Origin of the sequence: Enterococcus sp. E4-150, assembly GCF_035726465.1 — a bacterium.
GTDB lineage: Bacteria > Bacillota > Bacilli > Lactobacillales > Enterococcaceae > Enterococcus_B > Enterococcus_B faecium.
Genome location: NZ_JAPRGK010000014.1, coordinates 1 through 46811, shown reverse-complemented (window position 1 = coordinate 46811; position 46811 = coordinate 1). Strand labels below are relative to the sequence as shown.

General features: G+C 35.5%; 46 protein-coding genes and 4 pseudogenes. 43 read left to right on the top strand and 7 right to left on the bottom strand.

The features are described 5' to 3' along the window. The 5 genes and pseudogenes from OZ002_RS11105 to OZ002_RS11085 all read right to left on the bottom strand — a co-directional run. Nucleotides 1–266 (bottom strand): annotated as a pseudogene (locus tag OZ002_RS11105) (IS982 family transposase); the annotation flags it as partial. A gap of 93 nt (nt 267–359) precedes the next feature. Continuing rightward, entirely contained in the window at nt 360–1295 is a 936-nt protein-coding gene (locus OZ002_RS11100; RefSeq protein ID WP_272016960.1) for a hypothetical protein, read from the bottom strand. Nucleotides 1296–1853: 558 nt separating this feature from the next. Beyond that, nucleotides 1854–2171: a type II toxin-antitoxin system RelE/ParE family toxin gene (locus OZ002_RS11095; RefSeq protein WP_002341346.1), complete on the bottom strand. Its 318-nt coding sequence runs from the start codon at nt 2169–2171 to the stop codon at nt 1854–1856. Beyond that, on the bottom strand, nt 2172–2426 hold the full coding sequence (locus OZ002_RS11090) for an AbrB/MazE/SpoVT family DNA-binding domain-containing protein (protein WP_002290397.1): 255 nt from the start codon (nt 2424–2426) through the stop codon (nt 2172–2174). Nucleotides 2427–2685: 259 nt separating this feature from the next. Then, nucleotides 2686–2910 (bottom strand): annotated as a pseudogene (locus OZ002_RS11085) (type II toxin-antitoxin system RelE/ParE family toxin). A gap of 1805 nt (nt 2911–4715) precedes the next feature. Here OZ002_RS11085 and OZ002_RS11075 point away from each other — a divergent pair. From OZ002_RS11075 to OZ002_RS11020, 12 genes and pseudogenes are all read left to right on the top strand, one after another. Further along, nucleotides 4716–5756: a replication initiator protein A gene (locus tag OZ002_RS11075; RefSeq protein WP_086272997.1), complete on the top strand. Its 1041-nt coding sequence runs from the start codon at nt 4716–4718 to the stop codon at nt 5754–5756. A gap of 839 nt (nt 5757–6595) precedes the next feature. Beyond that, nucleotides 6596–6928: a type IV conjugative transfer system protein TraE gene (gene traE, locus OZ002_RS11070; protein WP_002314397.1), complete on the top strand. Its 333-nt coding sequence runs from the start codon at nt 6596–6598 to the stop codon at nt 6926–6928. 618 nt (nt 6929–7546) lie between these two features. Then, a complete protein-coding gene (locus tag OZ002_RS11065; RefSeq protein WP_002314399.1) occupies nt 7547–7888 on the top strand; it encodes a DUF5406 family protein in 342 nt (113 codons plus the stop codon). Nucleotides 7889–7906: 18 nt separating this feature from the next. Then, the gene (locus tag OZ002_RS11060; protein ID WP_002311523.1) at nt 7907–8197 is read left to right on the top strand and encodes a hypothetical protein; all 291 of its coding nucleotides are present in this window, start codon (nt 7907–7909) and stop codon (nt 8195–8197) included. Nucleotides 8198–8388: 191 nt separating this feature from the next. Next, nucleotides 8389–8622 carry a hypothetical protein gene (locus OZ002_RS11055; RefSeq protein ID WP_002311524.1) on the top strand — a complete coding sequence of 78 codons (234 nt, stop codon included), beginning with the start codon at nt 8389–8391 and terminating at the stop codon, nt 8620–8622. A 66-nt stretch (nt 8623–8688) separates the two neighbouring features. Continuing rightward, a complete protein-coding gene (locus OZ002_RS11050) occupies nt 8689–8928 on the top strand; it encodes a hypothetical protein (protein WP_272016966.1) in 240 nt (79 codons plus the stop codon). 85 nt (nt 8929–9013) lie between these two features. Further along, a complete protein-coding gene (locus tag OZ002_RS11045) occupies nt 9014–9685 on the top strand; it encodes a class A sortase (RefSeq protein WP_002311526.1) in 672 nt (223 codons plus the stop codon). A gap of 52 nt (nt 9686–9737) precedes the next feature. After that, nucleotides 9738–11714 carry a pilin N-terminal domain-containing protein gene (locus tag OZ002_RS11040; RefSeq protein ID WP_002325561.1) on the top strand — a complete coding sequence of 659 codons (1977 nt, stop codon included), beginning with the start codon at nt 9738–9740 and terminating at the stop codon, nt 11712–11714. Nucleotides 11715–11726: 12 nt separating this feature from the next. Next, a pseudogene (locus tag OZ002_RS11035) lies at nt 11727–12470 on the top strand (class C sortase); the annotation flags it as partial. A 9-nt stretch (nt 12471–12479) separates the two neighbouring features. Beyond that, the gene (locus OZ002_RS11030; RefSeq protein ID WP_002332272.1) at nt 12480–13307 is read left to right on the top strand and encodes a pilin N-terminal domain-containing protein; all 828 of its coding nucleotides are present in this window, start codon (nt 12480–12482) and stop codon (nt 13305–13307) included. 9 nt (nt 13308–13316) lie between these two features. Then, entirely contained in the window at nt 13317–13565 is a 249-nt protein-coding gene (locus OZ002_RS11025; RefSeq protein WP_002325559.1) for a hypothetical protein, read from the top strand. A gap of 42 nt (nt 13566–13607) precedes the next feature. Next, nucleotides 13608–15707: an isopeptide-forming domain-containing fimbrial protein gene (locus tag OZ002_RS11020; protein WP_325067256.1), complete on the top strand. Its 2100-nt coding sequence runs from the start codon at nt 13608–13610 to the stop codon at nt 15705–15707. Between the two features lie 37 nt (nt 15708–15744). Here the strand turns inward: OZ002_RS11020 and OZ002_RS11015 are convergent, their stop codons facing one another. Then, complete coding sequence (locus OZ002_RS11015) at nt 15745–17796, bottom strand: CAP domain-containing protein (protein ID WP_002325557.1); 2052 nt, start codon at nt 17794–17796, stop codon at nt 15745–15747. Between the two features lie 357 nt (nt 17797–18153). On the opposite strand from OZ002_RS11015, the gene OZ002_RS11010 reads away from it, so the two are divergent. The 31 genes from OZ002_RS11010 (at nt 18154) to OZ002_RS10860 (ending at nt 46566) form a co-directional block, all read left to right on the top strand. Next, entirely contained in the window at nt 18154–18354 is a 201-nt protein-coding gene (locus OZ002_RS11010; RefSeq protein ID WP_002325556.1) for a DUF5415 family protein, read from the top strand. Between the two features lie 17 nt (nt 18355–18371). Continuing rightward, nucleotides 18372–18674, top strand: coding sequence for a hypothetical protein (locus tag OZ002_RS11005; RefSeq protein ID WP_325083313.1), 303 nt, complete (start codon nt 18372–18374; stop codon nt 18672–18674). 69 nt (nt 18675–18743) lie between these two features. Further along, the gene (locus OZ002_RS11000) at nt 18744–20807 is read left to right on the top strand and encodes a hypothetical protein (protein WP_325083312.1); all 2064 of its coding nucleotides are present in this window, start codon (nt 18744–18746) and stop codon (nt 20805–20807) included. Continuing rightward, nucleotides 20807–23419, top strand: coding sequence for a VirD4-like conjugal transfer protein, CD1115 family (locus OZ002_RS10995; protein WP_325083311.1), 2613 nt, complete (start codon nt 20807–20809; stop codon nt 23417–23419). The genes OZ002_RS11000 and OZ002_RS10995 overlap by 1 nt, the downstream gene beginning before the upstream one ends. After that, nucleotides 23416–25836 carry a pLS20_p028 family conjugation system transmembrane protein gene (locus tag OZ002_RS10990; protein WP_325083310.1) on the top strand — a complete coding sequence of 807 codons (2421 nt, stop codon included), beginning with the start codon at nt 23416–23418 and terminating at the stop codon, nt 25834–25836. The genes OZ002_RS10995 and OZ002_RS10990 overlap by 4 nt, the downstream gene beginning before the upstream one ends. Before the next feature lie 51 nt (nt 25837–25887). Then, complete coding sequence (locus OZ002_RS10985) at nt 25888–26220, top strand: hypothetical protein (RefSeq protein WP_002295656.1); 333 nt, start codon at nt 25888–25890, stop codon at nt 26218–26220. Continuing rightward, nucleotides 26221–26814 carry a hypothetical protein gene (locus OZ002_RS10980; RefSeq protein WP_325083308.1) on the top strand — a complete coding sequence of 198 codons (594 nt, stop codon included), beginning with the start codon at nt 26221–26223 and terminating at the stop codon, nt 26812–26814. Between the two features lie 162 nt (nt 26815–26976). Then, nucleotides 26977–29001, top strand: a complete 2025-nt coding sequence (locus OZ002_RS10975) for a VirB4 family type IV secretion system protein (protein ID WP_002307536.1) — start codon at nt 26977–26979, stop codon at nt 28999–29001. Beyond that, nucleotides 29001–30206, top strand: a complete 1206-nt coding sequence (locus tag OZ002_RS10970; RefSeq protein ID WP_010728565.1) for a glucosaminidase domain-containing protein — start codon at nt 29001–29003, stop codon at nt 30204–30206. The genes OZ002_RS10975 and OZ002_RS10970 overlap by 1 nt, the downstream gene beginning before the upstream one ends. Nucleotides 30207–30221: 15 nt before the next feature. Further along, nucleotides 30222–30866, top strand: coding sequence for a hypothetical protein (locus tag OZ002_RS10965; RefSeq protein ID WP_325083306.1), 645 nt, complete (start codon nt 30222–30224; stop codon nt 30864–30866). 10 nt (nt 30867–30876) lie between these two features. Continuing rightward, entirely contained in the window at nt 30877–31683 is an 807-nt protein-coding gene (locus OZ002_RS10960) for a hypothetical protein (protein ID WP_002295645.1), read from the top strand. 22 nt (nt 31684–31705) lie between these two features. After that, complete coding sequence (locus OZ002_RS10955) at nt 31706–31936, top strand: hypothetical protein (protein ID WP_002295643.1); 231 nt, start codon at nt 31706–31708, stop codon at nt 31934–31936. A gap of 17 nt (nt 31937–31953) precedes the next feature. Beyond that, nucleotides 31954–32097 carry a hypothetical protein gene (locus OZ002_RS10950; protein ID WP_002293512.1) on the top strand — a complete coding sequence of 48 codons (144 nt, stop codon included), beginning with the start codon at nt 31954–31956 and terminating at the stop codon, nt 32095–32097. A gap of 353 nt (nt 32098–32450) precedes the next feature. Further along, a complete protein-coding gene (locus tag OZ002_RS10945; RefSeq protein WP_002293513.1) occupies nt 32451–32747 on the top strand; it encodes a hypothetical protein in 297 nt (98 codons plus the stop codon). A gap of 1 nt (nt 32748) precedes the next feature. Further along, nucleotides 32749–33171: a hypothetical protein gene (locus OZ002_RS10940; protein ID WP_002295642.1), complete on the top strand. Its 423-nt coding sequence runs from the start codon at nt 32749–32751 to the stop codon at nt 33169–33171. A gap of 18 nt (nt 33172–33189) precedes the next feature. Next, nucleotides 33190–34782 carry a MobP2 family relaxase gene (gene mobP2 / locus OZ002_RS10935; RefSeq protein ID WP_033586138.1) on the top strand — a complete coding sequence of 531 codons (1593 nt, stop codon included), beginning with the start codon at nt 33190–33192 and terminating at the stop codon, nt 34780–34782. Nucleotides 34783–34793: 11 nt separating this feature from the next. Beyond that, a complete protein-coding gene (locus OZ002_RS10930) occupies nt 34794–35129 on the top strand; it encodes a hypothetical protein (protein ID WP_002295640.1) in 336 nt (111 codons plus the stop codon). A gap of 139 nt (nt 35130–35268) precedes the next feature. Next, nucleotides 35269–35463 carry a hypothetical protein gene (locus OZ002_RS10925; protein WP_002295639.1) on the top strand — a complete coding sequence of 65 codons (195 nt, stop codon included), beginning with the start codon at nt 35269–35271 and terminating at the stop codon, nt 35461–35463. A 12-nt stretch (nt 35464–35475) separates the two neighbouring features. Continuing rightward, on the top strand, nt 35476–37848 hold the full coding sequence (locus OZ002_RS10920) for an ArdC-like ssDNA-binding domain-containing protein (protein WP_010728569.1): 2373 nt from the start codon (nt 35476–35478) through the stop codon (nt 37846–37848). Nucleotides 37849–37908: 60 nt separating this feature from the next. Next, nucleotides 37909–39369, top strand: a complete 1461-nt coding sequence (locus tag OZ002_RS10915; RefSeq protein ID WP_002341359.1) for a toprim domain-containing protein — start codon at nt 37909–37911, stop codon at nt 39367–39369. Nucleotides 39370–39379: 10 nt separating this feature from the next. Then, nucleotides 39380–41278 carry a type IA DNA topoisomerase gene (locus OZ002_RS10910; protein WP_325083323.1) on the top strand — a complete coding sequence of 633 codons (1899 nt, stop codon included), beginning with the start codon at nt 39380–39382 and terminating at the stop codon, nt 41276–41278. Between the two features lie 15 nt (nt 41279–41293). Further along, nucleotides 41294–41443: a hypothetical protein gene (locus OZ002_RS10905; RefSeq protein ID WP_002295632.1), complete on the top strand. Its 150-nt coding sequence runs from the start codon at nt 41294–41296 to the stop codon at nt 41441–41443. Nucleotides 41444–41523: 80 nt separating this feature from the next. Continuing rightward, nucleotides 41524–42120 (top strand): type IV toxin-antitoxin system AbiEi family antitoxin domain-containing protein, encoded by a 597-nt coding sequence (locus OZ002_RS10900; protein WP_002293530.1) that lies wholly within the window; start codon nt 41524–41526, stop codon nt 42118–42120. 12 nt (nt 42121–42132) lie between these two features. Further along, nucleotides 42133–43032: a nucleotidyl transferase AbiEii/AbiGii toxin family protein gene (locus OZ002_RS10895; protein WP_002325540.1), complete on the top strand. Its 900-nt coding sequence runs from the start codon at nt 42133–42135 to the stop codon at nt 43030–43032. A 2-nt stretch (nt 43033–43034) separates the two neighbouring features. Beyond that, nucleotides 43035–43520 carry a single-stranded DNA-binding protein gene (gene ssb, locus OZ002_RS10890; protein ID WP_002325539.1) on the top strand — a complete coding sequence of 162 codons (486 nt, stop codon included), beginning with the start codon at nt 43035–43037 and terminating at the stop codon, nt 43518–43520. Nucleotides 43521–43885: 365 nt separating this feature from the next. Beyond that, nucleotides 43886–44146 carry a hypothetical protein gene (locus OZ002_RS10885; RefSeq protein ID WP_002325538.1) on the top strand — a complete coding sequence of 87 codons (261 nt, stop codon included), beginning with the start codon at nt 43886–43888 and terminating at the stop codon, nt 44144–44146. A 444-nt stretch (nt 44147–44590) separates the two neighbouring features. Then, a complete protein-coding gene (locus OZ002_RS10880; protein ID WP_002325537.1) occupies nt 44591–44797 on the top strand; it encodes a hypothetical protein in 207 nt (68 codons plus the stop codon). Further along, the gene (locus tag OZ002_RS10875) at nt 44797–45048 is read left to right on the top strand and encodes a hypothetical protein (RefSeq protein WP_002320549.1); all 252 of its coding nucleotides are present in this window, start codon (nt 44797–44799) and stop codon (nt 45046–45048) included. The genes OZ002_RS10880 and OZ002_RS10875 overlap by 1 nt, the downstream gene beginning before the upstream one ends. Nucleotides 45049–45063: 15 nt before the next feature. Next, on the top strand, nt 45064–45501 hold the full coding sequence (locus OZ002_RS10870; RefSeq protein WP_002332295.1) for a hypothetical protein: 438 nt from the start codon (nt 45064–45066) through the stop codon (nt 45499–45501). After that, nucleotides 45494–46201 carry a hypothetical protein gene (locus OZ002_RS10865; RefSeq protein WP_002325535.1) on the top strand — a complete coding sequence of 236 codons (708 nt, stop codon included), beginning with the start codon at nt 45494–45496 and terminating at the stop codon, nt 46199–46201. Before OZ002_RS10870 ends, OZ002_RS10865 begins: the two co-directional genes overlap by 8 nt. A 164-nt stretch (nt 46202–46365) precedes the next feature. Continuing rightward, complete coding sequence (locus OZ002_RS10860) at nt 46366–46566, top strand: hypothetical protein (RefSeq protein WP_002325534.1); 201 nt, start codon at nt 46366–46368, stop codon at nt 46564–46566. Between the two features lie 94 nt (nt 46567–46660). Here the strand turns inward: OZ002_RS10860 and OZ002_RS10855 are convergent. Further along, a pseudogene (locus OZ002_RS10855) lies at nt 46661–46811 on the bottom strand (IS6 family transposase); the annotation flags it as partial.

The following is a 46811-nucleotide window of genomic DNA, read 5'->3' as shown; positions in this document are numbered from 1 at the left end:
CGACTCCTACTAGGAAAGTCACCATTAGGAAATAAGACGGAACAAACCGCTCTATACGTGGCTCTTTGGCTAGTATAGCCATTAATTATGCCCCATATAACACAAGCAATAATCACTGTATCGCGTTGCTTCAGTTGATCAGTATTTCTTCGGTTTTTAATCTTATCTGGTACACAATTGTGGTATATGTTAGAAACAGTTCTCATAATTTCCTTGAATGTTATAAAAGTATCTGTATAATGTTCAGTATATTTTGATGAACGCATATGTAGTCCTCATTTCTTGGGAGTTTTGAGACTACTATATGCGTTTTTTTGTTGATTTACCAACATGTTTAGACATTTTCCTCTAGGAAAAAATTAACTAGCACCACGGGTTCCTTTATTTTTATTAACAAGTTTTATCACAGGCTTCATATATTTGATTATATCTTCATCTTCTACATAGATATCTGTTATCATTACGACATCTGTACTATTTCGATTGAGTACTTTCACTTGATCTCCAGCATTGATTTTCCCTCTAAATCTTTTAGGAATGAACCAACTATACATATGATTAGCATCACCAAAATGTGCTTTTATCGCATTCTCAGGATGTAACTTATTCAATAGTTCATTCTTTTGAATTTTCAAAACTTCAAATCTATACTTATCATTTTCTGCTAATCTAAATAAATCTTCTAAACGCATGTTTTCTAACTGTAAGTTTTGAAAATCTTCCGGTATAAATTTTCTATATTTCATTAATAATGAACGCCCAGCCCGAGTTATTAGAATCTGGCCATTTTGGTCATCTCTATAAAGAATTCCGTAACCCATCAACGCCAATAGCACACGTGACGTTTTGTTACTTGTAATATTCATATTTCCTTGATTACCTGAGGCAATGAAAGACTTATCTACTTGAATTAGGGTGAAATTCTCATTCAAATATGGTAGTAAAATTAATATATGTGAAAATCGAATCTTGAGATAGCTATTCCCCTTGAGATATTCACTGATACTTCTACTCAAATCATTTAAATTTTTATAATTATTTGTACGGAACGTATATATATCAACATCAGTTTTCTTTACATGAGAACTTATTCTAAAATGAAAAAGCCTATTCTCAGAAAGAATTGAAAAATAGATACTTTCAGTAGATACTGAAGATTGAACAAAATTAAACTTGTATCCTTCAGGCATAGCACTTTTAACAGTCTGCTGCATTAACTCGGATAATCTTTTGAAAGTAGTAATATATTTTTTACCAGCAAACCATACATATCTTTTTTCATTAAGTATGTTCACTATCTCTCCTCCATTAATTATATTTAGCATCAAATAGTTATTGTACCTATATTTTATCCCATTCCTTTTAAAACAAGAATACGTACAAAGTAAAATGTTGTAAATAGTCTAGCAGGGATGTATATTTTCATGTACCAACATAATATTTAAGAAGTTTCCCATAGATATATTGGACTTCCTCTTTTAAAACACAAAAATAAATACTACCTTATTTAGGTAGTATTTATTAAAAGTTACGTCAATTTTGATTAAAAATATACTACTTGAACCTCTCATGAGTAAAGTCACGAAATTTTTGGGAATAGAGCGTACTTGATATCTTATTTTTTCACTAATAGCAGTGTCTCTTATTCACCAAGCGATCCCCGTAGTTCCTACGTTTCTTAATTTTTCTCTAGACTAATGATTGTATCTTTAGACCTTCGGCCATAACATGGAGCAAAATAAAAAGGTACTAAGTCTTATATATCAATCTTCGAGTAACCGACGGTTAACAACCATATCGAGCGGCATTAATCACCCACCTGTAGAGGATGAGCGACTTTTGCCTAATTATTGTTACAAGCCTAGTTTCATTTGTTTAGATTGGAAAATACGTCCTACAAGTATCTCTTTTTTTTCATGGTCGATCCGATAAAATAAGGCATAGCTTTTGCCGATCACGATCCGATATGTTGGGATATCCATTCCATAGATTTCGGAAACTTCCTCATGCATAGTTGGAAAATTTTTGGTTAGTTCTAAAGCCTTCTGGATCGCACCTACAAATCTTTTTATGCTGGCTGGAGAAAGAGCAAGCTCATTTTCCCATTCTTCTATTATCGTTTCAAGGCTGGTCTGGAAACTTTTAGAATAAACTAGCGTGTACTCTTTCATCTATTCACTCCAGCCGTATTTTCCGAAAGCTTTTACCATTTCAATTTCTGAAACTGTTAAACCTTTCTCAAAGTCTTGGAAACTTTCTTCAATCAATTTGCGATCGTGTTCTTTTGCTATTTGAGTAGTATCTAATATGAATAAGTTGCCTTCTTGTTTGGCTTGGATAGTGTCTCCGCTTTTTAATCCAAGAGAGCTTGGAAGGATCACTCCCACGCTATTGCCGATCTTTCTAACCTTTAGTTCTTTTCCCATGTTATCACACTCCTTTTAGTTTTTGATGAATAAATTATAACATGTTATAACAACAATTGCCAACGGTGTTTCTTAAGGGATTCCACTCCATGTTATTATTGGACAAAATAAGCCACTTAGAACGCTGAAAACATATACAAACGATATCAAAATACGAGTGAACTACTCACCATACACTTCCGTTAACATCCATTTAAGTAGGTATTTTTATTATATATAGATTTAACATATGTCGGTCGGTTGATTGATATAGCTAAAGTTATAACTCAACCGAAGCCGATTCATCTACACGAATAAAGTTGCGAGTGTTCTCGGCTAATTCATAAAAATTGTTATGTGTTCCATATAGCAATACTGGAATAACTTTATTTTCTTGAATCTCATAAGCAACTCTATACACGGTGACCGCATACTTAAATCCATTAGACCAATTACCTGATAAACCTCCAGTTTTTTGCTCTTACTTAAATGGATCAATAGCAATTTCATCACAAACCTATAGAGGATGAGTGACTTCTGCCTAATTACGTTAAAAAATATTGAAAGTAACTCTATGTAGCAAAAAATATCTAGAATTTCATTTCCTCAAAACTGATCGATATTGTATCTAAAAATATATACTACCTAAAATAGGTAGTATATATTAAAATATGTGCTTTTGTTAGAAAAATCAATACATCAATTATCATATCTGTATATGTCATTTAGGTATTTCAGTTATGTTATAATAGTTTTGCTGTCTGCTACCCCGGCCTAATCTGGCAAGGGGAGGAGGAGATATAATGAAATACCTTTTTGATTTTGTTTTTGCAATCAAGCCATTTGCAGAGGTAACTGCACACTACATCTGCAAGTGGCTTGATTGCAAAATTGCCAAAAAAGACAGTAAGCCTACCCGTTAATTCTATAATATAGAAACGTAAAAAAAACCCCATCAGCCTGCACGCTGATGGGGTTTGGTGATATAATGAAATACCTCTTTGTTACTCATAATTATACCATAATTAGTCACGAATGCAACCAATAGAAAAAACTACTTAGAACGGTAGATCATCGCTAATAACAATGCATTGTCCACCAAATGGATTTTGTAAAGCATTAAATACATTGTTATTAATTGTCGCTGCTTTTAACTAGGCCTCTCCCCTTCTATTATAAAAGAAGGTATATATCATTTCTTAATTACCTACTACCTTAAACCAAAATTTAAATACTACCTAATTTAAGTAGTACTTAAATAATCTAAAAAATAGTTATCCCAATTGTTATGCTTTTATAATACGATTATTTGTAACAAAATGAATATTATATAATTAAACACTACCATATTTAGGTAGTGTTTAATTATTAGCAAAACAAAAAATATTTATTCTATTCTCTTAACTTCAACTAAGTTATGCTGCACACCTTTATATAAATCATATGCAACTCATTAGCTAGACAAACTACAAGCATGTAGTTTTATCTATTAAATATGTACTACCTAAATAAAGTAGTTTATAATTAACAAGTATATATATTTAAAAATTTAAGATTAATTTTTTATGACTTGTACAAATTTATCTGATATTTCTCTTATTAAGAACTACCTAATTTGGGTAGTTCTTATTTTTTACATTTTAAGTAGTATTTAATTGCAATTTGGTAGTATTTTTTTATTATCTTATTCCTAGAACAGTAGTACTTAATATAAATATAGGTAGTATATAATTTAAGTATTAATGGTAGTATATAATTTAACAGGTAGTATATAACTACTTTAAAGTAATTTTTTTCAGATTAACACGGTAGTATCTTATTAAATAATTTAATTTTAATGGTAGTACATAATTATTATATATATCTGACATTGGTAGTACTTATTGTATTTTTTAGTAGTATATAATCTATTGTTTTCTAGCCTAAAGCCTTGTCTTATAATAATAATATAATATATACTACTGAAATAAGGTAGTATATATCACTAGTAATGGTAGTATGTTTTATATGCATAAGGTAGTTCTTAATTTATTTTTTGTTTTGACACTGGTAGTACTTAATTATCTTTAATTTTAAAACTAAATTTTATTCATACGTTCTTCTGGTAGTATTTAATTATAAATAATATTTATTTAAAGTAGTTCTTAATGACTTTAAAGGTAGTACATAATTCGTTTTATTTCTGATTTTAGGTAGTATTTAATTAAAAAACAGTTTTAATGCGTTTGCATTTTTTATTTATCTTTGCTATTTTCGAAAAGAGTAGGTAATTTTACATAAATAAAACAACGTGAAAGTAGAGGATCTACAATGACTGATTTTAATTTTTTTAAGGCGGATAGAGTTTACAACGAATTATTTTATCAATTTCCAAAAGTCTTTATTGTTTCTGACGAATACAAAAAAATGAAAGATTCAACTAAGATTGCCTATATGCTTTTAAAAGCAAGATTAGAGATCGCAATCAGTAAACGGCAAATCGATGAAGAAGGTAATGTTTATTTTACTTATACGACAAATGAACTATGTAGCGTATTAAACTGCCAAAAACAAAAAGCGATAGCAATCAAAAAAGAGTTGGAATCCTTTGGTTTATTATTACAAAAGCAGATGGGATTTAACAAACAGTTAGGGAAAAATAATCCTAATAGACTGTATCTAGCAGAATTAAAAGTCTCAGAAAATGATATCTACTTACTCGAAAAATTTGATAGAGAAAATAGGGAAAACGTTGATAAATCAGAGGGTATGAAAATCATACCCACCCCCGACGAAAAATCAGACGCTGAATCCCTTGGGGCTCAAGAGGGTATGAAAATCATACCGTGCCAAAACGTTGATAAATCAGAGGGTATGAAAATCATACCAGAACTTAATAATAATATATTAGACACTAATAGACACAATATAGACACTGAAAAAGACCGCCTACAAGATCAATTGTTGTTAGACAATTTTGAGACAATTATGACAAACGACAGCATTGCTACGTTTATCCCTGAACGAGTATTAAATTTAATAAAAACATTTTCTTCAAGTTACAGTGAAGCTCAAAAAACTGTCCAGACTATTCATAATGCAAAGAAAAAAGCCGAAACAGAAAGTGGTATTTCAATAATTTTTGAAGAACTCGATAGTTATTATGTCAATGCAGAACAAGAATTATACACGACACTGTTAAAAGCCTATCAAAAATTAAAAACCGAAAAAGTTGAAAATATCCAGAACCTGATTTTTGTCTATGTAAAAAATTGGTTTATCGAAAAACCAATAGCTGCTAAAGTATCAAGTGAAAAACGTTTGAATTCTGAAAGCTTCCCAAAAACTATTACGAAAGACTGGTTAGAGTGAAATTTTACTGACAAATTGATTGTTGCTTCATGGAGTAGCATTAAAATTAAAAATTTTTTATTATTCTAATTATATTACAAATGTTACAAAGAAATAGCTATTTTAATAGAATTTATGAGTTAAAATATTATGATAAAAATCACAAACGTAGCTTTTTACGTCATAAGTGTTAATAGTTAATAATTAATTTCCAACACAAAAAAGAGAACAAATGTTTGTATGTTGCTGTTTTTTAGTTATAATAATACGCGAAGAGAGGTAATTTCATTTTTTAAAAAAGCTAAAAACCTTGATATTACTTCTTTTCAGGCAATACGAATATTATTCGCTTACATTTTTTTGTATAAATTTAGTTGTTTTAAATTTAATTGTCTGCTATGCTTGTGATGAATTGATTTTCGTTCTGCACTTCTGGACGATAAATTTGGACAATTGAAAATACAAAAAAAAGAAAGGCCCTGTGAGACTCGGAAGGCTGGTAACCTTCGTCGACGTCCACAGGTGGCATTAAGCTCACACCTTAATGCGTTTACCCTTCAGTGTTACGGTATTACCCGCAACGGATTTAGTATAACAGATATTCAAAAGTGATACCACTTTTTTTGGCTGTGTTAAGGTTAAAAATACGTGATATTACGATGAATCTATGCCTAAGCATAATGTTATAAAAATGTCCGTGTGGCTCTTTGCCGTATGACGAACGCTGAAATTAGAGGGAACGCATGTTTGGATGCGTTCCCTCTTTTTTGTTTGTCATGAACGAAAATCAATTCTCTATTTTTGAAAAATAACAAGAAAAACTTATTAAAAATATTTAAAGAAAGTGAGAGGATTATTTTATGTCATATACAGGAATTTTGAGTCTCGAAGATATTTGTCACTACGGTAAACGGTGTACCGCTACAGAGAAAATCACGAAGAAACTATCAACTGGCCAAAGTAAAACTGTAGTGCAATGTAAGAGATACGTATTACAGAAAGATAAAGCGTCAGAAGAAATGAGCTATTACATTGGGAAACAAAAGCAAGTGATCTTAAAAGATCCTATTGATTTGAAAGAATTGTACCCAAAAATCAAACATGTTTATGACCAAAACAGTGTATTGATTGGCCGAAGGAAAAATGGAGTCTTGCGGTGTACCGCAAAAGGGATGGGGCGTTTAATCAGCTGAATTGATCATTCTCATAACTTGTATTTTATCGTTTTTCGCTTTCTTGAAAATATTGTCGAGACTTCTAAAAGAACTTAGAATCATTAGAAAAATAAGGAGTAGACTTGATCTATCAACAATTTCCTTCGGGGAGTGACGGGGTAGATTTTTACGATTGGTAACGTAAAAAATTGGTCAATCGAGTAAATGCGCTTGTTTGGATAGTGGTGAAATGAATTTGTGTAAATAATATACACAGAGTAAACAAGAGGGAATTTAGAGGTTAGACAAGTTAGAATAGCGCCTAGATTAATCATGAGCAGCTACTAAGGGATCTAGGCTTTGACGCAAACTCATGGAATAAGGAGTAGGTCTTCTCGTAATGGGGAGGACGCACAAGAAATTGTGTCGTGTGCTGCAGTACATGTAGATACTTGCGAGGACGTTGGTCATTGGATCAATCGAGCATTTACCGATTTCTACTAGGGTTTCTCGTTTCGGACGCCATAAACGAGTCGATATTTTTTATGTATTTTTAAGTAAACGAAAAACGATAAAATATGAACGAGTCCTGAATAAAGTGAAAAAATTGATATAAAACATAGAGAAAATGAAATTTACGTAATGGAGGAATGACAAATGAAAAATTATGATCCGAATATACGATTGGGCACACATACTATTAAGGTTTCTTTCCAACGTTGGGATTACAAAGGTTTTGTGACGTTTAGAAGAGGCGGAAATTGTAAAGGATTAGATGTTTTAGCATTAGACGAGGATGATTTATACGATCAAACATTGACTGATAATCCAATTGGATTCGGCTTGCTACCTGAAGATGATGAAGGTAATGAATGGTTTAAAATGACGCTTATGAATGATAATGGAGACGAATTATCTGTTGAAGATACTTGGTCATATTTGAGTGATTATATTGTCAGCGTTGAAATCATTGAATTTGTAGCGGATAAAGAAGAATAAAAACTGGAGGAATAAATTATGAAATTTTTCGAAGTAAAATCACCATACTATTATGCGTTAATCGCAGCAAAGAATGAAGAAGAATGTGCAGAATTGTATGAACAAGTAGTAACAGATATCGAAAATCGTGAAGAATTTATTCGATGTTTGCATGAGTTAAATCGAAATGAAGCAATTCAAGAGGATGCGAAAAAAATTAGTGAAGAAACGTTACAACCAATCGGTATGGAGGAAGCTACAAAAGACATTTTTACAATTATTGATGAACAAAAATCTTGTGTATTAAGCATTGATTCTACATTGGTTTAATAGATCCAAGATTCTATAATTTTTTTCAAAGTAAAAAGAAATTAGGTAATGATTCTCAGACCAATTACTTAGGAAAATAACCATACAAATTAGATTTTACAGATAAAGGATTAGAAGGAATCACGGCGATTAATAAAAAGGTAGTATTACCTTAGGCATTGAGTAAGGAATTTATTTAGGAGGAAAATTAGATGGCGCGACCAGTTTTAGATGCGATGGATATGGATACTTTGACAAAAGGAAGGTATGTACAGCTGTTAGCTCGTGGTTATTCACCTAAAGATGTATTCAAAGCCCTATCTAAAGGAACAGATATGGAAAAAGAAAGATTACGAAAAGAATTCGACTATTGGAGAGAGCATAACGGAATAAAAGATTTAAAACCAGCACGTCCAGTTATTAGACGAAAAAAATTGAAGAAGTAAGACCAAAGCGTATGGCGTACATAGGCTTTTTTATTTTGATAAAAATAATGAAAGGAAGGAAAACTCATGAATTGTAAAGAAATCGAAAATAGAAAAAAAGTGTCGAAAGAAATGGAAGAAAAGTTACTAAAAACAATGAAACAAAAACACCTTAAAAGATTATCTGTCGCGCAATATATCAATGATATGCAGTTAACAGGAAAAGAGAAAGCTTATTTGTTAGGTTCAATGAAAAACTTTGAACAGTTGAGACGAACTTATGTGAAAAAAAGTTCTAATTGTCAACTATTGTTAGAAGTCTCATGACATTCATTAATAGAATTCATTTTTAAAACTTTTTCTATGGAAATGAGAAAAAGTTTTTTTGTTTTGTCTGAAAGGAGGCAGATGGATGAAAAAATGGTTATTTGGTTTTTTAGGAGTCGCTTTAATCGTCTTTTGCAGTGTGTTTGGCTATGTTAGCTACCAAAAACATGAAGGAGATGTGTTTAAGCAAAATATAGAAAAAAAGATGCCCGTAGATCAAATCAATGCACACGCAAAGAGTTATAAGGAGGATGCAACGAACGTCAATAATGATATGTCTTTGGGGCAAATGTTGTCCATACAAAAAGAAGCAATCGAAATGGGCGTCAATAAACAAGTATTTGCACAAATTCAGATTCCTGCACTTGGTTTAGCATTGCCGATTTTTAAAGGGGCAAATCAATACACTTTGAGTCTTGGAGCGGCTACTTATTTTTATGAGGATGCCGAAATGGGCAAAGGAAACTATGTTCTAGCAGGACACAACATGGAAATGCCAGGTGTTTTATTTTCAGATATTCAAAAGTTGTCATTAGGGGAGGTGATGGACTTAGTTAGTAACGATGGCGTCTATCGTTACAAGGTAACGTGTAAATTTATCGTATCTGAGTACTTTAAATTAATTGATGGCGTTCCTGAAGAGAACTCTTTCTTGTCTTTACCAAAGAAAGGAGAGAAACCCTTATTAACGTTGTTTACTTGTGTTTATACGTCACAAGGAAAAGAAAGATACGTGGTACAGGGAGAGCTACAATAACAAGGTTGTAATCAACGCGAGTCGTTGAAATATGAAATGAGGAGAGTAAAAAATGGCAATAAATCGGTATGTAAAAAAAGCTGGAATGCTTGTTGGAATGTTAGGAATCATTGCAGGCTGCTTTCAGGGATATCGAGCATATGCAGAAGATGTCACGCAAAAAACGCCACCAGAGAAGGTCAATATCACGGTTCATAAATTAATGTACGATCAAGGAACGCAATTGAATGTTGATATTGACGGGATCAAAAATGATGGTTATACGCACGATCAATATCCTACAGGTGTAACGAAATACAACAAGGCAGATTATGGTGATGTTGAGTTTACGTTAGGAAATATTACGGATCAAGTATTACCGAGGGAAGATTCTGATCTAACCAACGCGAAAGTGGACGAAATCGTTAAAGATGTAGAAGACAAGGGATCTAACAGTGAGTACGTTAAGAATGCAACCAATAAAATTACTTCAGCTGTAGATGAAAATGGTGAGATCACTTTTGCTGATCAACCAGCCTATGTCAATTCCAAAGGGAATGTATATGTGGTTTATGAAAGTAAATCCGCTGCTGGATTAGTCACACAAAAAGCAAAACCAATGGTTGTGATTGCGCCAATGACTGATAATACAGGTTCAGGTTTTTTAAAAGACATTCACTTATATCCTAAAAATATTGTTTCTAAGTTGAGTTTTGAATTAACGAAATTTGGTGACGATGGCACAGCTCAAAGCAAACAAACACCTTTAAAAGGGGCAAAATTTGAGTTATACAAGGGCGAACCTGGAAAAGGAACAAAATTAGGAGATCTTGTATCGGATGATCAAGGAAAGCTGACTGCTACTGATTTGACGTTAGGAAAATACTATTTTGTGGAAGTTCCTTCAGAAGTTGTAGTGGGATCAGATAAAGAACCAACAGCAGATCAATATTTATTAGGCGCAGACGCTCGCAACGATGCGCACAATAAATTAACCTTTGAAATTACGAATGATGGCGTGACAAGTGACTTAAAAGCTTCATACGTAAACTATAAAGCACCAGTGATCGATAAAACAGTAACAAATGGAACAGGACAAGAACATTCTTTCCAAATTGGTGACGCAGTAAATTATCAAGGAACGATTCATATCCCAACAGACATTGCAGGCGGAGCAGACGGTATCACAGTAAACGGAGTGAAAAGCGAAACTTCTCCTTACAGTGTATTTAAATGGGGGGATACAGCAGGACAAGGACTTTCTTATGTCGCTGCTAAAGCAAATATCAAAGTAACAAATAAAGATGGATCTGTGGTATTAAAAGAAAATACAGATTATAAAATCCAAAATTCAGAAAATGGCTTTGTGATCGATTTTATCGTGAATAATGGCCAAGTAAGTGATACTGTAGCAAGTTTACACGGACAAGATCTTCAAATGACTTATAACATGTATGTAAATGACAGCGCAGCTGTTGCCAATCCATTAACAAATAGCGTGGATTTCGTTTATAACAACAATCCATTTAATCAGGAAGAACACCACGAAAAAACGAAAGCTGACGTTGTGACTTATGGTGCAAAATTCTTAAAAGTCGATAGCGGACTATTTGGAACAGGAATCAAAGCAACACCGCTTGAAGGCGCAGAATTTGCTGTTAAAAACGCAGAAGGAAAATATTATGGTGGATTAGTTGATACGGATAAAGACGGTGTCAAAGAAGCAGTATGGGTAGACGATGTAGCAAATGCAGCGATCCTAAAATCAGATAAAGAAGGTCACTTTGAAATCACTGGTTTAACTGAAGGTGAATATTCACTGGAAGAAACAAAAGCACCAACTGGTTACCAAAAATTAACAGAAGATATTGCATTTAAAGTAAACAAAAACTCATTTAAAGAGGAAAATCGAATCACTGTTAAAAATAATCAAAAAGCAGCTATTCCATTAACAGGTAGTAATGGTTTCCAAACGTATGTATTGATCTCTTGCTTGTTGCTAGGAGCAGGGGCACTTTCTGCAGTTGTTTACTTTAAGAAGAAAGCCTAGAAGGATCAGCTAATGATTATTCGTAAGCCCCCAAAAAGAAGAGTCATGCACAAACTGATGATATTTTTTTGGTTGCTGTCGGCAGTAGCAGTCTATTTAATTCCAGTTGTGGAAACAAATGTAGCTAAATTTCAACAAAAGCAAAGAATTTTAGCCATTGAAAATCTTGAAAAAACAGATTCTTCTTTGGATGTTGCGAAAATAGAGTTAGGCGATCCTGTTGGTGTTCTTACAATTCCAAGTATTTCTTTAAAACTACCAATTTATGACGGAACTTCCGAAAAAATTTTAGAGAATGGTGTAGGGATTACGGAAGGAACTGGCGATATTACAGGAGGAAACGGTAAAAATCCTTTAATCGCAGGGCACAGTGGACTTTATAAAGATAATCTTTTCGATGATTTGCCTTCAGTAAAAAAAGGGCAAAAATTCTTTATTAAGGTAAATGAAGAACAACATGCCTATCAAATTTATCGAATTGAAGAAGTTAAAGCAGAAGAATTACAAAAGAATTATTTAGATTATCTCATGCCTGAAAAAGACCAAGATAGGATTACGTTAATGACCTGCACGCCAAAAGGTGTCAACTCACACCGCTTTTTAGTGTATGGTGAACGAGTTTCATTCAGTAAAGAAGATTTAAAACTACAGAAAAAAGCAAAAAATAGGAAATCAATTTCATTGGATTGGCGATTAGCACTGCTATTCGCTTTTTTTGCGTTCCTATTATTTTTATTTATAAAAAAAAATAAGGAGGAGATCGGAATGAATAAGAGAAAATGGCTGTTTGTTTGTGTAGCAGCTCTCTTTGCAACTGCAGCTTACTCACAGATATCTTTTGCTGATAGCAGTACTACTCCAACTACCAGTCAGACAACAGATAGTTCAACAACTGCAACAAGTGACACGGACAGTTCGAAGAACACTGCAGAAGAAACGGCAGATTCAAGTACGAGTTCTACTGAATCAGCGGAATCAACGTCAGAAAGTTCTTCAGAGACTTCAGAAAAACTGCAAGAAGTAGAAGATACGCAAGTAATCAAGCAAAACATTCATATTCAAAAAATTATTTCTTCGAATCGAATCAACAATCAAGGAAGGCAAGTGACTCAGCAAGAAGGTGTCAATGGCGCAAAGTTTATTGTCTACGATATCACGAATATCTTAGAAGAAATGACACAAGATGATAATGAGAAAAATCAATCGGTAGAAATAATTGAGTCAAAATTGAAAGATCGAGCAAAAAAACTTTCATACGACCAGTTGAAAAAAGTAACTGAAGGAGAAACCAAAACAATTGATGATCAGGAAGGCGTGATTGATTTTTCAATTGAAGTACCTGCAAACAAAAAACAAGCATACTATATCGTCAATGAATCAAGCCCTGAAAACATTTCAAATAGCGAAGATATTGTTTTATTGACACCTGTTTCAGATGAAAAGGGTGAATTTTTGACGGATGTTTGGTTATATCCTAAATCAAAGAAATCAGAGCCGAAAGAAGAAATTAAAAAAGTTGTATCAACTGGTGTAAAGAAAAACTTTTTTGATAATTGTTGGGATTTTTTCACTCATTTATTTTTTAACGATTAGGATGAAATGATGAAAATAATAAAAATGTTAGCTTTTAATCTATCTTTTTTAGCCGCAACAATATTGTGTTGCGGTTTAGTTTTTTCTCAATTATCAATTTACCCAAGATATCAACGATTGTTCGTTCATTTTCTAAATATCCAGCATGCTTCCATGCCACTAGAAGTGATTAACACGCTCTTAATCAATCCAATTTTTATGGCTAGTTTGTTTCTTCTTGCAGGATTGGTAACGTGGGTATTAGGAAAAAAAGAATGAGAAGCTTACAATCGTTTAACAAAATAATAGATGGAGGGCATTATGGAAAATAAAATTCATTGCACTACGGGAAGAGTATTTACTTTAGTGTTGTTTTTGTTCTTTCTTCTTTTTGCAAGGGGAACTGCAGTCCAGGCCTTAGAAAAAGTTGATCCGAGTCAAATCAAAGAGAATAATAATCTGGTACTTTATCATGATAGTGATTCATTGAGAGATATCGAAGTAACTGGGATCAATGGATTTAAGATACTAGATGAGTATTCAACTAAAAAACAAAAAGTACTTGCTTGGCCAAAAGTCAAAGATTTGAAAAGCACGTCAAAAATTGTTGCCCATTATCAAAAGGTGGGCACTTATCTAGGAAAAGAAATTGATTGCGACGTAACTTTTTCTAATTTTGTAGCGCACGCTGGGGTTAACCAAGACGGATTAGCTAAAACAATTAATGGGAAAAAGTATTATAATTATTTGCTCTTTGATAAAAACATTTATCGAGGCTTTTTCATGCAGTCAATCAACGTTATGAATGTAAAACTAGATTTTAAGTATTCAGGATCAAAAACAAAAGTAGCTTTGAGTGAACCACAGCCAGAAATTAATTCAAAAATGAGATCGATGAGAGCAGCTGGTATTGAGTTGAATGATACATTTCTATCTATTTACAGTTTAAATGGACAGTATCAGCAACGTGTGTCTTGGTATAATGACAATAATGAATCTGTCGGTGAACGTAATATTGATATGAGAGAATTTGTTGGGTATGAAAAAATGGGTAGCTTACCTTATTTTGTCACAACAGATACAGCATGTGCAGAATACAAAGCTCCTGCGTTATCAACAAACAATTTAACTTCAAAAGTAGTGGGAGGACGTGCAGAAAAGGCTTATAGCTCGAATGATCATTTCACCGATGTTGTAGGAGCTGATACTTATCACAGAAGTGGTGTAACGTATACGCTTCAAGGCGCTTCCCCAACATTCATGATTGGCGCAAATACGAATAGTATGATGTTTAGCTTTGATACTGCATTGCTATGGACACCACAACCATCGAAGCCTACAAAAGAAGTGTTTAACAAAGCTAATACTGAAGAGGCAGCACACAATATTGACAAAAAAGTGATTCCACAAGGATCAGATGTTTACTATCATATTCACCAAAAGTTTGATGCATTAACAGTCAACACAATGAACAAATACAAATCATTTAAAATCACTGATACCTTTGACAGCAAAAATTTTGATATGGTATCGGATGGGAAAAACTATGATGGTGCATTGTGGTATGTTGAAGCGAATGGTACTTGGAAAAAAGCAGATACAGGAGGAAAATTAACTGTATCAGGTAATACAGTCACTTATACTGCTTCTGACAGCTTTCTAGCCAATGCTGCAAATTACGGTAGGGACTACATTTTGCAGCTCCATATGAAAGCAAAAAATGATGCAAAAGGAATTGCACCAAATGTGGCTACTGTAACGTTTAACAATGATCCGAACAAAGGAACACAAAAAACAAATACAGTAGAAAACTATTTCTCTCTTAAACCAAATAAAAAAGTGGAACAAGATGGGAAAGATGTTGATGGTCGAAATGATGGTAAAAAAGGAACGCCTACAGCTCCTTTAAATGCAGGATCTGAAGTACAATATCTAGTCACACAAAAATGGCATACAAAAGGTGTAGACATTGCGTCAGATCATTACAAGCAATTTAGTATTCAAGATCCAGTGGAAGCTCGTTTGACGTATAAAGAAGGTTATGCGCGAGTGATAGATATGAGTACAGGAAAAGATATTACTTCAGAAGGTACACTAACCTATGATAGCAATTCAAGAACGCTGAAGTGGGAAGCTTCCGCTGATTTCTTAAGTAACAATCTTTTAGATGGACGAGAAATTCAACTGATATTTACAGCTAAAACTCCTTTGAATGAAGAATTGGATATCGACAACCAAGCAAAAGTTTCAGTAGAAAGTATTGAGAAAGCAACTAATGTAGTAACGATTGGGGTAAAACCTAACTTACCTCAGATCATTGTGCCAAAAACTGGATCGAATCATTTAGTGCTAACTGTTATTGGAAGTATATTATTTCTTACTTTAGCATCATTGGGCTATGTAGTTTTAAAACTCAAATAAATATAAAAACAAGGCTGAGAATCAGCCTTGTTTTCTTTTATTTGAAGATTGGATTCGCACTAATAAATACATTATCTACGCCAATTCTACCAGCAGAGTCAACTACAAAATTATGACCTAATCCGAGAATACTTTGGTTATTATAAAGTAAATTTGCATTATGGGCAGGGCTATTTTTCCATCCTACCATGGCATCGATAGCACCATCGTCTGATAAAAGGTCATCAATATACAGCCCAGTTTGACTTATGTTTTCTCCCTTAGCACCGTAGCAGCCTAAACTTTCTAAGAGATCTTGGAAAGTACCGCCGCCAGGGCGATAGTGACTGAAGCTGACTTGTAATTCTTTAGCTCGAATATCTGCAGCTTGTTGAACGATATCATTAAATTGCATTGGAGCTGCACCGTTTTGTTGACGATAATTATTTAACCATACAAGTTCTTTTTGACGCACATAGTTGTTTAAATCACTTAATGAGATATTTTTGTATTTGAACGTGATCGTTCGATTTTGGTCAACATTATTGATTACTCGTTGGCCGTTTTTATCTACGCTAATGGAAGGATCGTCATTTCTACACAAGAAATAATTTTGATCAGTCATATTTTTCCAAGGAGTAGAGAAGCTATCCCCTTCGTATACTGTTTTTGATTCACTAGAGAGAACAGCGTTGGTATCAGCATTTACATGATTAACAGTCACATTAAATTTACGAGTGTAGTTGAAAATATAATTTTGACTTTCAGTCACATTGTTTAAGGTTACTGAATTTGTTGGTTCTACCCGATCGTCTAAAACATATCCTTGAATAGAAGGCGCAGTTAAAGTGACACTGTCACCGTGAGTGACGTTGACTATCTGTTCTTTCAAAATATTAACTCGTCCTTCATTTTTGTAGTTGTTATTGCACAACAAATTGATTTGATGCACTTGATTATAATTGAATGTGATTGTTGTATTACCTGTGATTGTTCTGCTTTGAGTATCATTACCAATCACTTTGTAGCTAAAATTATCTTTAGCGCCTTCGCTATATTTAAATGCTTTTGCCTTAGCAGTGTAAGTAGAACCAGAAGTTACTTTTGCTTGATCTGTAGCAATCACTTGACCTGTTTGATTGTCAATATGGTTAATGGTAACCATATATGGCGTTTCAGGTTTGTGTTGCAACCCTTTAAATGCAGCATCTAGACTATTTTTAGCATTATTTACTTGGGTTTGAGAAGCCTTAGAATCGTCTAGTACTTTTTTAGCATTGGATAAAGCAGTCTGAAAATTATTCCAAGATTCTTCTGTAAAATCTCCTTTAGCAGTTGATTTTACTCGGTTGTATAAAGCTTGTAATTCAGCTTTATTCACAGTAGGAACTGGTTTTTTCTTTAATCCTTTGTAAGCAGAATCTAATTTATTTTTGGCACTATCCACTTGTTTTTGAGTCGCTTTTGAGTCATTTAACACTTTCTTAGCATTGTTTAAAGAGGTTTGGAATGCGTTCCAGGTATTGTCGGTATAGTCACCTTTTTTCGTTCCCTTAACGCTCGTATAAAGAGCTTCTAGAGCCGATTTATTCACTTTGGGTTTAGAGGTGTCAGCGCCATACCAACCGATACCTTCGTATTTCCAGCCATAGTCTTTGGTTAACCATTGTACTTCTTTCCAACTTGCAGTGTAGTGATGTGAGCCAGATTTTACACCAGGAAGGAAAAGGCGGTAGATCGGTTTATTATTTTTTTCGGCAGAACGCCAGGCAGGCCCTTCATAAGTCCAGCCGTAATTTTTAGTCAACCATTTCACTTCATCCCAACTAGCTGTGTAATGGTGATCACGAAGACCTTTATTGTACAAACGATAGACAAGATGGCCACCGCTAGTCGGTGCTTCCCAGGCGGGGCCTTCATAATTTCCCCATTTTATCTTTACTAGATGGTCACGTTCTTTTTTGCTAGAGGTGTAAAAATGTTCATTATTATTTGGATTGTAAAGGCGATACATGACGTTAGTTGAAGCAGCGTCAACAGATCCAGCAAGACTAAGTGAGGCAGCAAATGTTCCAATAGCTAAAACAGTTTTTGGATTAAGTAATTTCATTTTTTCAACTCCTAATACATTTATAAAAAAGTCAAAAAATGAAGGTAGGTCTTTATATGAATAAAATTATTCCTTTGTTATCAGTCCTTTTTGTAGGAGAATTTTTCGTAAGGCATGTAGGAACGATTCATTCAAATACTTTTCTATTTTTAATATTGTTGGCTTTTATTTTTATTTTTTGGCGGTTAGTATTATCGGTAGTCTGTTTAGTAGTAAAATATACAATAGGCTTGTTTTTTTTTAATATATTTAAATGATTAGAGAAGAAAAAATTATACAAATTTAAGAGTTTATCTACAGTCACAGATCGATGAATTATCATCGATTTTTTTTATTTAAAGGAGGAATCAAATTATTTTGGCAAAAAATAAAACACCAATTGAAAAAGCCGCGTCTAAATTTTTAGAACGTCGTGGTATTTCTGAAACACAGTGGAAAAAAGAAGTTCTTGAAAAAGCACAATTTGACCTATTAAGAGGAAAAGATAAGGACTTAGAAGAATATATCTATCAACGTGAACGTGAAAAACTTGTATTCGATGAAATTATTAAACATTAAAAGGAGCGAATAATCTTATGTTTGAATCAATTACAATGAATTTTTTAACTCAACCGAAAGTAGTAGCTGCAGTTGATATTTTTAGAGCATTACAAACTGCCGCAACTAGTTTAAAAAACAATTTGATGATTTTTGCTGGTGTTGCGGCCGTTGCTTCCATTGTTATTGGGGGGCTTTTCTTCCTATTTGGACGAAGAGGAGCTGAAAACGGGAAGATGCTCGTAGGTTATGTATTGATGGGGGTAGGTGTTATTCTAGGGGCTGCTTCTATCATAACTTCGTTATTTGGATTATTTGGGCAAACACCTCAAGGATTATAAGAAAGTAAAAAAGTAGGAGTAAGAAGTAGTCGATACTTTTTACTCCTTTTTTATGAAAGGAGAATATTCATGTACTTTACGATTGCAGGCAATACCAAAACAGATAAAGAGTTAATTAAAAAAGCAACGAAGGAAGTAGGAAAGCGGACTTCTTTTTTACCGAAAACAATTAAATATTCTGTCATTGAAACGGAAGAACAGCTACATGTGTTAGGGAAAGTACTGGAACACGAAAGTCGATCTTCTGTTAAGTTGACTCTCACGTTACATGACACAGAAGGAAAAATAGAGAAAGCTGGTACAGAATACGTTTTTGGCCCGCTGGATTATCAAATTTCAGAAGGTTTCTATCCTACATTGATGGATTTAATCCGCCTTGATGTGTTTAAAGAAACGGATGAAACTATGAGTGTGGAAGAGTCTTATCGAAACGAAAAACTTTTACAAGTTTTAGAAGAAGAGTTAGAGAGCGACCAAAGAAAAGTGAATCAAGTGAGTGAAGTCGAAGTAAATGAAGAAGTACCATGGGAACGACCAATATTTCCAAAGAAGGAGTCAAAAGAAAAAGAGACAGTCTATGTTGACGAACAAGCTGATATTCCGACTCAGAAATCGATATTTGAGGAAGAGAACGATGTGATGGGTCAATTGGAGGTAGATCCCTTTGAAGAAACAATGGAGGATGAAGAGACGGACGAAGTAGAAGTTGATCCAGTTGAAGCTAATGAAGAGTCAATATGGACTGAAGGGGATTCTCAGGAATATATTGAACCACTTATCAGTGAAGAAGTAGAGAAAAACGAAACAGAGATACAAAAGGCAACTGTATTTGATTATATTTTGGATCAATATCCGCCAGAGCATGAATGGATGAAAGAAAAAAACAAATTATTTTTAAATGAGCTTTATTCGAAATATCAATTACCCCAAACCTATCAAGCATTTTTAGAGAGTAAAGAAGAATTAATCTCACAGGGTAAAGGCACACTTTTAGAACAGTTAGAGTCTGTCCAATCAACAAATTGGCATGAGCTTGCACAAGAAGATTTATTAGCCACCTTTGAAGAACGTCAACAAGAAACAGATCAAGAAATTAATGAGTATGCGACGGAACAGTCGTCTAATTGGGAGAAAGCAAAAGAGGAACTAAATAAAGAAGAACAGCGAATGATTGAAGAAGAAGTACAAAAAATTAAAGAGCGATACGAAAAGAAACGCGACAATGCGTATTCCTTGTGTGTAGAAAAGATCAATAATTTTACCCAGACGAATCAAGGAGCGTTATCGAAAGAAAAAGAAAACTTGTTAAAAGAACGTATAAGAGAACGAAAAGAAGAATTTTATCAAGGTTTGCGTACAGATAAGCTAAAGATTAGCAAAGAATTAAATGAGCAACTGAATAAGCTCTATCAAATAACAAGTGAAGCTCTTATGGAAAAACACGAGCAGATCCAGCAAGAATTACAAGTACAAATTCCAAAATGGAAAAAAGAGTATAAAATTCAACAACAAGAATTGAAAGAACAAGAAGAAAAACAACGGCAAAAAGAAAAAGAGCGTGAACAATTAGAACTAAAAAAACGGAAACAGGATCTTGCGGAACAACAAATGGCGATAGAAAAACAACGGTTAGAGCAAGAAAAGGAAAAAGAAGCAGCTGCTCGTAAGGAACGTCAAGAACAAATGGATACATTGCGACAAGCACAGTTAAATTATCTAGCACAACCTCAACCAACGCCTTCAGTAGCTGCTGTTCAAACGCCAGTGAACAACCAAGCAAATTTAACTCCTTCACCACAGCGTTCCTTTAACGGATGGATGGTGGGATGTATTGCAAGTTTAAGCTTGCTTTTAGGTGGAGGAACAGTATTTGCTTTTAATCATATCAATCAATCTTCACAGGCTGATTCTGTAGCCACAACGGCGTCAATCAAGGAAGAAGCCCAGGAACAAGCAAGAAAAGAGTATGAACAACAATTAGAAGAATTATTGAATCGTACCAATCAGTCAACAACAAAGTCAAGTAGGGAAAACAGTAAAGAGAGTGATTCTAGTAAGACCAAAGAAGGATCAAGCGATTCAACTATACAATCAAACACTTCCGAAAGTTCAGAATCAAATGAGGTGAAATAATGCGTGTTAGAGAAACAACGAGACGAAAAGACAAACGATTCAATTTAGAAAAGAATAGGTATCTTTCTCATTTCTATCGCTATACTCCTTCAGGAGAAGAGCTACCAGAAAAACATGACAAACGTATTTCTCAAAAGATTTTTTATAGTGGCTTAGCTTATCTTCCTTTAAACTATGTTGTTACAAGAATACCAGAAGCATTTCATCGATTTGAGATTATTCCAGGAAGTTTACAAGGAGTGAATATTTTTCAGTTACAAGAAATGCCGCAGTTATTCCATTTTGATTCAACTGGTTTTTGGAATCCTTTGACCCCAACAACAAGTTTAGGCACACGTTTAGTTGTTTCTACGATTTGTGTTGTTCCAGCTGTACTTATGGGATTGAAAATGGACATGTGGTTTCGTCCTCTAGCAGATGGGCAAAAAGGAGATAACCGATTAAAAACGTTAAAGGAAATCCAACAAATTTATCCGCAAATACCAGAATCAAAGGGAAGTTTTCCTGGTTATGGCGGAATACCAATTACTCATTATAAAAAATACTGGTATATTCAGACGGATACAGTAAATACTTGTATTGTTGGTACTTCCCGTTCAGGGAAAGGCCAGATAGAAGTTTTAGCAACCATTGACAATTTGTCGCGTGCAGAAAGACAAAGTTCAATGGTTGTTAATGATCCAAAAACAGAATTATATGTTGCTAGTAAAGATGAACTAGAAGCTAGAGGGTATGATGTGTATGCCTTTAATATCACCGATCCACTGCAATCAATGAGTGATAATCCATTGGCACTCATTGTGAAATACTGGAAGCGAGGAGACATAGACACAGCAACACAGTTAACCAATACTTTTACGAATACGATTTATTATGATGCAAATGCTTCAGACAATAAATACTTTAACGAAAATGCGCAGAAAGCTGTCAATGCACTTATTTTTGCGTTATTAGAACAAGCGGATCAAACAGGGGATTACTCCAAATTAACACCAAATAATCTCGTTGAACTACTTTCAGAAATTGGCGGTTTTAATTATTATCCAGATCCTGATAATGAATTCAAGCAGCTCAATGCCTTAGATGAGTTCATGAATCAGTTACCCCCTGGAAATATAGCAAAAAAACAATATGGGGCAACAAAAATTGGATCTGATAAAGCGAAAGGGAATATCTTGTCTACGGCAATTACAGGATTGAATCCATTTACTCTAACGAAAATTGCGAAGATGACTTCTCAATCGACCATTGATTACAAGTCCATTGGTTTTCCGAAGTATTTGGATTTCAAATTACATGAAAGCCTATTAAATCAACGCATTGTCGTGGAATTTTATCATAAGGGAAAGAAATTTCACGAGGAACGAGTCAAAGTTGGCTATCGTGGTTTTTGTGAAATCAACTTTGATTGTCATTTAGAACAGGGAGATCATGTTTGCTTAAAATATGATCATCGAGGAAAAGAATATGTTGCTTGGTATGAGTTTTCTCAAAGAGTATTGAAAGACGAAGAGGGAAATATCGTTTATCGAAAAAAACGAGGAGAAACCCATTTGCCAGAATTAGAAAAAGAAGCCGTTCTAACATTAGATGAGGATAAAAGTAACTTATTAGTAGAGTCTATTCGGATGCACTATACCGATAAACCAATGGCTATTTTTATGCTCACACCTGATTATGATCCATCTAACCATATCATTGTTAGTATTTTTCTTAGTCAGTTGTATAAAGAATTATCTACGCAATGTGTTAAGACTAAAGGAGATAAATGTCACCGTAGGATTCATTTTATTTTAGATGAATTTGGGAATATGCCACCAATGGATAATATGGAAGGAATCATGACAGTCACAGCTGGTAGAAACATGTTGTGGGATTTGTTTATCCAATCCTATCAGCAACTTTATGCGAAGTATGGGGAACAAAACGCAGCGATTATCAAAGAAAATTGTCAGACACATATTTATATTATGTCGACAGATGATAATACCATCGAAGAATTTTCTAAAAAAGTGGGGAATAAGACGGTTGAACAAGAGAACAGTACCATCAATTCATTAGGTATGAATACTCATATCAATCGCAATGTTGATTCAGATCGTATCTTAACTCCTGAAAGAATTTCTACTTTTTTAGAAGGTGAAACGATTGTACTCGCTCCTTTAAAACGACAAGATTTGAAAGGTCATAAAATACGGCCGTATCCTATTTTTAATCATGGGGAAACGAATCTTCCTTATGCTTATCAATATATTGAAGATTTCAATCCATCGTGGGATATCAATGATATAGACATACATTGTACACATGCGGACTTGGATCTTAAGGCTTTACAAATTGGTTACGATTATTTTCTACCTGATATCTATGCACGTCGACTTTATCACAATATGCACGATCAAATAGAAGAGGAAGCTAAAGAAAACATTTTTATTAAAATCGTTCAATCTTTAGACAACTCAACGGCACAAAAGTTACTTATTCAATTTTATGAAGAGAAGCAAATAGATCGTTTGCAAGAATACCTTGAAAAATTGCGTCAAAATGAAGAAATTACAGAGGTTATAAGGAAACGACTTTTGCTAGAAGCTGAAAAGGCGGTGAAAGAATGATCATTGGAGGAATATTTTCCGGCATTGCCGACTGGTGGTCAGGCTTATTTGGAGATGGGGATGCAGATCCCAAAACCGTAACGAAAGTCTTACAAGATTATGGTAATTATCTGCAGTATCAAGATGTATTCAGTTGGATTTGTAATACTTTTTTATGGGGTTTGATTAAAGGGTTATATAATCTCAATACTTTATTAGAAAAAACAATTTATCAAAGCTTTGATTTAAAAGACTTATTGAACGCCGCTGGTGTTAATGAACTGTTTCAAAGTTTGATTAGTAAGGTATTGGCTCTTTTTTGTGTCGTCACATTAATTTATTTAGGCTTAAAATTTTTTATGAGTAAACATCCACCAAAAATCAAAAATATCTTGGTTAATCTATTTATGGCCATGATTTTGATTTTTGGTGGTAGTTCTTTAATCGATGAAGGGCTAAATATTAGTAAAAACTTTTACGGAGACGTGACTGCAGCAAATAAAGCAGATAAAACGGGTTCACCTGCTTTTCAAATTATTCAAAATAATGTGATCGATGTCAGTACATTACTAGCAACTGACCCGAATAAAGTAGAATCCCTGCCAACAGACAAAAGAAATGCTTTAACAGCGAAAAATTTTAAAACAGCGAATATCAATGGGATTATTACTCCTAAACAAGCTAAAGAAATGGCGGATAAAGATAAGAGTGGTTTATCAGATTTACAAAAGGATCGGTTAAGAGCGTTACAATACCGACTGGAACTGGATGATAATGGAAAAAAAATTCCTGTGCAAATCAGTGATGAAGGCTTAGCCAAATATGTTTATACTTCAGGGTATCGTCGATACATTAGTAGTCCAGGGATTATTTTAGCTGGTGAATCTTCTTTGGCGGTGGCCTATTTATTTATCTTGTTTACGATTGTTACTTGCATTATTGAGCTGGTATTTAAAAAATTCTATTTAGTGATTGCCGCGTCAACGGACTTTGAGACAGGACAACGGATGAAAAGTGCGATAGAAGATATTTCTCAATCCTTCTTGTTATTGGCATTTACGATTTTAGAATTACGAATCTATACATTAATGCTTTCAGGTATCGGTGATTTGCATGCGGAAGGAAAGATCAATGGATTCTTGTATGTTGTCGCTTTAATTGTACTAACCATTGCGCTATTCAAAGGCTCTCAATCAGTTACGAAAATTTTCGGCGTTGATACGAGTCTGAAAAACGGCAGCAATTCTCTTCTTAGCATGTTTGCCTTAGGAAATATTGCGAAAAATGTGGGTAGTGGGGCTAAAAACCTTGCAAGTGCTGGTAAGAGTGGTTTAAGCAATTTAAATGATATTCGTAAAAATGGATTTGGCAATCGAAAAGATGTTACTCCTGATAACGGGAAAGATCAACCAGACGATAAAGCACCAACTGTGTCAAATAGTAAAAAGACAGTTTCCGAAATGTTCGGGAAAGCGAAAAGCGGTGTTTCTAAAGCTGCAGAAGGTCTTGGTTACGTTAATGAACGTGGGTTAAAAGGAACAGCTGAAGATCTTACAGAAAAAGCCAAAGACACCTTAGAAGAGAAATTAGACGGCACGAGAGCCAAAGAATTGGCTGAAGCTGTGAAGAATCCATCCGAAGCACTAGAAAAACAAAAAGAAAAAGCTTCAGAAGTCAAAGAAGGACTAAAAGATGCGTATGGTGAAGGACAAGTCAGTGCAGCAGTAAAAGCTAATACAACAAGTGAAAAAGAAAATCAAGAAGGTGCAGCGATTCCTTCAGCCAAAGATCACCAAGATGAGTTACATTCTAACGAAAATTCGATCGGAGAAAAAGATTCAGAAGAAGGACAACATGGTCAGTTACCAAAAACCGATCCAGAACAATATCGTTATAAATCTAACATTAATTCTGAAAACGAAAAACGCATTTCAGATTTACCAAAACGAAATCAAGAAGTACAAACGGATGAGGATTCCATCGATCTACCAAATGATAATGGAATCGAAGTTGGAACTGAAAAATCAACGAAAGTTGGTTTGCCTAAGGCAGAAAACTTACCAACGAAAGTTGGTTTGCCTAAGGCAGAAAACTTACCAACGAAAGATAGTCGTTTGAATCAATTCAAAGAGAATGATCAAAGCTTTGTTCATCAATCACCTGCAGGTACTGTTCAAATGAAATCAAGTCGTTTGCCTGAAAATGGGAATTTGACAACTGTTTCTTACAATTTATCTGAAAGTGGGGAGACAGAGAATGCGTCCGTTCAAAGTATTGTGATAAGAGAAGCTGCACCAAAACCTATTCAAAACGTTCATACAGGTTACAAGCCAGCAAATGTGGCATTTACTGCACCAATAAAAATAAATGTAACAAGAGAAACTAAAAACAGGAACAATGAATTGAAAGAACAATTATTGAAGGATATCAAATCATAAAAGGCCTACGAGTTAGGCCTTTTTTCTATGTATGAAAAGGAGAAATCATTTATGGATAAATATATTAACATGAAAAATCCTCCAAGATTTAGTGGGGAATGGAAGTTTTTCGCCTTTTTCTTTTTAGATCTATTAACGCTTGGTGGTTGCTTTTTTTGGGCGAAAATAGTCAATAATCTTGTCCACTTACCACTCTTTTTTGCACTCTTGAATTATGGCTTATGGATTGCGATAGCTCTAGTGATTGTTTGGCGACCCTATAATAACCCAGGTCAACGACAAATTTTTGCGATTATCGAATCTATTTTCTTTACGGATAAGAACCACTATCATGCGTTAGATCCTAACCGAAATTATCATGGTACGTATAAGGAGGATGAATAAATGCGAGTCAAAGGACAAAATTCAGTTGATAAGAAATCCATTTTGCAGTTTGGAAAACCAGAAGAACGATCTATCTTGGATTTATTTCCTTATAAATCCTGTACAGAAGAGGGAGTCTTAGTTACTAAAGAAGATCATTTTCAACGTTATTATCGTGTAGTTTCTACAGACGTGGAAGGATTAAACGAACAAGAGAAACTAGAACGAATGAATCAGTTGACCTCCGTCATGCGTACGTATGTGCCAACAATTAAGTTAGTTAGTTTGACCACAGAGACGGATCTAACGGAACAAATCGTGCAAAAGCGGCAATTATTAGATAAGAATCGTATGGAACAATCCTTAGGAAGAAATCTACAGCGATTAAGAAAATATGAAAAGAAATTAGTAGAGGAAATCCAGGAATTGAAACGAGCAGAACAAGAACGTCCTGACTTAAGCTTCTTTTTCGTCATTGAAGGAAAGACAATCAAGGATTTACAAACCAGAAATCGTCAGTTAATGCGATCTAGTGGCATTTTAGGGTTAAAACCACTCTACAAAAAAGAATTGATCAAGATTCTTTATCGAATGAATAATATGAATGATGAGTAGGAATGGAGAAGAGAGAATGAAATATCTGTTGATATGGTTAGAAAAAGATGTTCCGAAGGAAGAGATCACTAGAAAATTTCCTCACACTTTAAGCCTGGGTAAGTTGGGAAAAGGGCAATCTTTTAACCAAGTAAAGAATCAAACAAGAAGAGGTGACTGTACATGTTAGAAGCGATTAAAACAGCTTTTTCACCACAAAATGATCAAAAAGTACTTGATCCATTAAAACAACTAGGAAATCGGGAAATAGAAATTTTAAAATCCAAAGGGTATGATTTAGATTTTTTAAAACAAGTGATGCCACAAGGTGGATTAAATTTCGATGAAGAGTATGTGACCTATGGAAATGGTTATTCACGGTGTGTGACAGTTTATCACTACACAAAAAATCCTACTCTTTTTTGGTTGGCCAATCTCATGAACAATCCTCATACAGTGGCCACACTCGATGTTAGCACAGATGAAAAGCAAAAAGTGATTGATCAAATCAATCGCGCATTAGATGAATTAAATGATCGATCAGATAATGAACGAAAAGCGACTGACCGAAATAAAAGCGCGGAAGAATACCTGGAACTAGCGGAATATGCCCGAAAATTGACTTCTAATGGGGAAATTTCTAAACAAGTCAAAGTGAGAGTACATGTTTACGGAAACACGATTCAAGAAGTGGATGAACGAGCGCAGGAACTGATCGAAAATCTCAAAGGGATGGATTATCGTGCGGTGACTTATCTGCATAAAACCAAACGAGATTGGCAATCGATGTTTACCATGTTCGATGAACAAGCTGAATGGTTCGGAAATATCAAAGGGCAATCATTACCATCGTTAAACATTGGCGGAGGTTTCCCGTTCCACCACCAAACGCTAAAAGATCCAGGAGGTACACAATATGGGGAAACCATGACAGGCGGCCCATTTGTCTGGAATGCGACGTATAAAAATAGTGTACGGTTGTCTACTAATACCTTGCTTCTAGGAATGATGGGAGCTGGTAAATCGACCGTTCTTAAAATGATCGCGGAAGCCCATTTAGCTGCAGGAGACTTTATTTGGGGCTTTGAAAAGGGAAAAGACTTTATTCCTTTCTTAAAGGAATATAACGGTATTATGGTGCGCTTAGACGGATCTGACGGGATGATCAATCCTTTAGAAATATTTGCCACACGGACGTATGATGAAGCATCCAGTTTATATGACGATGGATCAGTCAAAGATTTGAAGATCAATGAAGCAGCGTCCTATCAAACACACTTAGACAAAGTGGTCTATCAGGTACAGTTAGTGAGTCCTCAGCTAAAAGGAACGATGAAAGCAGAATTTAAGACCTACTTAAATCGTTTTTATGAAGAGTATGGAACAGTACCACGCGGCTTTACTTCCTCAAACTCGCGTTCAAATACTGATACGCAAGTCACAGGGAAAGATCCAGAAGCTTATCCGACATTCAAAGAATTTTTAGACTTCTTAGGACAACTGGAATTACCAGGTGCTTCCCAAGAGAAAAAGAATCGAAAAGAAGAAATGGAATCCATCGTAGAATCCTTATGTGAGACGTATGGCATGATTTTTGATGGGCATAGTACAATTCGACACCTTGACCAACAACAGTTGGTCTTTTTTGATATTGATTCAATCACTGGATTGGATCGTGGGGTGCAACAATGTCAAATGTACATGGCGATGACGTTGATTTGGAATCAGGCATTGATTCAAGGAAGAAGACAACGACGTTTAATTAAAGAAAAACAAATGGAAGAACAAGATTTCAAACGCTTCTTGGCGATGATTGATGAGTGCCATAATGCGATTAATCCAGATTTCATTGAAACGGTAAATTATGTCACAAACTTCCAACGAGAAATGCGTAAAGTAGAAGCAATGACTGTTTTAGCGACACAATCCCCACAAGAAATGGTGCCAGAAAATATGTCTTCTGATAACTTCTCGAAACTGAAGAAAGTTTTTGAATTTTCTTCTACGAAGATCTTTATGCGTATGGATGAATCTATTTTACGTCATATAGAAGGATTAGTTGGTAAATCAATGACGAACTCAGAATTAGAATCCATTCCTCAACAAAATCAAGGAGACGCTGTGATCAATTTTGGATCAAAAGAAACCATTCGTGTTCATTTTAGTCCGAACAAACGTCAATTAAAATTGTTTGATGGAGGAAAATAATGGAAAACCAAAATGAAAGTTTAATCAAGCAGTATGTTAAGCGTCGTGCAAAGCGACGCTTATTTTTGTGGTTGTTTGGTACTTCTGCAGGTTTGATGACTATTTTGATCACTGTGTTCGTGACCCTTTTTCTAATACTTGCGGCGGGTTCGATTGATAATTCGGATTCAGATTCAAGCAGTGGTGGCGAAGCTTTTACAGGAGAATATTCGGAAGGATTACCGATTTATAAAGAAATCAAAGGGAGAGGCCCATTTTCAGATGAAATTGCGCAATATGCTGTAGGTGCAGCAGTGAAATATAAATTATTACCAAGTGTGATCCTTTCGCAATACGGTTACGAATCAGCGTTTGGTACGTCGGCGTCCGCAAGAAATGATCTCAACTATTTTGGGATTACGTGGTTCGATGGCTGTTTGTTTCCTAAAGGAACTGCACGAGGAATTGGTGGTATTGAAGGTGGCTGGTACATGAAGTTTCCCAACTCAAAAGCTGCATTATCCTATTACGGATTTATGGTAGCCACACAATCAAATTTTAATGCATGTGTAGGAAATAAAAGCCCTGGCGCAAGCTTATTGATCTTAGGACGAGGTGGTTATGCCGCTGCAGGAATTACTGAAGATAGTCCGTATTATACAGGTTGTATGTCAATTATCACTTCTAATAAATTAACCGAATATGATGAATTCGCGATGAAACATTGGGGTGAAGGTGGTAATGATAATGGCACAATTACTGGTGAATGGACGAATCCATTCCCTGGCAGCAGTTTAGATAAAAGTTCCTTCAGCGGTGGTCAATTATTTGGAACAAATCCAGGCGGTGAATTCCGTCCGAATGGCTTCCATGATGGATTAGATTTTGGTTCAGTTGATCATCCAGGAAGTGAAATTCACGCGGTGCATGGAGGAAAAGTCGTGTACGTTGGCAATCCTGGTATTTCAGGTTTAGGTGCTTGTGTGATCGTGATTAATTACGACGGTTTGAATATGGTATATCAAGAATTTGCGAATAGTACAGGAAATTCTCGTGTGAAGGTTGGAGATCAAGTGAAAGTTGGTCAAGTAATCGGGATACGAGATACAGCACACTTGCATTTAGGTTTCACTCGAATGGATTGGCGTCAAGCACAAGGACACGCATTCACAGATGATGGTACATGGATTGATCCATTACCATTTTTGAATAGCAGCAAAAAATAGATCAGGAGAAAAAATATGGAAAATAAAACTTTAAAAATCGTCTTAACAGCTGCAATTAGCGTTAGTTTAATCGGCAATATCGCGTTGTTTTGGCAGCTGAAAGAAGAAAAAGAGACAAATACCTTTAAAATTGAAGAAGTGGCTAAAAACGCGTCTGAGAAGCTCAAAAAAAATTCCTCTGAGGCACAGGCGAAGATCGACAAGTTAAATCAAACCATCAATGAGAAAAACCAAGAAATCGATCAGCTGAAGCAACAAGATGGCACAAAAGCAAAAGAGGAAGTCACTGAAGCACAAAGAAAGACGGCAGAAGAGTTCGGTCAATTGGCCATTGATAAATCATTAAGCAGAAATGAATTAACGGAAAAACTAAAAGATGTCGCAACCCAAGAAGTGATCGACAAATTAAGTCCTGCAGACGATGATCACCAACATGATGATTACGGAAGTTACTCTTTTACATTAGGTGACGTGCAAACTTATGCTCAAACAAGCAGTGTAAAAGAGGAACAAAACTTTGTGGTATTTGTTGATTATACAATTGGAAATCCTCAATTCAAAGATGTCAAACCACAAAAAATAAAAGGTGGATTAACTGTCACTGAAAAACAGGTAGATGGTCAATGGAAAGTCACTGACTTTAGTTATTTCACTCGTTAGGAGGAAGAAAATGAGTAAGAAAAAAGGAGCAAGACAACGTTTCAAAAAACGGAAAAGTTATCTTAGATGGCTGGGAATCTTTATGATTCTCGGCTTTTTGATTCTTGCTAGTCCGATTTACACACATAAAAAGGTAGACATACCAGATGAAGTAAGCACGAACGCATTTTTAAACACGAAGGAACTGACGATGGTTTCAAAAGAAAAAGGAGCGAACCAGCAATTAGTTTTTGAATTTGCGATCGACGATGAAGATCAAAGCTCATTAAAAGAACTGGCTAATCTTAATTATCGCGTAGAAGTAAAGACAGCTAAAGGGGATTATCAAGCAATAAAAGCCAAAGTGATCAAGGTGTCTGATGATTATTTTGTAGTGAAGTTAGCACATGTACCAGAAGAATATATCGCCATGCGTTTAACCATTATTCCTGAAAAAATTGATCCTAAAGTGGATATGCAAGAACCACAAGATCTGATTTATTACGTTCACGAAGATAAGGTTAAAGATCAAGTGAAAGATGAAGATTATGAACAACATGCGATCAATTACAAAGTGAAAGGATACAAGAAAGAACAAAAAGCAGCACAAAAACAAATTGAATCCTTCCAAGCAACCATTGATTTGAATGAAGAATTAGTGAAGAAACTAAAAGATCAATTGCCTTATCAAGTTGCAGACGATCAGGAAAATACTGAAAATAAGATTAATAGTTACCAGCAAGAAATTGAAACATCGAAAACGCAAATGAAAGATCAAGAAGAGATCATTCAAAAACTTCAAGAAAAAATTGATCGTATGACAAAAGAAAATATTTAGAAGAATAGGTGGAGTAAAAGAAATGAAGCGAGCGAACTTGGTCGGCAAAGATACTTTCGCTGAGCAGAAAGTATTGATTAAAGCCTATCTCAAAGTTGTAAAAGCTAAAGAAATATGTCAAGAAGTGCATTTATCTAACACAACAATATCTGAGTTGAAGAATGGTAGAAAGAGTTTAGATACCTTAAAATTCAGATCATTTGAAGCTTTGTATTTAGCTGCTAAAAAATATTTTACGGCTGAAAGAAAATAAAAACAGGAGGATTTTATGTGAAAAAAGTATATCAAAAATGTTTATGGATCAGCTATATCACCTTAGGTATAGCTGTTAAAGAGATGGGAGAAAACATTAACCACGATTCTAACACAAACATCAAGCACATAAAACATTTAACACTCCTCCTTTCTGGCTGAAGATTTCAACCAAACAGGAAGACAGCGTATCAATTATAGCATACACTTTTTCTTAAATTCATTTTTCATATGACAAAATATTTCCTTCTAATCGACAAAGTTAGAAGGATTTTTTATTGTCTAAATACACAAATAACCTTAATTTTTAAAGAGCATAAGGAAACGTGGGAACACTTTTTAAAAAAAGTGTTCCAATAGGCTGTGCCTATTACGTTTCTCAAAAATAAATGTGGGAACAAAATATTTAAAAATAGGATAGTGAAAGGATAGTGAAGGATAGTAAAAGGAGGGTAGTAGGATAGCAAAAAGGATAGGTTCCTTTTCGCTATCCTTTTTAAATTGGAGGAATTAATATGGAAGTAAGAATAAGAAATGTGGATGAGAAAATCGTAAGAGAAATTGATCGAAGATGTGACGAACTAAGTAACCGTACGGGTAATAAATGGAGTCGTAACGATTATTTAAAATTACTAATAGAAAATGATTTTGATCGTCCTTTGATGGAATATAAAAAAGAAAAGTTTGATCAGTTATTAGAAAAGTTTTCAGAAATTCAAAGCTATAACACAAAGATATTAGAAGAATATGTTAGCCAAAACAATCGTATTTTAGAAATCTTGATCGAGCAAAATAGAGGAAGTGAACTTTGATATGGCAAAGGTTATAGACAAACACATTTACTTTCACCAAACACATATCGATGTGTTGGATGAGATTATTTCTACTCATGCAGAAGTTAAAAACTATAGTGAAGCCGTTCGGTTTCTATGTATGAATTATGATCCAGAAATGGAGAAAAAAGTAAATTCCAATCAAGCAAAGTTGAATGGAATGAGTAAAGAAATTTCTATTTTAACCGAAATGGTTTCAGAGTTTGCAGATCTTCATTTGAAAGATACAGGAATACTAATTGGTACAAATTCAACGGTTTACCAAGAAGCAAAAGAACGTGTGGAAGGAAAAATTAAATCTAATCAAACCAAAAAATATTCCCCTCAGTTGAAGAAACCTGTGAATGAATCTGTTTATGCCAGAGTAGATCCATTTGATCCAACGAAGATTCTAAAAAGATAAAAGTAGAAGGGGAACATGATGAATAAATCGCCTGCAGTCATTCTCACTTGTCAATTTACCTTGCCCAATAAAAAATCTTTTTCAACATACATTGATTATATGACAAGAGAAAAAGCGCTGGAAGAAATGGAACGACGTACGCCTGAAGAAGAACAGGAACTGCAACGAATCAAGAATGCTTTAGAGGATTTTTATATTCCTGAAGGAGAAACTTTTTCGGAGAGTAAGACGGATAAAGAATTCAGCGAAACGTCGAATGAAGCTCAATCTTTGATGGGAAATGGAATCAACTTTGACAAGTTAGAGGAACAAGATTTTACCAAATATCTTTCTTATATGACCCGTCACTATGCGTTAGAACAAAAGAAAGAACTGACGCAAAGTGAACAAAAAGAATACCAACGCTTGAACCAAGCAATAAAAAAATATCAAACAGAGCCACACAAAAAAGCTTCAGGAAACCTTCCTGGAGTTTTTTCTATGGCTTCAGACGAAGTGAAAGGAAGTGATCTGAAGGAGATTAAGCAAATCTTCCAAAGAGGACAACAAAAAGGCTCAATCATTTATCAAGATGTTGTCTCTCATGATAATTCGTATCTTGAAAAAATAGGATTGTACGATCCCAAAACAGATACTTTAGATGAAGAAGGATTAAAAGCAGCTGGAAGAAAAATGATGGAGACATTATTCGAGAAAGAGCAACTGAATGAAACAGGCTACTGGATGGCAACGATTCACCGCAATACTAAACATATCCATATTCATTTTGCAGTTGTTGAAAAAGAAAATACGCGTAAACCTTACACTGAGGTTGAAAATGGTGTGAGTTATATCGTACCGAAAGGTAAGAGAAGACAAGCAACATTAGACGCAATGAAGACCAATTATGTACATGAGTTAGAACGTTTTTCTTATGAAAAGGATCGAATGATTGGTATGGAGAAACGAAATTTATTGACACGAAAAAGTGATTTGCGTAACAGCTTAACAAAAGTGGTAAAAGAGCCAGTACGTTATGATCGACACGCAATGAACTTATTAAATGAAGTATATAGAACCTTACCTGAAAAACGTTCGGAATGGAATTATGGGGATGAAAATCGAACTAAACTTTCACCATACACAAGAGAGAAACTCGACGAGTTAACCCAATATGTGTTAACAAAAGAACCTGAATATCAAGAATATATACAGATTTCAAAAGCATTGAAAGAAGAAGCAGAAAGTCTTTATGGGGAAAGCAAGAGAGAATCAAAGGATGCAGAGAAAAATGCTCTCTTTGATTTAAAAAAGCACACAGGAAATGCCATCCTAACAGAGCTGAAGAGACAGGATAGTCAAATAAAACCATTAATAGAAAGTGTTGATCAGATGCAATCTATTTACAATGAACGATCCTTTCGAACGCTTAAACAATTGCCAACGAATGAATACAAATATAGTTACGAAGAATTCATGAAGCGCAGGAAACAATTCCAACAAAGAGTTGTCACACAGCGGAGTTTACGTCAATTAAATCGAACGATTAATGCCCATGAAGAAAAATACCACGCAAGTAAAGCATACGAAGAGCAACAACGAAGAATTCAAATGGAACAAGAAAGACAGTAGGAGGAAGAGAAATGAAACGATATTTGAATCAATGGAAAGTCATAGAAGGATCACTAAAAAAAGAACGAATCGAACAACTTCCCGATTGTTTGGAAAAAGAGCATTTGTTCCAGATAAGAGAAATGTTGAGAAACGAACAGTTTGATCCAAATCAATTTTTAGTCGTTGAGTACCCAGCTACTGGTGTGTATTGTTGTAATCATGTGAATGGTGAAAAATATTTTATCATTCAAGAATATGAGGGCAAGTTAGCACCTTATTATACTACTTGGGAAATGAATGAAGAGGGAATCAATAACTTTCCATGTAAAAGCATTGAAGAGTCCATTTCACTCACAGAGTGTTAGTTGTTAAGTGAATAAAAGAAGTAAAAGAGTCCTGAACGTGATTGTCCAGGACTCTTTTTTTCAATGAATTGTTTTCCGCCAATTTATTGAGTGGTGCGATTTCCGACTACATTATATCAAAAGAAAGGAGGAAGAAGAAATGGCTTATTCAACTATTGGAGTTGTTGTTGAAAAAAGCAGAGACAATCTCGTTTTTGTGACAGAAATTCAAACAGGCAGATCTTTTGTCGTCACAGACAAAGCGGCAAAAGCTTATCAAAGTGGCGATATTTTAACGTTAAATCTGACTACGAAGACGTTCGTCGATGCGACAGAAGATTATCCATTTGTTTAGGAGGAAACGGACATGGCAGAAGAAAAAGAACCACTAGACAATAGTCGTTTGGGAAAATCCAAAAGAAAATTAGTACGATTGCAAAATGAATTAAACGAACAAATTGAAAAGATGTTTGAACACCAGAGAAAGACCAACGGTCAACCAATGAACGATAAGAGAAATGGGCATTCTTGGTTTAGGCAACAAGAGCGAATCGAAAATAAAGTGCATAGTCTGAGAGAAGAGATCAAGCAACAAGAAAAACAAGTAGAAAAACTTGAAAGACAAGAAGAGATAAAGGAAATGGGCTATAACAAGTACGGCGGACTGGATATGACGATCGAGAATATTCCAAGAATCAAAGAAGAAATCGAACGCTTTGAAAAAGGTGAATCGACTTTTTCAGCCGCTACGATCCGAAAATACCAACGGAAATTGGAAACATTAGAACAGCTGAAAGAAAGATCGGAAAAAGGAAAAGAAAACCTTCTTCCTGAAGTACAAGCAATCATTGACAGCGGACGAGTGACGCAATGGAAAAAAAATCCGACCATTTATTTTCTGAAAGGCTATCGAAAAGTCGCTTTAGAACTGAATGAAAACGGGGAATTTGAGGAATCTAAAAAATACCAAGCCACGTCGGAAGAGGAAAAAGCAGCTGTTCGTGAATTACTTGAAGAGGCTGTACCAACTGATTCTTTGAAGGAGAAAGAAAACGATCATTTTTATCGAGTAGAATTCAACGAAAATGATCCAGAAAAAGGGTTGAAAAGTTATGGTGGGGAGATCGTAACACTAGAATTGATCGATCAACTCAAAACACTGGATAACCAATTCGCCGCAGAAGCAGGCTATTATAAATTCTATTTTGAAGAAGTGAAGAATGGAGAAGTAGTAGATCAGATACGAATGGATCTAGGGGATGGCGTCAATAGTAATCACCCCATCTATTTAGAGTTAGCTAGATTGTGCGAACAAGTACCTGAGAAGGAACAAAAACAAACAGTCAAAAATGAACCTATTTCAAAAGTACAAAATGAGATTAAAGAGACAAAAACAAAACAAAAGGGTTATCAAAAACGAACGGCAGAAGAGATTAAGCAAGAAGTCAAATCACTTTCCCAACAGGCGCTTGATGCGGTGAAAAAGCATACTCATTCACCTGAAGACGTCAAAGAACTTTTGAATTTTATGTCTCGTTTTCCAGAACGATCCTTTAGAAATCAATTATTGATCGAGGAACAATTTCCAGGCGCAACGGCTTGTTTAGGTCGTGCCGCGTTGAAAAAAGAAGGAATCTATATCAAAAAAGGGGAACAAGGGAACAAGATCTTTGTCAGAAAAACGGTCAAAGGATTTTATGAGAAAGGACGTGGCTTTGTTCGAGAAACAGAGGCTACACCAGAAGATAAAAAACGAATCGAAAGTGGTCAAATCGAAGTGATCAAAAAACCTTACTACACGATTGAAAAAGTGTTTGATATCACACAAACACAATTGAAGCCTGAAGACTATCCGAAAATCTTCCCGAACCGCGTCTTTGATTTTCAATTGGATCAAACAGGGCATACAGAACTTCAAGTTGGGATTCAAGCGGTAGCCAAAAATATTGGAATTCAAATTCGAGATATGACAGAAAGTGAAGTCTATCAAAGAGAATTAGGACAAGCACGTGGGGCGTACGTTCGTAACGAATTTACTGGCGAAGAAGAAATCGTCATGAATACTCGAAATACTCCTACGCAGCATTTAGCCACAAGTATTCACGAATTAGCCCATGCTAGAATGCACAAATTTTCAGAATTAGATACTGCAACAAAAGAACTACAGGCAGAAATGACCTCCTATATTGTGTGCAAGCATTTTGGGATGGACACCTCGGAGAAAGCTATTCCTTATATTGCGACATGGACGAAGAATGGTCAGACGTTGGATGATAAGGAAGCTGCGGAACGTGGGAAAATCATGAATGATGTCAGTCGTGTCGCAAATGAATTCATTCAAACCATTTCTAATGAAATCAATCAATACAGAGAAAGAGAACCAGAGATCCAGCCAGCAGAAGTGAAGCAGGATGAGAAAAATGTTGTAGAAACAGCAGAACAAAAGAATATTGTGCCCGTTGGCTCACTTTGGATCGACAAGAAAGACGGGAAAGTCCTGGAAGAAGACACGGGCCGAACGTTACATTTGAAGGATGCGGCGTTTATTGAAGATCCGCAGCATAATCAAGTGATTTTAAAAGGAAAAAGTTATGGAAAAGAGATTCAAACGGCGTTACCTTCAGAAGAATTTGCGCTAGGAAATCCATTCCGATTTTCACTTGAAACAGTGTCAGAAGTGGCCAAACGAAAAAATGAAATCTATTATGAACAACAATTGTCACAAAAAGAACGCGTATAAAACAAGTAAAAAAGACTATCTGAAAAACGGATAGTCTTTTTTCTTTTGGGAGGTTTGAAAATGACAGAGAAAAAAATGAGTCTTATTGATCGATGTAAACAGATCGATATAGTGGATTTTGCTCGAAACAATGGAATGGCTGTAGTCAATAAAGGACGAGACTATCGCTTAGAAGACCATGATTCTTTTGTTTTTGATCGAAGAAAACAACGTTTTTATTGGAATAGTCAAAATATTAGTGGCGACATTATTGAATTAGCTAAACTTTTTTTCATAGACAAAGAGATCCAAGACCCTAAGCAACAATTTAAAGCAGCCACTGATTTTATTCTAAAGAATGAAGACAAAACAGAACGAGTGGAAAATCTTCATTTTGAGACAGAAAAGTACAAAGATCACCCCGTTGATTATCAACCACTCACAGAAAAAGGAAGGAATTATCTGAAGGAAGGACGAAAACTACCAGAGTGGCTGATTGATTATGCAGAAAAAGAAGGGTTGATTGCCGAACTAAAGCCAAAACATGAACGACAAAATTTCTTAGTTCGAGACGATCGTTTAGATCATGCGGTTGCCTTTTTATGGAAAGATCCACAGACAAAAGAGACAGTAGGGGCGAGTTATCAAGGAACGTTCATTGATTATGAACGTTTTGGTGAGAGAGGCACATATAAGCATATAGATAAAAATTCGACAGCGAATCATGGCTTTAACCTAAAGATCGGTGACCCTAAGCAGTTAAAATTTTTTGAGAGTAGTATTGATTTACTTAGCTATGCTGCACTGAATCGTGATCAGTTAAACGATACGTGGTTAGTCTCTATGGAAGGGTTAAAACACCATGTGATCAGTCATTATTTTGGTGAGGCAGTATCTGAATTGAGAAAGAAACAAGCCTTTCCTCAATCCATCGAGATTTGTGTGGATAATGACCGTGCAGGACATATTTTCTACGAAAAAGAACAATTAATGGGCGCAGTCGATCCATTTACGAATCAGAAAGTACGTTGTGAACGAGGAATCGCTAATGATTGGCAAGTGCCAAAAGAATACAAAATCATTTATGAAGAAGTCGCAAAAGAAGAAAAGGTCACACCAGAAGCTATTATGGCCATACACAAGACAGAGAACAATCTGCAATTAACAAACCAGCTGGTTTCCGCTCACAAAGTAAATACGTCTTTTGGTCAGCAGCTTTCTGTTAACGATTCAATAGAAGCTATTAATTTGAAAGATATTTGTAGAGAAGTCGCAAAAGAATTAAAAGGTTGTGAACGCGTGGATGGTACGTACGATTTTGATCGTTTTTATCAAGAAAAAGGGGATATTAATGCTCAGATTCTTTTCTCTTATAAAGCAGAACAATACTACAAAGGCTATAAAAATCATGAACATGAATTTGTTCCTGAAGTAAAAAAGGATTGGAATGATCAATTGAAGCATGAAATCCACCAACAAGAGATCAGAAAGCAAAAACGTGCGATGTTGTTTCAACAAGGCAAACAACAAGAAAGGGAGTGAAATCGTCATGATGAAAACCGTTATTTTAGCAGAAAAGCCGTCACAAGCGAAAGCTTATGCCGATAGCTTCTCTAAAGCCACCCGAAAAGACGGGTATTTTGAAATCCAAGATAGATTGTTTCCTGGTGAAACTGTGATCACGTATGGTTTTGGTCATTTAGTCGAGTTAGATTCGCCCGATATGTACGATGAAAATTGGAAACAATGGTCATTAGGGCATTTGCCTATTTTCCCTACACATTATCACTATCATGTTCCTAAAGATAAGAAAAAGCAATTCAAGGTGGTGAAACAGCAACTTCAATCGGCCGACACCATTATTATTGCGACAGATAGCGATCGTGAAGGGGAACTGATAGCTTGGACGATCATTCAACAAGCAGGCGCCGATCATGGAAAGATATTTAAAAGACTTTGGATCAACTCCTTAGAAAAAGAAGCCATTTATCAGGGATTCCAGCAATTACGAGACGCAGAAGAGACCTATCCCAAATTTGAAGAAGCACAAGCACGCCAGATCGCTGATTGGTTGATCGGCATGAACGGCAGCCCACTGTATAGTTTACTCTTGCAGCAAAAAGGCATACCAGGAAGTTTTTCCTTAGGCAGAGTCCAAACCCCAACGCTTTACATGATTTATCAGCTGCAGGAAAAGATTAGAAACTTCCAAAAAGAGCCTTATTTTGAAGGAAAAGCCCAAGTAATCGCTCAAAATGGCGCATTTGATGCGAAGCTTGATCCGAATGAAACCCAAGCGACGCAAGAAGCATTTGAAGATTATTTAAAAGAAAAGGGGGTTCAATTGGGAAAACAGCCAGGTACGATCCACCAAGTTGAAACCGAGAAAAAAAGTGCGGCAAGTCCACGTCTTTTTTCTCTATCCAGCCTTCAGTCTAAAATGAATCAGCTCATGAAAGCTAGTGCCAAAGATACTTTGGAATCCATGCAAGGGTTGTATGAAGGGAAATATCTAAGCTACCCACGAACAGATACCCCTTATATTACAGAAGGGGAATATGCGTATCTGTTGGATCACTTAGACGAATACAAACACTTTTTAAAGGCCGAAGCCATTCCTACTCCTATTCATACACCGAATAGTCGATATGTGAATAATAAGAAAGTCCAGGAACATTACGCGATCATTCCTACAAAAACGGTCATGACGGCAGCGGCTTTTGAACAATTAAGTCCACTGCAGCAGGCCATTTATGAACAAGTGTTAAAAACAACGGTGGCCATGTTTGCGGAAAAATATACCTATGAAGAAACAACGATCTTGACGCAAGTTCAGCAGCTTCAGTTAAAAGCAATCGGAAAAGTGCCGGTAGATCTAGGTTGGAAGAAGTTATTTGGAAAAGAGAGCGACGGAAAAGAGAAGGAAGAAGATCCGCTGCTTACGAGCGCCGAAATGACCGCCAAATGGGAAAGCTACTTATTAAAGATTGGAGAACGAAAAGGAACACAAACCACTTTTCTAGCTAATATCCAAAAATTTGTCTCTCACTTATTGGAAGTCGTACCAGGGCAAATCCAATCCACTGATTTTGGATCGACGTTACAAGAAGTGAAAGCAGCCAGTGAAAAGCAAGAAGCCGCGCGTCATTTAGGAATTTGTCCAAAATGCCAGGAACAAGAAGTCATACTTTATCAAAAGGTGGCAGCATGTACGTCTGAAGTCTGTGATTTTAAATTATGGACAACGATTGCCAAAAAGAAACTCACAGCGACACAGCTGAAGGAGATTATTCAAAACAGCCGAACAAGCCAACCAGTGAAAGGGTTAAAAGGTCAGAAGGGTTCGTTTGAAGCAACGATTGTTTTAAAAGAAGACTTCACTACAGGCTTTGAATTTTCTGAAAAGAAAAAAACGAACTTCAAGAAAAGAACACGACGCACTACAAAATAATGGAGGGTTAATCTTATGCGTAATACAACACACAAACAACAAGAAATCGAAAATCAAAAAGCCAAAATTCGTTCAGAACAGGAAAAAATGCGTGCCAGCAAACGAAGACTGCAGCAATTAAAGAACCAGCAACGGATTCAAAAAGAAATCGAATTAGATCGATAAAATCTTCCTGATTATTGTATACGTATAAACTTATGTTATACTATATTTATAAGTTTATACGTATACAAAGGAGGGAGAAAATGACAAAAGCAATGGTATATAAGCTACTAGAAGAATTTAATGGAACTTTGGCTTTGAAGGATGCTAAAAAAGCGGGCATTTCTCCTGTTACGATCAAACGTATGGTAGATCGAGGGGAGCTGGATCGAGAGTATCCAGGCTTTTTCACCTTACCTGGTCAATTTCCTGATGAATTGTTTATGGCGCAAAAAAAATATGAACGCGGCATTATTTCGCATATCACCGCGTTGGATTTATATGATTTAACGGATATGATCCCTAGACAGATCGATCTAACCGTACCTTACGGTTATCACGTTTCTGAAAAGGGGTTGAAGGAATTCGCGGTTGAGTTACACTATTCAAAAGCGGAATGGTATGAATTAGGCAAGATCGAAATAAAGAGTCGCTATGGGAATCCTGTTATAGCTTATGATCCAGAAAGAACCTTGTGTGACATTTGGAATCCCTGGTATAACGTTGAGGATGAAATCAAAGTAAAAGCAATCAAAAACTACATGGAGTCGGACAGAAAAAATCTTAGAAAATTGAATGAGTATCGACGAATTTTGCCTACAGATAAAACGATGCGCTCTTATATTATGGCTTTAAATTAAAGGAGAAGACACATGACACCTACGCAATTAAAAGCAAAAGTGAAGAATATTTCTAGAGAAAAAGAAGTTGATCCGCAGCTTGTTTTAAGACATTTTATGATGGAAAAATTCTTGGAAAAAATCTCAGAGTCTCCTTATCGTGAAAATTTTGTGTTAAAAGGCGGCTTCTTAATTGGCTCAAAGTATGGCATTGAAAATCGTACAACCAAAGACATTGATACGACTTTACGGGAAATGAAAGTAACCAAAGAAACATTAACAACGGTTCTAAACGATATTTTTTCAACGCCGACGAAAGAAGGCATTCAATTTGAGATTCAAGGAATGAAAGAAACGAGAGAAGCCGATTACTATCCAGGATTTAGCTTACGTGTGCTGGCACATTTGGAAAATATGCGGCCAGATTTTAAGGTAGATGTGACTACAGGTGATTCGATCTATCCTGCAACGATCACTCACAGTCATAAATTGATGTTTGAAGATCGAACGATTCCTTTGGAATCTTATCCTACAGAACAAATTATTGCCGAAAAATTAAGTGCAACCTTTGATTTTTTAACAGATAATTCGAGAGGAAAAGATTTTTATGATCTCTATACTATTCCTAAAATGGAAAAGATCGATGAGAAGACCTTGAAAGATAGTGTGAGAAATACATTTACACGTCGAGGAAAAACTGATCCGTTAAAGATTTATTACGAAAAGGATATGGATGTACTGAAAAATAGTCATGAGCTAAAAGATACCTGGAAGAAATATCAAAAAAGCAATCCTTATGCTGCGTCGATCACGTACGAAGAGACAATGGATTCGATTAGTAATTTGATGGAAAAAGTGATTCACGTCGAAGAAAAAGAGCGAAAAATAGCTTATCAAAGACACCAACAGATGAACAGAGAAATGGAGAGATAAAAATGATCAATAATGTAACTTTAGTAGGACGGTTAACCAAAGATCCAGATTTACGTTATACCGCAAGTGGCACAGCAGTGGCTACTTTTACCCTAGCAGTTAATCGTAATTTCACGAATCAAAACGGCAATCGAGAAGCTGATTTTATCAATTGCGTGATTTGGCGCAAACCAGCAGAAACGATGGCGACATTAGCTAAAAAAGGCAGCTTGATCGGCGTTGTCGGACGGATTCAAACACGGACTTATGACAACCAGCAAGGACAACGTGTGTATGTGACAGAAGTTGTAGCTGATAACTTCCAACTATTAGAAAGCAAAGCAGCGACAGAGAGCCGTGCGCACGCTGATCAATCGTCCACGAGTCCAAGCACCACCACTTTTGAACAACGGGATACAGCGACGCCTAACAACAATGGATTGAACGCTTCACAGAATCCATTTGGTGGACAATCAATCGATATTAGCGATGATGATCTACCGTTTTAAGTAGCATTTTCTATTGGTTGCATTTGCTACGGTTTATGTTATAATTTAGTCAACAAAAAGAATTTTCAATCTATAACCAAAAACCACTAGCTGGCGGGCTAGTGGTTTTCTTTTACGTTTCTATTATAAGAATTAACGGGTAGGCTTACTGTCTTTCTTGGCAAATTTACAATCAAGCCATTTGCAGATATAGTGCGCGGCTACTTCTGCCATGATTGCAAAAACAAAATCAAAAAGAATTTTCAAACCTATAACCTCCTCCCCTTGCCAGATTAGGCCGGGGTAGCAGACAGCAAGACTATTATAGCATAATTGAAATATCCAAATGATTGGATTTTTGCTATAATTTTAGCGAGGTGATTGTGATGAACAAATATGTTGGTTTGCTTGATAAAATCCGAGTAATAAAAACGCAACCGTTATTGGTTCGCTTTACTTTACAAACGATTCATGAATCGATTAATTGTGTAGTTGCAGATATTGAAATTATCGATAAATTGCTAGTTATGGATGATGGAAAATACAATATTGCCGTCACAGGTCACTTCAATAAACGAAATCAGCTAGTTATTGCTAGCATGTATGTTAGAAATCCCGATCATTTTACACGATCGATGGGCATATAAAAAAAGAAGAGTTGCAATCCTAATGTAGGACTGCAGCTCTTTTTGTTTTACATAGAAACAAGAAAAATGAAAAGGCCTTTTTAGGAAGGCGCGAGCGCCTTCTCAATTGAAAAACCTCTCTCACTCCAACCGCCACCGCCGTTCGAGAAGAAAGGAAGTGAACGTTGCACGTTCACTAAGATAAAGGGTCTTGCAAAGCAAGACAAAATAGAAAAAACTTCCTCTCACCAAAAGGTTCGTTCCTGTTCGTTATCTCTTTATTGATTTGCCAGACCGGCAACAAGTTGCCTTTTATCACCAAAAAGCGACAAGGACAAGGGTAAATGGCACGCTGCGCGCCCTTGTCCTTGTCGCTTTTCGTTGATTCATTCTGGCCAACAAATCAATAAAGAAAGAACTAACGAAAGGAAGTAAACCCTTTCCTAAGAGGAGGCAGAATCAATCATGCGAAAGAAATTTGATTATTGGGGTGTTCCCTTCAGCGAATTATTCCCAAACTATCATGCACCACATACTGTCGAATGCGATTGTGGACAAAGAGCGAAATGTATCAAAAGCTATCGTTTGTATCAATGTCCAACATGCGGAAAAAAATACACCTTGTCTTATGGCGATTATATTTTGATTGATGAGAAAGGAAAGAAACGCTGATGAAAACACAACATAAATTATTGACTGTAAAAGAAGTCGTTCAAATTTTGGTGGACAAAGAAGTCATTTCTGAAAAAGTAGCAGAAGCTTTACTTATTCCGCGGTACTGGACGATAGAAACCCCTTTAGTAGAGGATGCACCGACTATGCTATTTGAAGACCTAGTGAAGATTGCAGGATATGAACTGCATTATCAAGAAAACTTGGAAACTTATGAAAACGAATATTGGTTAACCAAATTAGAGAACTAAAAAGGAGAAAAAAATATGGCTCAAAATTACTATGACGAATTTGTCAAATTACCTTTGGATAAAATGGCACAAAAAATGGAGGATATGACGTTCCTATACCATGAAACACGTGTACCTAAAAAACATTACAAGGAAAAATTGTCAGTCGCAGTGGAAGAAATGATTGAATCAGGTGTCGAAATGAATCTCATTGCGACGTACTATCGAACATTGGAAGAACTGAAAAAACAAAATGGAAAATGGTTTTTCCAAGCCTTACTATGCTTGGAAGTAGGTGTCAAACCAAGCACTATTAAACATTCTGAATATCAAGCTTTAGAACTAACGTATGCGAAATTTGTCGAAACGAAAAAAGCCAAGACTGTTTCAAGTGAATGGTTGGACTACTTTGAAAATGTCAACAAGTATGGCGCATGTTACATCATGAAAAAGGAGGAAAATGAAAATGAGTAATGTGGCTTATCAACTAACAATGGAAGATGTTTCTCACTTTTTAACAAACAAAGAACATTTGAATGAAGTAGTCAGACGGATTCAAAAAGACTTTAGTTGTATGGAAGAAATGAAGTACTTTATTCAAAGAGTGGAAGAACAGTTGTATATGGAAAGCGAAACGAGTCAAACGAAGGTCACAGTCAGCCATAATCATTTAGACGTGTATAAACGTCGTCCTGAAACGGTAAAAAAAGGAACAGAGCTTCTACGACTAGAAACAGAAAAATACATCATGAATGTGTACCTAGAAAGGAGTGAGCTGGTCGAAAACTTTGTCAGCTACACGATTTGTAGGAAACACTATTACTCAGAATCAGAATATTATTCAATTTTTGAGAGCATGGAATTAATGGAAGAAGAAATGGAAGAGCTAAACAGCAAAGATGCAACGGTAGACGATTATTATCTTGTATTTACTAGATTTTTGACGTGTGGGACGGAATCTATCGTGTTAATGGGAATGGATTATGAACTCGCTGTACCCGAAGCATTTTTGAGGGAATATGTAGAAGAAGTAGATAATCCAGGCGACGACTGGTACACGACTTTAACTGATTTTTTAGACACCTACACTTACGACGATACAGAAGAAATCCAAAATGAACTTGACCGTAAACGAATGCCATATCAACGATTTGAAAGGAAAAAAGGTCAATAACCATTTATACCGAAAAGTGAGAATGTGTGAAATAAGAACAAAAAACCTTGAAATTAAGGGAATGGTTCTTATTTCGCACCAATCGCTCCAACCGCCCCCGCCGCTTAGGTGGTGCGAAATAAGCGGGCAAAGCCCGATAACCTAAGAGAAAGAAGGAGATCCATATGAATAAAATCATTCCTCTGTTGTTCGTACTGTGTATTGGCGAGATACTTATGCGTCATAGTGCAGCTGTACATTTAAACTTCGTAGTATTCTTAGGAATACTGATATTTTGTTTGATCTTTTGGCGCTTTGTGTTAGCCCTTGTGAGTCTACTATTCAAGATGATTGCAGCTATATTTTTCATAGGGTTATTTCGATGAAAGGAGAGAGTACCAATGTCGATTGCAATAGGAAATAAACGGTTCTGTTGCAAAGTTTTAAATAAAGAATAAAATCCCTTACGGTATCTATGATTTAAGCTGGGATTCCCAATAATATCTTGATTTCAGTACAGACCGAAAACCCGAAGAGAGTGCCTTCTTTTCGGGTTTTCTTATATAATCCTCGGATGGCTTCCATGCCTTTAATCGTGGTAGAGGCAGTGCGTAAACTTCGATAGAATTTA

Excerpts from the sequence above, each read along its gene's own strand:
- OZ002_RS11095 (WP_002341346.1), bottom strand. The coding sequence starts at position 2,171 with ATGAAAGAGTACACGCTAGTTTATTCTAAAAGTTTCCAGACCAGCCTT.
- OZ002_RS11090 (WP_002290397.1), bottom strand. The coding sequence starts at position 2,426 with ATGGGAAAAGAACTAAAGGTTAGAAAGATCGGCAATAGCGTGGGAGTG.
- OZ002_RS11075 (WP_086272997.1), top strand. The coding sequence starts at position 4,716 with ATGACTGATTTTAATTTTTTTAAGGCGGATAGAGTTTACAACGAATTA.
- traE (WP_002314397.1), top strand. The coding sequence starts at position 6,596 with ATGTCATATACAGGAATTTTGAGTCTCGAAGATATTTGTCACTACGGT.
- OZ002_RS11065 (WP_002314399.1), top strand. The coding sequence starts at position 7,547 with ATGAAAAATTATGATCCGAATATACGATTGGGCACACATACTATTAAG.
- OZ002_RS11060 (WP_002311523.1), top strand. The coding sequence starts at position 7,907 with ATGAAATTTTTCGAAGTAAAATCACCATACTATTATGCGTTAATCGCA.
- OZ002_RS11055 (WP_002311524.1), top strand. The coding sequence starts at position 8,389 with ATGGCGCGACCAGTTTTAGATGCGATGGATATGGATACTTTGACAAAA.
- OZ002_RS11050 (WP_272016966.1), top strand. The coding sequence starts at position 8,689 with ATGAATTGTAAAGAAATCGAAAATAGAAAAAAAGTGTCGAAAGAAATG.
- OZ002_RS11045 (WP_002311526.1), top strand. The coding sequence starts at position 9,014 with ATGAAAAAATGGTTATTTGGTTTTTTAGGAGTCGCTTTAATCGTCTTT.
- OZ002_RS11040 (WP_002325561.1), top strand. The coding sequence starts at position 9,738 with ATGGCAATAAATCGGTATGTAAAAAAAGCTGGAATGCTTGTTGGAATG.
- OZ002_RS11030 (WP_002332272.1), top strand. The coding sequence starts at position 12,480 with ATGAATAAGAGAAAATGGCTGTTTGTTTGTGTAGCAGCTCTCTTTGCA.
- OZ002_RS11025 (WP_002325559.1), top strand. The coding sequence starts at position 13,317 with ATGAAAATAATAAAAATGTTAGCTTTTAATCTATCTTTTTTAGCCGCA.
- OZ002_RS11020 (WP_325067256.1), top strand. The coding sequence starts at position 13,608 with ATGGAAAATAAAATTCATTGCACTACGGGAAGAGTATTTACTTTAGTG.
- OZ002_RS11015 (WP_002325557.1), bottom strand. The coding sequence starts at position 17,796 with ATGAAATTACTTAATCCAAAAACTGTTTTAGCTATTGGAACATTTGCT.
- OZ002_RS11005 (WP_325083313.1), top strand. The coding sequence starts at position 18,372 with ATGTTTGAATCAATTACAATGAATTTTTTAACTCAACCGAAAGTAGTA.
- OZ002_RS11000 (WP_325083312.1), top strand. The coding sequence starts at position 18,744 with ATGTACTTTACGATTGCAGGCAATACCAAAACAGATAAAGAGTTAATT.
- OZ002_RS10995 (WP_325083311.1), top strand. The coding sequence starts at position 20,807 with ATGCGTGTTAGAGAAACAACGAGACGAAAAGACAAACGATTCAATTTA.
- OZ002_RS10990 (WP_325083310.1), top strand. The coding sequence starts at position 23,416 with ATGATCATTGGAGGAATATTTTCCGGCATTGCCGACTGGTGGTCAGGC.
- OZ002_RS10985 (WP_002295656.1), top strand. The coding sequence starts at position 25,888 with ATGGATAAATATATTAACATGAAAAATCCTCCAAGATTTAGTGGGGAA.
- OZ002_RS10980 (WP_325083308.1), top strand. The coding sequence starts at position 26,221 with ATGCGAGTCAAAGGACAAAATTCAGTTGATAAGAAATCCATTTTGCAG.
- OZ002_RS10975 (WP_002307536.1), top strand. The coding sequence starts at position 26,977 with ATGTTAGAAGCGATTAAAACAGCTTTTTCACCACAAAATGATCAAAAA.
- OZ002_RS10970 (WP_010728565.1), top strand. The coding sequence starts at position 29,001 with ATGGAAAACCAAAATGAAAGTTTAATCAAGCAGTATGTTAAGCGTCGT.
- OZ002_RS10965 (WP_325083306.1), top strand. The coding sequence starts at position 30,222 with ATGGAAAATAAAACTTTAAAAATCGTCTTAACAGCTGCAATTAGCGTT.
- OZ002_RS10960 (WP_002295645.1), top strand. The coding sequence starts at position 30,877 with ATGAGTAAGAAAAAAGGAGCAAGACAACGTTTCAAAAAACGGAAAAGT.
- OZ002_RS10955 (WP_002295643.1), top strand. The coding sequence starts at position 31,706 with ATGAAGCGAGCGAACTTGGTCGGCAAAGATACTTTCGCTGAGCAGAAA.
- OZ002_RS10945 (WP_002293513.1), top strand. The coding sequence starts at position 32,451 with ATGGAAGTAAGAATAAGAAATGTGGATGAGAAAATCGTAAGAGAAATT.
- OZ002_RS10940 (WP_002295642.1), top strand. The coding sequence starts at position 32,749 with ATGGCAAAGGTTATAGACAAACACATTTACTTTCACCAAACACATATC.
- mobP2 (WP_033586138.1), top strand. The coding sequence starts at position 33,190 with ATGAATAAATCGCCTGCAGTCATTCTCACTTGTCAATTTACCTTGCCC.
- OZ002_RS10930 (WP_002295640.1), top strand. The coding sequence starts at position 34,794 with ATGAAACGATATTTGAATCAATGGAAAGTCATAGAAGGATCACTAAAA.
- OZ002_RS10925 (WP_002295639.1), top strand. The coding sequence starts at position 35,269 with ATGGCTTATTCAACTATTGGAGTTGTTGTTGAAAAAAGCAGAGACAAT.
- OZ002_RS10920 (WP_010728569.1), top strand. The coding sequence starts at position 35,476 with ATGGCAGAAGAAAAAGAACCACTAGACAATAGTCGTTTGGGAAAATCC.
- OZ002_RS10915 (WP_002341359.1), top strand. The coding sequence starts at position 37,909 with ATGACAGAGAAAAAAATGAGTCTTATTGATCGATGTAAACAGATCGAT.
- OZ002_RS10910 (WP_325083323.1), top strand. The coding sequence starts at position 39,380 with ATGAAAACCGTTATTTTAGCAGAAAAGCCGTCACAAGCGAAAGCTTAT.
- OZ002_RS10905 (WP_002295632.1), top strand. The coding sequence starts at position 41,294 with ATGCGTAATACAACACACAAACAACAAGAAATCGAAAATCAAAAAGCC.
- OZ002_RS10900 (WP_002293530.1), top strand. The coding sequence starts at position 41,524 with ATGACAAAAGCAATGGTATATAAGCTACTAGAAGAATTTAATGGAACT.
- OZ002_RS10895 (WP_002325540.1), top strand. The coding sequence starts at position 42,133 with ATGACACCTACGCAATTAAAAGCAAAAGTGAAGAATATTTCTAGAGAA.
- ssb (WP_002325539.1), top strand. The coding sequence starts at position 43,035 with ATGATCAATAATGTAACTTTAGTAGGACGGTTAACCAAAGATCCAGAT.
- OZ002_RS10885 (WP_002325538.1), top strand. The coding sequence starts at position 43,886 with ATGAACAAATATGTTGGTTTGCTTGATAAAATCCGAGTAATAAAAACG.
- OZ002_RS10880 (WP_002325537.1), top strand. The coding sequence starts at position 44,591 with ATGCGAAAGAAATTTGATTATTGGGGTGTTCCCTTCAGCGAATTATTC.
- OZ002_RS10875 (WP_002320549.1), top strand. The coding sequence starts at position 44,797 with ATGAAAACACAACATAAATTATTGACTGTAAAAGAAGTCGTTCAAATT.
- OZ002_RS10870 (WP_002332295.1), top strand. The coding sequence starts at position 45,064 with ATGGCTCAAAATTACTATGACGAATTTGTCAAATTACCTTTGGATAAA.
- OZ002_RS10865 (WP_002325535.1), top strand. The coding sequence starts at position 45,494 with ATGAGTAATGTGGCTTATCAACTAACAATGGAAGATGTTTCTCACTTT.
- OZ002_RS10860 (WP_002325534.1), top strand. The coding sequence starts at position 46,366 with ATGAATAAAATCATTCCTCTGTTGTTCGTACTGTGTATTGGCGAGATA.